The organism is Shewanella sp. SR44-4 (genome assembly GCF_014163715.1).
Classification (GTDB): Bacteria; Pseudomonadota; Gammaproteobacteria; order Enterobacterales; family Shewanellaceae; genus Shewanella.
The window spans coordinates 57,672-102,606 of record NZ_JACJDU010000015.1 but is presented as its reverse complement, the minus strand read 5'-3'; the positions used below and the strand labels follow the sequence as shown (position 1 = coordinate 102,606).

The 44,935-nt window shown below is 41.6% G+C and carries 35 protein-coding genes (1 of these 35 running past the window's edge); 10 read left to right on the top strand and 25 right to left on the bottom strand.

What is annotated here, in order from left to right:
• The first annotated feature begins 214 nt into the window (after positions 1–214).
• The 5 genes from H5125_RS09565 (at position 215) to H5125_RS09545 (ending at position 7,813) form a co-directional block, all read left to right on the top strand.
• On the top strand, positions 215–1,483 hold the full coding sequence (locus tag H5125_RS09565) for a hypothetical protein (protein ID WP_182744120.1): 1,269 nt from the start codon (positions 215–217) through the stop codon (positions 1,481–1,483).
• 243 nt (positions 1,484–1,726) lie between these two features.
• Positions 1,727–2,842: a hypothetical protein gene (locus H5125_RS09560; protein WP_182744119.1), complete on the top strand. Its 1,116-nt coding sequence runs from the start codon at positions 1,727–1,729 to the stop codon at positions 2,840–2,842.
• 78 nt (positions 2,843–2,920) lie between these two features.
• Positions 2,921–3,916, top strand: a complete 996-nt coding sequence (locus H5125_RS09555; protein WP_182744118.1) for a hypothetical protein — start codon at positions 2,921–2,923, stop codon at positions 3,914–3,916.
• Between the two features lie 55 nt (positions 3,917–3,971).
• The gene (locus tag H5125_RS09550; RefSeq protein ID WP_182744117.1) at positions 3,972–5,903 is read left to right on the top strand and encodes a hypothetical protein; all 1,932 of its coding nucleotides are present in this window, start codon (positions 3,972–3,974) and stop codon (positions 5,901–5,903) included.
• 80 nt (positions 5,904–5,983) lie between these two features.
• Positions 5,984–7,813 (top strand): S8 family serine peptidase, encoded by a 1,830-nt coding sequence (locus tag H5125_RS09545; RefSeq protein WP_182744116.1) that lies wholly within the window; start codon positions 5,984–5,986, stop codon positions 7,811–7,813.
• Positions 7,814–8,229: 416 nt separating this feature from the next.
• Here the strand turns inward: H5125_RS09545 and H5125_RS09540 are convergent, their stop codons facing one another.
• Both H5125_RS09540 and pmbA read right to left on the bottom strand, forming a co-directional pair.
• Positions 8,230–9,597, bottom strand: coding sequence for a DUF4397 domain-containing protein (locus H5125_RS09540; RefSeq protein WP_162024049.1), 1,368 nt, complete (start codon positions 9,595–9,597; stop codon positions 8,230–8,232).
• 200 nt (positions 9,598–9,797) lie between these two features.
• Positions 9,798–11,177 (bottom strand): metalloprotease PmbA, encoded by a 1,380-nt coding sequence (gene pmbA / locus H5125_RS09535; RefSeq protein ID WP_101087671.1) that lies wholly within the window; start codon positions 11,175–11,177, stop codon positions 9,798–9,800.
• Positions 11,178–11,336: 159 nt separating this feature from the next.
• On the opposite strand from pmbA, the gene yjgA reads away from it, so the two are divergent.
• The 4 genes from yjgA (at position 11,337) to H5125_RS09515 (ending at position 16,318) form a co-directional block, all read left to right on the top strand.
• Positions 11,337–11,870, top strand: coding sequence for a ribosome biogenesis factor YjgA (gene yjgA, locus H5125_RS09530; protein ID WP_101087732.1), 534 nt, complete (start codon positions 11,337–11,339; stop codon positions 11,868–11,870).
• A gap of 46 nt (positions 11,871–11,916) precedes the next feature.
• Positions 11,917–14,397: an Ig-like domain-containing protein gene (locus H5125_RS09525; protein ID WP_182744115.1), complete on the top strand. Its 2,481-nt coding sequence runs from the start codon at positions 11,917–11,919 to the stop codon at positions 14,395–14,397.
• A 291-nt stretch (positions 14,398–14,688) separates the two neighbouring features.
• The gene (locus H5125_RS09520; RefSeq protein WP_101087673.1) at positions 14,689–15,090 is read left to right on the top strand and encodes a hypothetical protein; all 402 of its coding nucleotides are present in this window, start codon (positions 14,689–14,691) and stop codon (positions 15,088–15,090) included.
• 337 nt (positions 15,091–15,427) lie between these two features.
• Entirely contained in the window at positions 15,428–16,318 is an 891-nt protein-coding gene (locus tag H5125_RS09515) for a LysR substrate-binding domain-containing protein (RefSeq protein ID WP_220487302.1), read from the top strand.
• A 35-nt stretch (positions 16,319–16,353) separates the two neighbouring features.
• Here H5125_RS09515 and H5125_RS09510 read toward each other — a convergent pair whose 3' ends face one another.
• A complete protein-coding gene (locus H5125_RS09510; protein WP_220487301.1) occupies positions 16,354–16,938 on the bottom strand; it encodes an aspartyl/asparaginyl beta-hydroxylase domain-containing protein in 585 nt (194 codons plus the stop codon).
• Positions 16,939–17,418: 480 nt separating this feature from the next.
• Here H5125_RS09510 and H5125_RS09505 point away from each other — a divergent pair, with 480 nt between their 5' ends.
• Entirely contained in the window at positions 17,419–17,931 is a 513-nt protein-coding gene (locus H5125_RS09505; RefSeq protein ID WP_101087675.1) for a hypothetical protein, read from the top strand.
• A 179-nt stretch (positions 17,932–18,110) separates the two neighbouring features.
• Here H5125_RS09505 and H5125_RS09500 read toward each other — a convergent pair whose 3' ends face one another.
• The 22 genes from H5125_RS09500 to H5125_RS09395 all read right to left on the bottom strand — a co-directional run.
• Complete coding sequence (locus H5125_RS09500) at positions 18,111–19,256, bottom strand: ABC transporter permease (RefSeq protein ID WP_182744114.1); 1,146 nt, start codon at positions 19,254–19,256, stop codon at positions 18,111–18,113.
• Positions 19,253–20,425, bottom strand: a complete 1,173-nt coding sequence (locus H5125_RS09495) for an ABC transporter permease (RefSeq protein ID WP_182744113.1) — start codon at positions 20,423–20,425, stop codon at positions 19,253–19,255. Before H5125_RS09495 ends, H5125_RS09500 begins: the two co-directional genes overlap by 4 nt.
• Before the next feature lie 12 nt (positions 20,426–20,437).
• On the bottom strand, positions 20,438–21,427 hold the full coding sequence (locus tag H5125_RS09490; RefSeq protein WP_101087678.1) for an HlyD family secretion protein: 990 nt from the start codon (positions 21,425–21,427) through the stop codon (positions 20,438–20,440).
• On the bottom strand, positions 21,417–22,850 hold the full coding sequence (locus H5125_RS09485) for a TolC family protein (protein WP_101087679.1): 1,434 nt from the start codon (positions 22,848–22,850) through the stop codon (positions 21,417–21,419). Before H5125_RS09485 ends, H5125_RS09490 begins: the two co-directional genes overlap by 11 nt.
• A gap of 180 nt (positions 22,851–23,030) precedes the next feature.
• Positions 23,031–24,479 (bottom strand): metalloprotease TldD, encoded by a 1,449-nt coding sequence (gene tldD, locus H5125_RS09480; protein ID WP_101087680.1) that lies wholly within the window; start codon positions 24,477–24,479, stop codon positions 23,031–23,033.
• Between the two features lie 110 nt (positions 24,480–24,589).
• Entirely contained in the window at positions 24,590–25,420 is an 831-nt protein-coding gene (locus H5125_RS09475) for a carbon-nitrogen hydrolase family protein (RefSeq protein ID WP_101087681.1), read from the bottom strand.
• Positions 25,344–29,657 carry a YhdP family protein gene (locus tag H5125_RS09470; protein WP_182744112.1) on the bottom strand — a complete coding sequence of 1,438 codons (4,314 nt, stop codon included), beginning with the start codon at positions 29,655–29,657 and terminating at the stop codon, positions 25,344–25,346. Before H5125_RS09470 ends, H5125_RS09475 begins: the two co-directional genes overlap by 77 nt.
• Positions 29,657–31,147 carry a ribonuclease G gene (gene rng, locus H5125_RS09465; protein WP_059747760.1) on the bottom strand — a complete coding sequence of 497 codons (1,491 nt, stop codon included), beginning with the start codon at positions 31,145–31,147 and terminating at the stop codon, positions 29,657–29,659. The genes H5125_RS09470 and rng overlap by 1 nt, the downstream gene beginning before the upstream one ends.
• A gap of 81 nt (positions 31,148–31,228) precedes the next feature.
• Positions 31,229–31,816, bottom strand: coding sequence for a nucleoside triphosphate pyrophosphatase (locus tag H5125_RS09460; protein ID WP_101087683.1), 588 nt, complete (start codon positions 31,814–31,816; stop codon positions 31,229–31,231).
• Positions 31,817–31,873: 57 nt separating this feature from the next.
• On the bottom strand, positions 31,874–32,365 hold the full coding sequence (gene mreD / locus H5125_RS09455) for a rod shape-determining protein MreD (protein WP_011639151.1): 492 nt from the start codon (positions 32,363–32,365) through the stop codon (positions 31,874–31,876).
• Complete coding sequence (mreC, locus tag H5125_RS09450; protein WP_101087684.1) at positions 32,362–33,318, bottom strand: rod shape-determining protein MreC; 957 nt, start codon at positions 33,316–33,318, stop codon at positions 32,362–32,364. The genes mreD and mreC overlap by 4 nt, the downstream gene beginning before the upstream one ends.
• Before the next feature lie 63 nt (positions 33,319–33,381).
• On the bottom strand, positions 33,382–34,431 hold the full coding sequence (locus tag H5125_RS09445) for a rod shape-determining protein (protein ID WP_011639153.1): 1,050 nt from the start codon (positions 34,429–34,431) through the stop codon (positions 33,382–33,384).
• Positions 34,432–34,623: 192 nt separating this feature from the next.
• Positions 34,624–38,949, bottom strand: coding sequence for a DUF6701 domain-containing protein (locus tag H5125_RS09440; RefSeq protein ID WP_182744111.1), 4,326 nt, complete (start codon positions 38,947–38,949; stop codon positions 34,624–34,626).
• Positions 38,939–39,394 carry an MSHA biogenesis protein MshP gene (locus H5125_RS09435; RefSeq protein ID WP_101087685.1) on the bottom strand — a complete coding sequence of 152 codons (456 nt, stop codon included), beginning with the start codon at positions 39,392–39,394 and terminating at the stop codon, positions 38,939–38,941. Before H5125_RS09435 ends, H5125_RS09440 begins: the two co-directional genes overlap by 11 nt.
• Positions 39,384–40,211: a prepilin-type N-terminal cleavage/methylation domain-containing protein gene (locus H5125_RS09430; protein ID WP_182744110.1), complete on the bottom strand. Its 828-nt coding sequence runs from the start codon at positions 40,209–40,211 to the stop codon at positions 39,384–39,386. Before H5125_RS09430 ends, H5125_RS09435 begins: the two co-directional genes overlap by 11 nt.
• Entirely contained in the window at positions 40,211–40,747 is a 537-nt protein-coding gene (locus tag H5125_RS09425; RefSeq protein WP_182744109.1) for a type II secretion system protein, read from the bottom strand. Before H5125_RS09425 ends, H5125_RS09430 begins: the two co-directional genes overlap by 1 nt.
• A complete protein-coding gene (locus H5125_RS09420; protein WP_409085814.1) occupies positions 40,737–41,219 on the bottom strand; it encodes a type II secretion system protein in 483 nt (160 codons plus the stop codon). The genes H5125_RS09425 and H5125_RS09420 overlap by 11 nt, the downstream gene beginning before the upstream one ends.
• Before the next feature lie 305 nt (positions 41,220–41,524).
• The gene (locus H5125_RS09415) at positions 41,525–42,034 is read right to left on the bottom strand and encodes a type II secretion system protein (protein ID WP_182744107.1); all 510 of its coding nucleotides are present in this window, start codon (positions 42,032–42,034) and stop codon (positions 41,525–41,527) included.
• A gap of 65 nt (positions 42,035–42,099) precedes the next feature.
• On the bottom strand, positions 42,100–42,705 hold the full coding sequence (locus H5125_RS09410; RefSeq protein WP_162024061.1) for a prepilin-type N-terminal cleavage/methylation domain-containing protein: 606 nt from the start codon (positions 42,703–42,705) through the stop codon (positions 42,100–42,102).
• Positions 42,706–42,814: 109 nt separating this feature from the next.
• On the bottom strand, positions 42,815–43,393 hold the full coding sequence (locus H5125_RS09405) for a hypothetical protein (RefSeq protein WP_101087691.1): 579 nt from the start codon (positions 43,391–43,393) through the stop codon (positions 42,815–42,817).
• Positions 43,394–43,461: 68 nt separating this feature from the next.
• Entirely contained in the window at positions 43,462–44,676 is a 1,215-nt protein-coding gene (locus tag H5125_RS09400; RefSeq protein WP_182744106.1) for a type II secretion system F family protein, read from the bottom strand.
• Positions 44,677–44,678: 2 nt separating this feature from the next.
• On the bottom strand, positions 44,679–44,935 hold the 3' end of the coding sequence (locus tag H5125_RS09395) for a GspE/PulE family protein (RefSeq protein WP_182744105.1). The gene runs 1,504 nt beyond the window's last position; 257 of the gene's 1,761 nt are visible here — the last part of the coding sequence; its start codon lies off the right edge, out of view — the gene reads right to left on this strand; it ends in the stop codon at positions 44,679–44,681.

Below are 44,935 nucleotides of genomic sequence, written 5' to 3'. Positions count from 1 at the left end.
AAGTCTCTTTGAAGTGGTCAATATGCATGGTGAGCTCCCGGAAAAAAGGAGTATAAGATCATAGCTAAATGTTAACGTCAAATAGTGTATTTAATTGACTGAAAAATGTTCACGATCTCGCCCTGTTCAACCAACCTTGTTAAGTTTAAACCATAAGTTGGAATCTAAAGCACTTAAGACAATAATTAACAATAATGATTATGCTGATTACATTGTGATTCATGCTCAAGACAAGCAATACAAAATAAAAGGCAATGATTATGATGCTAGTCGTCAATCTAAGCCCATATACACCTTTTTTGTGACTTGTTTTGTTGCTCTCTTTAGCTTTATAACACTTAACTATTCGATAGACACAGTGATTAACTTAACCATTGCCGCTATGGTTATTACCTTTATTATTGAATGGACAATAAAAAATAATAAATATAAAAAGCATCTTTTAGATTATGAGGCATTAAGTAAGACTTTCGACGCGCTGTCGCAGATCTCAATTTCCGAATTAGGTTATGAAAATTTACAACGTGTAAAACAAGACGATGATGTTATTTGTGTCAGTTGCCAACAACGAATATCAATAGACAGTGATTACTGTTTTTGTTGTGGTATAGCACAAAAAAATGCCATTACACCGCCCAATGACGATGTGTCATTATTGACAACACCACAAGACAAAGCCATAACCGCAACGTCGATTGCCGAGATTGAAAAATCGATAAAAGCAACCTACTCGTCGGTATATCAAACGCCTTTTATCTTCAATAACCTGGTGTCTAATAGCTTTACTGGCACAATGAATTTTGAATCTATTTTAGGTAAAGTCGTCAGCAAAAATGCGAGTGCTAGCACGTCGGACGTCACCACAACCAGCACAACAACTGCCTATAATAGCAGTGGCTATAAAGCTGATTCGAGTGAGTTAAGGCATCGTTTAAGACAATCTGATCTGCAAGGTCAAATAGTACTATCAACCGCAGATGGATTTTTAACGTTATCATTGCCTGAAAAGCAGATGATAGCGACTGATGTGGGTGATTGGTTTTTATATCAAGATTGCATGATAGACACTGATTGCGGCAAACAAAACCGGTTTCAAATATTGTTTTATAATGTAACTAAAAAACTGCATTATGATGTACCAGGTATCCAAATAGGCGAATTTAACGCGAAGGAAGGGGGCATGATAGGATTAATGTACACCTTGGCATTTTTCTCGTGTTTGGGCTTTTATGCCGCGGGCACTTACCCTTTGTTAGAGTTTATTAATGGCAAATTGGGTGCGCCGCTCAATGACTTTTTTCTGTTTATATCGCCCTCTGTTATGTTAATTTTTGTAACTGTTATAGCAGAAATTAAATCACGTTCACTAGCCCTAAAATCCTGTAGTGCGATCGATAATGCTGGTGAAAAAAATAAACAAATCAGGATTGATTTATTTGAAGATGAAGCCGAACTTAGCAAAAAATTGCTAAAGCTGAGTTAATATAACAGGTTGTATTTATGTATCGCTCAATGTTAACACTGGTGCGGTCTTATAATACGTAAACTAAAGCCACTGGTTTCTAGTGGCTTTTTTATAGCCAACTTTTAGTGAATAGGGCAAATAATGACCATTAACTAAATTGTTAATAAACTTTTACGGGTTTTATGACTAACTGCGTAGATGTTGCTTTTTTGGTATTTGATTAAACTACTTGATAACCAATATTATCGAAGGAATGTGATTATGAAAGAGCAAGCAGATAAAGTCATTAAACAGCAAGAAATCAACTTAAAAGATGGCACATTTGAAGAAACTGAAACACCGGTAAACTCTAGCGTAGATGCAAAATCAGCTATGGATAACGTATTATTATCTATTCTTAATTTTGCGAGTAAACCATGGCATAAAGCGCTATCAACATTAACGTTTAATAATAAGTTTTCAGTGATTACATTGTTGCTTTTTTTTGTAGCAGGTTTTTTGCCGGCAATAAAACTATTTTCTGAATCGCAATCATTATACGAATTAATCGAAGCCTCTAACTTTCAAATTATGATTCTTTTAGTTGCGGCATTGTATGCAATGGGCGTTAAACGATCTATTAGTAAAGTCGCATCCATTATATTAGTACTGATTATTTTTTATAACATTAATGAAGCACACGAAATGGCTGCAAGCTTTGTTGGCAGCAATCGATCTTTTCTTAATGAAAATACCCTAAACATGATTTTAGAATCGATGCGCTACGGTTTAGTGATTTGGCTGATTAGCTTGGTGAGTATTATGATTTTATCGGTATTGCCTTTTTATACAACCAATACCCAGCTATGGCCAACGTTAGTTGAAATATTTAACACTCAATCAACGAGCACAGTAAACGTGAAAGAATTTACAGGCAGAGTAAATGACAATATTCAATCTGCAGTGAAAAAAGGCCATCAATCAATAGAACAAATGAACACGCCATCAAACCAGGCAAAACTGGCAAAACTACAAACCTTAAGCATGCAAAAAAAATCATTAATTGGCATTGCGGCTATAGGGATTGTCGTGTTTATCCCGATGATGTTTTCCGGCAACACAGCGCCATCAACCAGTGATATAGAAAAGGTATTCGCGCAAGAAGTGGCTAGAGATAGCGGTTTTTTTAATGGCCAAGTTTCAGATGTTGATGTGAAGCACTGCGAAGAAATATCTGGTAGAAAATTACCCACATTCAATTGTACGGTTGAAGGAACTATCAGTCTTGATATGGGGGCTTTGGGCTCATTGTTTGGTGGTTCATCTAAGGCAAGCGAATCGTTTAGTGACGAGTTTATTTTAGTTCATGGGACTGACGGCTGGTTTGCAGGAGAATAATTAATATTTACACATAACCCACACCGGGTGATCCCGGTGTAACGTGTTTTTGTTAATTAAGTGTATAGGTATTAAATTATGACCGCAGACAAACTAAAAAAACATTCAAAGAAAAGCTTTATGTCATTAAATACTGTCATTTCTATATTGATATACAAAATCATGTTAGATTTTTCAATCATTTTTGTATTTAAATTCTACACTTTAAATTACCCTTCATTTGAAGGTGCTTTAAGTGCGACAATAAATGCATTTTATTATGGCTACGGCAACGATTTATTTGATTTATTGTCAAATTATGTCGCTGCTTTGTATAGTATTGGCTTTTGGAATGGATCTTCATACCTCACTTTTCTACATGTGATATCACCAGAGCAAAATTTTGACAAAGTTTATGCTTTGCTACCTTTGGCGATACACTTTTCAATGTTGTGGTTAATTAAAATCTGTGTGACTAAGTTTATACCTAATAAGAAAATAGTACCTGGTAGCGATGTAGATGACGAGAACCAACTGGATAGCGCTATAACACGTTCATGTATTAAAATAGCGATGTGTTATGCACTACCAATTGCAATATACGGACTTATTTTTGGTTTACTTCTTAATGTATATGTTAGAACATTTGGTGCTAGTGAAAATAACACCATAGATTATGCTTTTATTATGCCGTTAATCTTTTATGCATTAGCCATTTTTGTCATTGGACGTAATCTGATTAATTTCTCAACATTAAACACTAATAGCTCAGCAAGTAAATCTGAGTTATTTAAAGCCATGTTTAATGTTGCTTCTAGCGGTATTGCACGCGCAGCAGAAAATAGCTTTAAGGTTGCTAATAATAAGCTCAATAATAATCCAATAATAAAAGTGGGTCGTGGTGGTGAAGAGTATCGCGAAAGTATTCTATATTATGAGCATACTATGAATTATACCTACGCAAGAAAAGGTGACTCTGGTGGATCTGACTTTTTTATCTCTGTGGTGCTATTTATTCATTACTTAATGGCTTTAATGATTTACGGAGTGCTCAAAATGTTTGGTGCTCATAAAAGGTTATCTATAGGGAAATAAAAGTCTCGATATAACACATAACGGCTACAAATCGCCCATATTTTTAAAGGAATAAATGATGTTAACCATGCAAAAAATTTTGATAATGATCGTCTTTTCATTTTTTATATCCGCTTGTGGCGGCGGTGGGGATGAGAAAGTAACTAATAATACTGACAATAACACTGGCAATAACCCCGGCACTGTCACAAATACTGCACCCAATCTTGCAGTCTCTACAGCTGCAATCACTATGAACGAGACAGAGTCGGCAACATTCACTGTGGTTGCGTCTGATAAAGAAGACGCTAACTTCACATTAAGTGTGGTATCTGATAATCCTTCTTTAACCGTTTTGCATAATGGCGATGTTGTTACATTACTTGCTGGTGAAGTATCCACACAAACCGTTGTTAAGGTGACATCGAAAGTCACCGATAGTGGTGGTTTAACAAAAGCGTTAACGACTGTTGTAACAATACTCAATGTAGAACCTCCCGTTGTGATTAATAATGCTCCTGTGATGACATTGTCAATAACTGAGCTAGTCATTCAAGAGAAAACTAAATTAGCATTTAATGTCACTGTAACTGATATTGAAGATGGTGATTTAAGTGACAACATCACTGTCTCCTCTTCAAACCCATCATTGCTGACACTGACAAAACAAGGTTCATCTATTTCAGTTGATGCAAAAGAAGTGACCGAAGATACCAATATTAATATTTCGGTTTCGGTTACCGACAGTGAGGGTTTAAGCGTAACAAAAACTGTTTTGGTGACAGTCACAAATTATATTGATGCAAACAATTTACAGCCAACAATTGCATTAGCCAATATGGACGAAAACAACTCCATTTATATTTTTGAACGTACTGAAAATATTATTCCTGTGGTTATTACCGATGCTGACAGTGCAAATGTAATATGGTCGATTAACAGTATTGAAGGAAAAGAGTCTGATGATGCTGTTATTGATTATATAGAAAGTATTACACAAAGCGGTGATAATATTATTTTTAATGCAAAACAACTCCCTGAAAATACCCAAATAGATTTCAGACTAGTGTTAAGCGTAACAGATGGGAATAGTATTATAGACCAAGAATTTACGCTAAAAATGGTCAACTTATCTAATTCAACCCCTTTATTTACAGTTCAAGCTCGTGTAGCGGGTTTTGTACCTATACCTATGGGTGAAACAAAAACATTTTCTTATACCATTATAGATGACCACCCTGAGGATGTTGTTGTCGATGGGATTGAAATATTTTCTGGCGATGAGACAAAACTTACCGTGACTTTTAATCATGAAAATCAAACCATCACGGTAACTGATTTGGGTATGGAACTTGGTGAAGATTTTTTTCTATTGCTTAGCTATACAGACAAATTCAACAAAGGTCAGACGGGTATAATGTTGAGAAGCAGCGTTGTTTCTGGAGACTTGCAAGTTGAGACTTTACAATATGTACAAGAAATGTATAGCAAAATGGAAGCGTTAAATGAATATAAATACTTAGCCACTTTTTACGCTGAAGTATTAGAAAACTTAAATTTTATTTCCGAATATCAGAAGAATGAATTTATTCAAAAAAGCAAAATAGATGACTCAACTAGTTTTTCAACATTAAGAGTGCTGGTGTCAACGCTGGAATCCCAAGTTGTTTTTGGCACCGGCGATGGACAGGACCCTGTATGGATTAATGATTATAAAGGGGCTATCGACCACCAATTTGGGCTGTCGCAATCAGACTATGGCAAACAAAATTATAATTTAATTAATGATATGTCAGATATTTCACAAGGCTTGCTACCTCATATCGGTTATGTTTCTACCACCTTTGAATATGACACTATAAATAAAAAGTACAGTAAGTTTGCTGGTAATACTGATTATGGAACTTATGAAAATGGAGTATTTATATTTAATCAAGAATTTGATTTTATTAGTGCTATTTTGGCAAAAGCATTGGCTGCTGAAAGACAGGCTTTTTCTTATAAGTAAATAATCATGGATGATTAAGAGCCTTATTCTTAATTAACTTTTTTATTAAATGATAATTTTAGTAACACAGGATGTTCAAAATGAAAAAAACAATCATATTATCAGCCATATCAGCTTTAGTTATGTTATCCCCATCGGTCATGGCATCAATTGAAGTAGACACTAAGGTTAGAGTGGTCAATAAAGAAGCTGATTTATCTAAAACAGTTAATTTAATTGTACAATTTAAAGATAAAAATATTCATAAAGCATTATTGGCAAACCCCAAAATACTGGAAAAGCTAGAACGCAAAGCAAAAGCAGACAATGTAAGCTTAATCAGCCTTAAAGAAACATACAATGTTCAAAGTAATGTGGCCTACGAATATGGTATGTCTAGCTTAAAAAGTTTAAGTGAAAAAAACAGTATTCAATTTGAACATGTTCGCTCTATGTCTATGGGGGCGGATGTTGTAAAAGTGACTTCTGATAGCCCTATTGCATTGCAAAATCTAATCGTTGAATTAATAAATTCTGGTGATTTTGACAGTGTCATGGTGGACGATGTTGTAAAAAAAATGAACTTCAATGACACGTTATATAATGGGCAGCATCAATTTAAAAAACCGAGCCCATCTACGGGTGATGGACAAAATTTTGAAGCAATGAGAAGTAAAGTCGTCAATAACCTCGGTCGTAAGATTAGAATTGGTGTTGTTGACTCTGGTTATGCTCCTCATGAAGATATTAATCCTTTAGTTGAAGGCTACGATTTTACTCAAGAAGAAAATGGCACATATTTAGAGGCCAAAACAAGAGATGCTGACCCTACCGATTTATCTATTTTAGCCGATGGTCTGCCTTGCCATGACGGCCACGGCTTGTCTGTTGCGGGTTTAATTGGTGCAACCAGTAATAATGGTTTAGGTGTTGCTGGCGCTGTTGATTCTGAAGAAGCCGATTTGGTATATGCCAGAGTACTAAATTGTTTTGGCGATGGCTCTGATTCTGATGTTTTAGATGCAGTTGCATGGATGATGCAAGAAGAGATACCTGAAGTGCCTACCATTGCAGCGCCTGTAGATATGATGAATTTATCATTAGGTGGTTATAGAATTGCTGGCTGTTCTACTTATGAGCAAGCTGTATATACAAAAGCAAGAGAGAAAGGAATAGTTGTTGTTGTTGCTGCTGGTAATTCTAATGATGATGCAAAATCATTTGCACCGGCGTCATGTAACGATGTGATTACCGTGGGTGCCATTTCACGTAAGGGCGACAAAGCATCATTTTCAAATTATGGTGACAATATTGATGTGATGGCGGCGGGTTCGAGCCTATGGATGATTGCAAGTAATGAATATAAGACTCAAGAGTTATATTTTAGTGGTTCTGGTACTTCAATGTCAGCGCCTTTGATTACAGCTGCTGCAGCAAATTTATTATTAACACACCCAACTCTGACACCGGATCAAATTGAAGGGATTTTATCTGCTAATGGTCAAGGTTCTAAACCTGGTTCACTCTGCGCTCAATTAGGCTGTGGTAAAGGCAGTGTTAATGCTTCTAATGTAATGGATGCCATTCCAAATTTGTTAACTTCTATAAAATATGAAAAAAAGCATCGTTATGAGGGTTATAACTCACCAGAGCAAAAGGTCTGGTTAGATAAGATGAACCATTATGCGAGTGTTTGTAATATGGTGAAATACACTTGGGGTAATCTTGGGACTGAACTGAGCGGTGTTGAATATAAGCTCTATGTAGGTTCCAATGATGAACTGGTTTATACCGAAACAATATCGACACCACAGAAAGTATTATCCCACGACAAAGATACTTTAGTGGGTGTTCAAACTTGTAAAAATGCTACTTGCGGTAGTGTGGTGCAAATGAGAGGTAATGTTACTAGCCCTTCGGCTTGTTTGTAGGCGTTATAACAGATTCTGTGTAATTTTAAATTTATATAATCTGCATGCCATTATCCAGATTAAAAAATAATTCAGTGCCGATTTTCACTTTGTAATCGGCATTGTTTATTTTTGAGATTGCTATAAACACGAGCTAAATGATTTTATTCGCTGAGTTCAATAAAAGGCAACTTGCGCTTCTGGAGCGTCATTCTGATTTCACGGTTTTATGACTTCGTAACGTCAGTAATAAGGTTACACCTTATCTTTCAAGGTCGTTATATCACTTGAACAATCTTGATGATTATCAAATAATTACCAAGTGATTTGCATTAATATTTTGGTCAATTAAGTGCTTAAGGAAAAAGCCGATATCTACGATATCGGCTTTTTTATGCCTCACAATAAGTGAACGATTTCACCGTGAGTGTACTTTTTTATTGTAATGACGTCAGTCTATGGCCTAAAGCGCTTGTACTGTCTGGAGTCAGCACAAAAGTATAATTACTGTCGCCATCAAAGCTGATTGAATCAGACTGATAAACTAAGGTTTGCGTGCCATTATCGGCTTCGTAAACAATGTTAATTTCATAATCATCTTCAGGCAATGTCAGGCTGAGTTTTTCGACAAAATCTAAATCCGTTAAGGTATATTCGGCGGTTTCAATGGTTTCTGAAGCGCGGACAAAATACACGGTTAAGTCATCATAATCGTAAGCTAAATTCACCACATCGACTTTATATTCAAAAGCTCGAGGTCGTAAGTCTTGCTCGATCACCATACCTTTAACAGAACTGTCTTCTTGCTGATAAATCAGTAAAGACTTCACTTCATCTTGGTTAAACGTTACCAACAAGTTATCGAACAACTTGGCTTTACTGGTCGCATCTTTAGTGGTGATACCATAATCATTAAACGATGTTGATTGGTAATCCGTTACTGTGAAGGGTGAGATACCATACAAGTATTGTGTTTCTTGCTTACTGGCAATATCAACATCAATGCTTTGCGTTTCTAAACCATTAAACACCCGGTAATCGGCAGTTGCCTCTAACGCGGCGTAAGTGACAGGCGTTGTAGTTGAGTCAATGCTGTCGATAGTGACGTTAATATCACCTGCACCAAAACTATTACGAATAATCAGTTTATAGGCGGTTTCGGAGGTTAAACTCATGCTACCTGTGGTGTAGAGCACATTTTTAGTGCCGGTTTCGGTCAGATAGACAATATAATCATCAGTATCGAATATCTGTTCGCTGGTGTAACTGCTATACGGCACATTACCCAGCATCACCGCTTGGTCAATGGTTTGGGTATCAAGTGAAATATAGGTATCAAAAGTACCTTCATCAGTCGCTACGTTAGCCACTAGCACTTCCATTTTGCTGTAGTCATTATCATCGTCGGCATTTAACTCGTCCATTTCATCGCGTGAATAGTTAATATCCAATAGTTCTGGATCGTGATAATCACCATAAAGTACAAACAAATGGTTCGAGTCGCTCGCTAAATCAACAGTATCGCTGTAAACGGTTACCGTTTCACTATCTTCGTCTTGACCATAAATTTCCAGTTCTGTGCTCCCTGTACTATAAGCATAGCGCGGCATTGCATCAGCAAAATCAACCGCCGTATATGAATAGTCATCCAGTACTAACGAAGTCGATGTGCTATTAGGTGATGCATTATAAAACTGCACATAAGCGACATCATCACTGCTTTCTTCACTGTCTGAGCCACACCCCAGTAACAAGGCTCCCATTGCAGACACCATCATCAATCGACTTATTTTTTTGTTAAACATATTTACTCCATTAACCATCTAGTTACATTTGCAAGAGTTATGACAACCCTTGCCTGTAAACGACTGTCAAGAAAGGTAAAGTAAAGATATAAAGCGTAAAGAGCCAAGTTAAAGTTAAAAAAAAGCCTCTTAATCAATTAGATAAGAGGCTTTAATTCTTTTTGCATTTAAACCATAAATGCATTTTTCAGCAAAAGGAGTTAATTACCCGCGATTTTCATCTCGCTCAGTAAAATACCGCCGGTGCGGATTGATGAACGTAAATCGCGATCTTTACCTACGCCTTGTATTCCCATAAACATGTCTTTTAAATTACCCGCGATAGTAATTTCTTCTACTGGATACAACACTTCGCCATTTTCAACATAAAAACCTGCCGCGCCACGAGAATAATCACCAGTAACGCCATTAACACCCTGGCCCATCACTTCCGTAACAATTAAGCCGGTATTCATGGCTTTAACCAAGTCATCAAAGGTTTGATTTGAATGGCTTAGGGTCCAGTTATAAATACCACCAGCATGGCCTGTATTGGTCATCGATAATTTACGCGCCGAATAACTGGTTAGTAAGTAAGTTTCTAGTTGGCCACGATCAATAATACGACGGTCTTGGGTTGCCACGCCTTCACTGTCGTAGTTAGCACTGGCCAGTGCGCCAATTAAATGCGGTTGTTCTTCAATACTAAACCAGTCTGGGAATATTTGAGTATTCAGAGCTTCCATTAAGAAGCTCGACTTACGGTAAATACTACTGCCACTAATCGCGCCAATTAAATGTCCCATTAAGCCTGTGGCAAGTTCAGGAGCAAATAACACTGGCATTTTCGCCGTGGCTATTTTACGGGCATCCAAACGGCTTAAGGTTTTGTTTGCCGCTTGCAAACCAACCGCTTCAGGTGACAGTAAATCATGATATTTACGGGCAACCGTATAGTCGTAGTCGCGCTGCATATTGCCATCAGACTCTTGGCCTATTACAACACAACTTAAACTGTAGCGAGAGCTGCAATAGCCGTTAAGAAACCCATGGCTGTTACCATAAACCCTAGCCGCAGTATGCGCATTGGCACTCGCGCCGTCTGAGTTACGGATACGGCTATCAACCGACAAACTGGCTTCTTCTGCGCGAATGGCCAACTGGGCGAGCTCTTCAGCATCGATATCTTGTGGATGATATAACTCCAAATCGCGAATATCTTGCGCCATCAAAGCGGGATCAGCCAAGCCACTAAAAGGATCTTCTGAGGTATATTTTGCAATGCCATCGGCCGCTTTTACCGCTTGGCGAATTGCTTCAGGGCTTAAGTCTGAGGTCGATGAACTGCCTTTGCGACCATCACGGTAAATGGTAATGCCCAACGCACCGTCTTTATTAAACTCAACGGTTTCAACTTCTTTTTCACGGGTTGAAACCGACAAACCTTGCTGCTTGCTGATAGCCACTTCAGCGGCCGAAGTGCCTAACTCTTTCGCATATTCTAATGCGACAGATACCGCGTCTTTTAACGCCGATAATTCAGAATCAATTCTAGGTGTTGGTTCAGTTGCGCTAGGCGCTGAAGAAGGATGAGAAGCCACAAATTTACTCTTTGATTAGTCTAATTGACGCTAGCATATCAAATTCAATTGGCGATTGATAACCGCGCATTTATATCGCAGTTGATCATCAATAAATTCTGCATATTCTAGGCCAAATAAATGCTATCATTAATGCATATTGACTTGAGGTTTATGACTATGAAAATTGTTGGCGATTCTGAGCTATTTCAGCAGCCCTATGATAATGATGACAACTATGTCAGCAGAACAGGCGTTAAAAAAGAAAGTGAGGATGCTCAAGCACTTGGCATGCGTTTAGTGGCCCTGAGCAAAACTCAATTAGACAAAATGGGTTTAGATGAATTTCTATATGATGCGATTCTAAAAACAAAACTGATTAAACAAAAAACTGAAGCCTATCGCCGCCATTTACAATACATTGGTAAATTAATGCGTGGCTTTGAGCATGAACCTATTGAAGCAGCACTGGATAAAGTGTTGAACAAAAACAATAATGAAGCCGCTCAAATACAGATTTTTGAAAAAATGCGTGAACGTTTATTAGCGAATGGCGACGATGAAGTCCAAGTATTACTGGATTTACACCCACAACTTGATCGTCAAAAAATGCGTCAACTGATCCGCCAAGCGAATAAAGAACTGGCTAAAAACCCAGAATCAAAATCGTCTAAAGAGCTATATAAGTATTTAAGATCTGAAATAAAAGACTAGGGTCCATCTCAAAAATAGTCTGTTTAATAGAATAAGGATGTTGCTAATGCGGCTAAAAATGATGACTCGCACACTATTGTTATTACTAACTTCAGTGCTGTTATTTACCGGTTGTAACGGTGCCGCGGACGGCACCGATACTGACACACTGAGTGGTAATTATAGTATTACCGTCAGCTATCAAAATGTCGTCAATGGCCAATGTGATGCGAATACGGACTCACTGATTTTTGATCTTGATGGTAGCTTTTGTGCCATTGCACATCTCAAAATTGGTAGTACTAACGTTAGTGGAGCGCTCATTACTTTTAGCACCACCAATGCAACAATATCGCCTACCACGGTGTTAACCTTATCTTCTGGTCTTGCGACAACTCTGGTCACATCAAGTAGTATCGACGCTGGCACGCTTAGCGCAACTTACTCTCCAAGTGATGCAGATGCTGTTAGTGCGACTCGCAATTATCAATTTAAAGAATATGACACCAGTATCCCTGTCGAAGCGATTAAATTAACCGCTTCGATAAGTGATGCTACCGGTCCTATTACCCGCTTTAATATTGATAAAACAGTTCAGCTCAATGCCTTGCTTACTGACAGTAATAATCAAGCTATTGCTAACCAAATTGTGACATTCAATGCCGGTAGCGCTACGTTAGCGCCAGCAACTGCACTGACAAAATCCTCAGGTATTGCTACGCTAAACTACACGCCGTCCGAGGCAGAGTTAGGCGCTAGCCTGTTAACCGTCACCACAGAGTATCAAGGTAGCACTCTCACCAGCAGCAGTGCTTTTGAAGTGTTAGCGTCTGACGATATTGCCACGAATGGTAATGTTAAGATGGGCTCGTATAATGCTAATGGTGAGTTTGTTGAAAGTGAATTAGCGACAACGCTAGTCGCAACAACTGATGGTAGTTATAGCATTAGTGCCGGTGGCACATTTGGGATTAGCGCTACGTTAGTTACCGAAAGCGCCGATGGCACATTTACACGCCTACAAAGCCCAACCAGCATCAGCTTTAGTTCCGACTGTTCGACCAATGACAACGCCACACTTGATTCACCTGTCACTAGCTTATCAGGTTCTGCCAGCTCAACCTTTTCAGATGTCAGCTGCAGTGGCAACAGCGAACGTAATGACATCATCATCGCGACAGCAACGGTTAATGGCGCTAGTTTAAACGCAAGTTTGCCTTTTACCTTAGCCCGTCAAACATTATCTAATGTGAGCTTTGTGTCAGCTGATCCAAGCCAAATCCGTATCAAAGGTTCAGGCGGCACCGGTTCAACAGAATCGTCGTTAGTGACCTTTTTAGTCACCAGTGCTAATGGCCAGCCGGCAGCACAACAAACGGTTAATTTCAGCTTAGACACCAGTGTTGGCGGTCTGCGATTTGCTAATGGTGAAGTGACCGACAGCAGTATTACCAATTCCCAGGGATTAGTCAGTGTGCGAGTGCAAGCGGGTACAATTCCAACCCCGGTAAGAGTGGTGGCATCAACCACAGACGCCGACACTAACCAAACCATTACCAGCCAATCAGAACAGCTGACCGTCAATACCGGCTTGCCACAACAGCTTGGTTTTAGTATTTCAAGATCAAATGGCAACCCTGAAGCGGGCGACTACAACGGCGAACAAGTTACCATTACAGCTTATGCCTCTGACAGTTTTGCAAACCCTGCACCAGACGACACTACCATCAACTTTACCGCTGAAGGTGGTCAAATTGAACCATCGTGTTCCATGGAAAACGGAAAATGTTCCGTCATTTGGACATCGGCATCACCACGGGTAAGTGACCATCGTGTAACGATTATGGCTTATGCGCTAGGACACGAAACCTTCTTCGATACCAATGGCAACAATGTATTTGACGATGCTGATGGTGGCGTGGTTAACGGCTGCTTAAGCGGCACAACGTCAGTAGCATGCAGTGGCAACGGCATGGATGTAGAAACTTACCATGGCGGTGGTTTTGTTGACTTGCCAGACGCCTTTAGAGATGACAACGAATCTCGCACCCATGATTCAGCTGAACCGTACTTTAATATTCAAGCGAGCAACACATACCAATTAGCTGACGGTCAATTTAACGGCCCACAATGCCAAGGTGCATTATGTGATAGCACGGCTATGAGCACTTATATCCGTAAAGCATTAGTATTAACAATGTCAGGCTCTGAAGCTAATTTTGTCGTTAGCCAAGATGGCAGCTTGATTAATGATTACGACACTGATGTTCAACCTATTGCACTAGATGAAACGACAAAGTTTGATGTGGTAATCACTGATAGCGCCAATCAAATATTACCTTCTGGTACAACCTTAACCGTTACTAGCACCGAAGGTGAATTGCAGTTCTCTGGCTATATCGTACCTAACAAGAGTTCAGCAGGAGGAACATCAACCCCATTTACCTTGAAAAATAATGGTACACCAGGCACAAGCCAAGTCACACTGACAGCAACTACGCCTAAAGGTGTGGTCACTAAATTGATATTTGATGTGACCTTGTCATAAGCTCAATATTCTCACTCCTATAATATTTATCGATCCTTCAAGCCTGCTACTTCAGCAGGCTTTTTTATACTTGGCATTCACAAATATGTTGATACAATAAGACGTGCAATACGGTATTTAATTGATATATTGTTGAAATAAAAACTATTTTTGCTAGCTGACGTTATGTTCACGCCTTAAATAGTGCTCAACATTATGCGTTTCGATACCATCAATAGCATCTGTAAACAGGGCTAGTTTACTATTACGAGGGACCGATTTACGACTCTCGACGCATACTAAGGAATAATAATGCGCAAAATTTCTCTACTTCTTACTATAACTGCAGGTGTACTACTCACCGCTTGTGCCGCTAAACCACCAATCGTGGCTCAAAACAAAACGGTTGTCGTCAATGACCAAACCTTCGTGCTTGGCGGATCGTATGATAAAGCAAATAATAAACTGCTATTGACCGCTAATGGTGACCCGATCATGCAGGGTCGATTCCCGCCAATGACGCCTACCCAAAATCTTAATGCAAACTTTAAAGATATGAAATTTAAAGGTGATTGTTATTTTGGTTCGGTACTCGGAGATCAAGGTGGAAGCTTTGGTATTGTTGCTAGCATTGTTCAATCAGCAAAATCGAGCACTGCAGATAAATGCGACATTTTTATCGATGGCACCAAGCAAGAAACACTGTACTTCTAATTAGACATATTAATTAAGCGCTAGCCCTGCTTACCTACCTATCTATTAATCCATTTCGTTATCTCAGTTGAGATAACGTAACATCAGTTAGCACCAAATTGGTGCGAACAAGGTTTATTCAGCACCAGAGCAACTCAATCAATTTTTATAAAATTAGTTAACACTATGTTTAAATTATATTTTAACTACTGGTCTAATCCTTGCTTTCTCTTCAAGAATAGCCCCTAGTCTCACTAAACTATTACTCAGTAGTCGACCCGCATGCATTACAGATGTCATCATAATTGATTATCATCAAGGGGAAGTGAGTTGATAAACTGTCCTTGTTGAGAATTGAATGATCCCTTTACACACCTCCATGCGCGGCCTACGTTGTTTTTGCGTCGCTGCTGAATGCTTAAGTTTTAAAGAAACCGCTAAAAGACTGTATCTAACCCCTTCGGCGGTAAGTCATCAGATTAAACAGTTAGAAGAATCTCTAAACCAGAGCTTGTTTATTCGTCAAACCCGCGCGGTGATATTGACCGAAGTGGGCGCACGCTTTTACCAGGCCATCGAGCCGGTAATGCAGCAATTAGTCAACACAGTCAGTGAATTTAACCAATCAGACAGAATGCTCGAAGTCAGTATTTCAATGCCAGAATTCTTTGCCAGTGAACTGTTTATGCCTAAACTCATTGGTTGGTCATCTAAATATCCCACCATCAATCTTAAGCTCGAAACCATTAAGTCGCGCAGCGATACAATTAAGCACACTGATGTATCCATTATGCTCTCTGGTAAACAACAAACGAATGCCGATGTGTATGATTTATTTCCAATCACTTATATCCCTGCGTGTAATGCACAACTGCATGCTGAATTGTCTTCACAAGGTTTTAAAGCATTAACTAAGGTGCCATTAATATTGCATAAAGCTCGACCTTACGCTTGGCATCAATGGGCCGAAAATGTTGGCTTTGATGCATTTCAGCCTAAGCAGATAATTCAACTAGACAGTATGTTCAGTGTCGCCCGCGCTGCAGAACAAGGATTAGGCATTGCACTCATTCCATTACCCATCAGCCAAGCATGGTTCGATAATGGCACCCTTCTACCATTATTTCCTCATCCACTTTATAGCCATGATCGCTATTATTTGATCCGCCACACCAATGAACAACAGCGACCAGAAGTGCAATTGCTGATCGATTGGATCCTCAAAAGTTTCCATGATGAAAGTCATTAATAATTAGAGTGATAATGACTTTATTACACTGTTTATTATCGTTTCAATAGCTGTTCAGCGTATTGCCGAACGTCATCTGGCACCATATCTTCTGTGAAGGAACAAATATCCGACCGAAGAAAATCCAACATTAATGTGCCACGATATTGAGCAGAATCGTTCCAAGCTTCATGTTCAGCAGTATCATCAAATATTAAACATTTACCTTCTTCCCAATAACGGGTTTCGCTAGCAACACGAAGCCTGCAGTCAGGTGGCACCACTAATCCAAGATGTAAACGATATACATTATTGGCCCAACCGACATGTGGTGTTATATGCGTATGAGGGGCTAGTAGCGAAAAACCAGCGAGAGAAATGCCGCCGATGTTTTCAACGAGTTTCGCTGTTTGAGGACATTTAACGCATGCACCTTCAACACGATTCCCAAGCGCATACAAGCCGAAGACACTCCAGCCTTGACCATGCATTTGTTGTTGAACCCATGGGTCAAACGAGTCATTTGGTAGTGCAAGAAATTCATCTCGAATTATTTCCCAATTAGCTTCAAGCTCTTTCACAAAAGAAAATTTAGAGGCTTCAATAAACATAATCATTAATCCTAAATATACTATTAGCATTATCAGCCACATTTTGGGCTAAAAATCAGTGATCATTGCCAATAGTTTCTGGCCGTCTTTAATTAAGTATCAATTATAATCCTACATGCCCTATCTTATTGATGTAAAGACATTAAAAATCTTAAGCAGTGCAGACGCAGACAGTATAAATAGACTTTGAATCATATCAATATGGCTTACACACTATCAGTATTAAATCCCTTGATACCGTTGAAGACTGTTTATAAAAGAATGTGTAAGTCGTTAAGGTTTCAGGTTCAATGAAAATTGTGGAGGTTAAAGAAAATCGTTGGATGACCATGTCATGAAACACATCGACGTTAATTGCCGCGGCCATTAATTAAACAAAACTATCACACCTCCCCATAAGTGAATTTTTTTAACCCATTAATGCGTTTTTTATCGTTTGTCGACGCTAGTCGTTTTGACTAAAGTTCACCTGTAGCGCGGCGCTACACAAACGTTTAAAGGAGCTACATCATGAAAAAGAGCATCGTTAATGGCCTAATTTGTGCCACATTAGTACTGACAGCATCGACAAGCGTAATGGCTGATGAGCAAGGTCAACAGATCAAAAGTAATGCCTACAAAATGGTATTAGTGGAAGATGTGCCTGGTGTTAACGCATTGCAGTCTGGTGATGTTGAAGCAGGCTTAACCGCTACTTTGTCTGCAAGTAAGTTCGCCGTGGATGACTATTCTCGCAACGTGAACTTATGCGCTGGATATGTGCAATTAGCTGATATGGAAAAAGCCCAAAAAGCCTGTAGTGCAGCCGTGAAAAGTGCTCGTACCCAAGTGGCGATTCCATCAATGACGGTTCGGGCTTATGCCTATAATAATCGTGGTGTAATGAAATTACTGAATAATGACAATTTAGGCGCATTAGCTGATTTTAAATATGCTGCAAAAGTCGATCACAGCGAGATATACCAACATAATGTTAAACGTTTAGAGGCAGCTTTAAACAATGCCCAAAACGGAATGATGTAATTGGACTCTGACCAAGAAACCGTCACGGTTGCCCTTTATCAGTCAACAATAAACCCCATAAAACAAATGAAATAGACAGGTCTATCGAGAAGATAACTGTCTATTTTTTTTACTCAGTGACAAACCTAGCTATAACCTTATTTCGATATGATAGAACCTGGCTAACTTCTATGGGTGATTTATGATGCAACATCAACATTTTTCTGTTTCCGCCCAATGGCGACTATGGCCATCGTGACGAATACTGCAAACAAGCCCCACAATTGTAACCATTTAGGCATTACCGCCGACCAACCAGCTCCTAATTGATTTAACTCGAGCATCCCCATAATCGCTGGAACAGCTGGAATAACTTGAGATGCTAATACCAATGGTTCTGGAATTAATGCAATCGGCCACACAAACCCTGACACAAATAAAATCGGCATCGACACCAGTAAATACAATTGGGTAGGTAATTCTCGACGATTAAATAAACTGCTAAGATAAATACCTAACGATCCCGTGGCTAATAGAAAGGGCAACATAAATAGCCCAACTTCAATCACCGTAGCCACCACGCTTACTTTGTACCAATAAAAACAAAAACCTAAATAGAAACTACTAAATAGCGCGTAAATCATCATAAACACACTTAACCGTGCAAGCACCAAGGTTACTGGACGTACTTGCTGCCAATAACCGGGTTTGCGCCATTGGCCTGCGCCCAAAATACCGGTGCCAATTAATAAGGTTTGATGCAGAATTAATAAAAATAATCCCGGCACCACATACGGTGTGTAACCTAAACTGGGGTTAAACGCTGGAACTGAATTAATATTAATAGAATTAACAGCTTGCTGGGCAAGTTGGGGGTTTTGGCCCCGAGCCAATAAACCAATTAACTGCACTTGTTTACTGGCATCTATACCGGCTGACACTAAGCCTTCTACTACGGCTGAATAAATCAGAAAGTAACTCGCATCGCCGCCGTAACTTAATGTTGCACCCTTGCCTAACAACAAATCGCGTCTAAAGTTAGCCGGAATAACCAGTAAGCCGTGAGCTTTACCTTGATCGATCCACATTTGTGCTTGCTCAATACTGCTTACCTTAGCGAGTATTTTTATCTTAGCACTGGCATCTGCGTGGCGAGTCACCAACCTACTGAGTGACGAATTATCGTGATCTACCACCACGACCTTTTGCTCTGTCGGCACCTGATTCAAATACGGTAACGGATACAGAACCGAGTAAAATAACACTCCACCAAATAGCGTCATCACAATCGCTTTGTCAGCCAATATAGCTTTGCATTCTGCTACGATTAATTGCCAGAAGTTCATCGGTTGACCTCCAGAGTAACCGGGTGACTAACATGACCCTGTGGCGGTATTTTCTGCGCGTGGCGGCCCAGCACATAAAGCAAAGGCAATAACAGTAAAAAGCCCCAATAAGAACTGATTTGAGTCAATACTTGCGGCAAGCCAACACCATAACTGACGACGCTGATATGAGAGTCTATATAGTGACTCGATGGCATCACCAACCGCCACCATTTAGCCAATAAGGGCATATCGTTTACGGGAAAGGTTATTCCCATAAATGCAAATGCTGGAGCAAATAATGCGGTACAGAAACTGACCGTGCGAGCACTGTCACGCATAATCATAAAAATAACCAACACTAACAACCACAATGCCATGAGCATGAATGCCTGTGCCAATAGCAATAACCATAGCGAACCCGACACGGGCAAAGCTAAATAGTGGTATAACCACACTAAAATAAAGCCACTATGAACGAGCATGATCGGACTATAAAATAACACTTTAACCCACACTTTTGGCCAAATGTTTCGGGCTAAATAATAGCGTTCACCTTGAGGAATAAGCTCCGCATTAACACTATTAACAAATACCAACATCGACAGTAATTGCCATAATGCAATTAATATAGGCGGGACTAAAAAACCAACATAGTTATTATTTCGGTTAAATAACGCCGTCGTTTGGTTACTAATAGGCGTTAAACTCACATCAACGGTGGCTTTATTTGCGCCTTTAAGTAATAGGCTCTCCTCGCCAATATGCGTTAACCCCTCAGCAAGGCTGAGTTGTAACTGGCTGGATAATAACTTACCTACTAACAAAAATTGGCTGTTATAGCGAATATCAATAGTGGGTTGTTTTGATGTGAGTAAATCTTTTCTGAGCTGGTAAGGTAAAATAACTAGCCCGTATACTTGCGCTTGACGCATAGCTTCAATCGCCGCAGCTTCATTGGCAAATGAACGTGGTGCAATCACGGCATTGGCCGATAATTGCCTTGTTAGCATGCGGCTAATTTGGCTGTTATCTAAGTCAACCACGGCAACGGGGAGCTGCCTTGGCAACCCCGCACTAAATAACCACCAAAGTGCGATCACGCTAATTAGCGGAATATAGCTCACCAAGGCAAGTTGCCATGGTGAATTCCACAACGCTTTACATTCTCGCCTGAATAAATGCCTCATCAGCAAGCCTTATTAATGTTCGGCAAGCTTGTCGGCACGAAACAATACCGACATACCAACTCGTAAATCGACAATCTTTTGCTTAGGTGTCAGTTCAACTTCAAAGGTACGCATATCAAAGTCATGGCCGCTCTCTGTCGAGCGCCAAGTGGCAAAATTACCCATAACACTAACGTGCGAAACGGTAAATTCGACTTGCTGCTGTAGTGCTGGAATATCTAACATGACGGTTTGATCTTGTTTAAATAGCTTCAATAAATCTTCTCGAACTTGTAATACGGCCCACGCATCACTCATATCAATAATGCTTACCACCGGAAAACCACTCGGCGCAAGCTCACCTGCTTGTAATAATACTTCACTCACCTCCGCTTTTTTAGGTGAGCGCATTTGGCTGTCGGCTAAAATGGCATTGACCTCGTTAACCGCACCTTCTGCCATACGAGTTTTTCCTGCGGCTGCGGCTTTAGTTTCAACCCGCGCGCCTTCATTTGCCATTTGATACATAGCGTAAGCTGCTTGCTCGGTATATTTAGCCGCTTGCCATTGGGTATAAGCTTCATCGCGCTTTTGCCGTGCGACAACACCTTCATCAAATAAGTTTTCAATTCGTTGGTAAGTTTTTAGGCTAAGTTCGGTTGCAGCCTTGGCTTTTAACCACTGTTCTTTAGCTGCGGTAACTTGTTGCTGCCTTGCGCCATTTTTAGCTTGTTGCTGCATAGCCGTTGCCGCTTCAAGGCCGCCTTGAGCCTGCAGTAACTTAGCATCTAATTCTGGGCTGCTGATGGCAAACAAAATATCATTCACATTGACTTGGTCGCCTTTGCGAACCAAAACTTGCTCAACTCGGCCAGGAACTTTAGACGAGATATTATATTCGCGAGCTTCTATTTGCCCTTGCAACACTGTCGGTTGAGGCGTAAAAGCTAGCATTACACCGTACCCTAACAATAATATAACTAGCACGAATGCGACCACTGCAATAATCTTGTTAGCCCGCATAAGCAGCCCCTTGAAGTTGAGTTCGGTTAATAAATTCATCTACTTGACCACTAATGGCCATCACTTTGGCATAGGCTTGCATATAACGATATTTTGCACCTAATTGCTGAGTTTTCACTGCAGTTAAGCTCAACTCGGCATCAATTCGGTCAATTGAAGTGGATAAGCCTTGGTTAAAGGACAACTCTCGCAATCGTAAATTCTCGGTCGCCAATGCTAATGACACATCCAGCGCATCCGCTTCTTCTTTAGCTTGCAGCATTTGCCGATAACTCTGATCAATCAACAAACTTAAATCTTGTTTGGTTTGTGCTTTGGTGTAACGCGCTTGCAGTAAAGCACTTTTCGCCGCGAGCACTTTTCCACTGCGACCATCACGGCTAATAAGCGGTATGCTCATACCAACACCCACCATCCAGTCCGGCTCTACTTGAGAAAATAAGCTGTCATCTTCATACAAGGTGTAGTTGCCGTATAAATACACAGTGGGGTAGTAACTGCCCTTTTCTAAGTCGACTAAACCATTAGCTTGAGCTTCTTTAGCTTCGAGTAGTTTTAACGCCGGATGCTGAGTTAATGTCAGCTGGCTAAGGCGGGGCAATGAAGGTTGTTGTTCGAGTAAAAACAGTGCCGAAATAGGATCGACCGACGGTATATGTAACATTCTCGCTAGCGCAATTTCGGTCATTTCGTATTGACGCTTGGTTTTGCCCCAGTTGACTTTGGCATTTTCTAATGCGACCTGGGCATTTAAGCGTTCAACTTTGGCTATTTGGCCTTGTTGTTCTAATTTTTGGGCATGACTCACATGCAAAGTCAACGAGTCCACCAGCTGCTTTTGGGTATCTACTAAGGTTTTTGTCACCGATACTGCGTAGTAGCGATCAACTAACTGAAGAAATAACTCACGCTGAGCTAGGGCAAACTCTTGTTCTCTCTCTGAAACTTGGGCAGCATGTATTCCTTGGGCTGCAGTAATTTTACCACCGGTATAAATGGGCCACATGGCTTGTAAACTGGCACGAAACACATCTTGTTCGGTAAAAGGAGTGACAAAGAGAGAGCCTGGGATTTCAGCTAATGCACTACTAAGAGCTGCTGGTAATGTACTTGTGTCGAGAGTCGCTAATGGATTTAAGTCACGTAAATCAAGTTCGATAGGTTTTTCGAGGCGAGTATAGCTGCCAGCAATATTAAGCGATGGGTAATTTAACGCATCACCAGCATCCTCTTCCGCTTTGGCGCGGTTGACTAGCTGAGCTTTAGCTTGAAGCTGATCACTCACTTGCGCCAATTGCTGCCAAGCATGACTAAAGGTAACGGGTTCAGCAAAAACACTAAGATGGACAAATAAAACACTGAAACACAGAGTAAAGTTCACTCGTCTGCGACAATATGTACTGATATGACGTTGTGCAACCATAAACACCTCTAGAGTTAATACTCTAATTCCTTGATGAATTATAACGTAATTCCGTTATTATCACAGCCACTAGATCATAACGTGCATATTCACTCACATAAGATAGTGATCACAGTGTAGATCACCATAACTCACTGAGCATAAACACTCAGTGAGTGACCAACACAGTAAAAGTTAGTGTTAAGCGGTACCACCAACCGTTAGGCGATCAATTTTTAGAGTAGGCTGACCCACACCAACGGGCACGCTTTGTCCGTCTTTACCGCACACGCCAACACCTTTATCTAAGGCTAAGTCATTACCTACCATTGAAATGAGTCCCATAGCTTCAGGGCCATTACCAATTAAGGTCGCGCCTTTAATCGCCTGAGTCACTTCACCGTCTTCAATCAAATAGGCTTCAGAAGCCGAGAACACAAACTTACCTGAAGTAATGTCGACCTGTCCGCCACCAAAGTTAGGCGCGTAAATGCCTTTTTTAACCGACTTAATAATGTCGGCTGGATTTGACTCACCTGCATTCATATAGGTATTGGTCATGCGCGGCATAGGTAAATGCGCATAAGATTCACGGCGACCGTTACCTGTAGGCTCTTGCCCCATTAAGCGGGCATTTAACTTGTCTTGCATGTAACCTTTTAAAATACCGTTCTCAATTAAGGTGGTTTTTTGGCTTGGCACGCCTTCATCATCGATGCTCAATGACCCGCGACGATTTTCTAAGGTGCCGTCATCCACGATGGTCACTAAGGTAGACGCCACCTGCTGGCCCATTTTACCGCTAAATGCACTGCTGCCTTTACGGTTAAAGTCGCCTTCTAAGCCATGGCCAACTGCCTCATGCAATAAAACACCAGGCCAACCATTACCTAACACCACGGTCATTTCACCGGCAGGTGCATCAATAGCGTGTACATTAACTTGAGCTTGGCGCACCGCTTCGCGGGCAAACTCAAAACTCTGCGGTAAGCCAGCTTCATCGGTGGCTAAAAAGGCGCTGTAATCGTGACGACCACCGCCACCAGCACTGCCACGTTCGCGCTTACCTTTGTCTTCTAAGATAACACTACAGTTAAAACGCACTAATGGACGAATATCTGCTGCTAATGTGCCGTCACTGGCGGCTATCAATATTTCTTCATGTACGCCCGATAAACTTACGACGACTTGAATAATACGGCTGTCGAGACTACGAATATAAGCATCGGCTTGCTTTAACAAATCGATTTTCTTCACTTCGTCCATAGCCGCTATTGGGTCAGCACTGTCATACAATTTATGGGCTGTTTGGCGCTTAAAAGCTTGTACTTTATGTTGCTCACCAGCACTGGCAATTCCGCGGGCAGCTTTTGCTGCTGCATCTAAAGCTGCTGGGGTGATTTCGTCAGCATAAGCAAAACCGGTTTTTTCGCCGGTAATAGCGCGCACACCTACTCCACGTTCAATGTGAAAGCTGCCTTCTTTTACAATGCCATCTTCTAATACCCAAGACTCATGACGACAAGCTTGGAAATACAGGTCTGAAAAATCGATATTGTGTTGATGAATGGTATTTAAGTAACCTTGCAGTCCATCTAAGGTTAATCCATCTTGCAATAAACTCTGCTCTACTTGGGTTAAAAATGGCATTAAAACTCTCTTTTTTAATTGGTAACGCGTACTGCGAATTTGGTTTCTGTCAGGCTCGTTCAGTGTTATTTAAACCAGTATTATTTAAACCAGTATTATTTCAACCAGTGTTATTTCAACTGCGGTTCTATAAATCGATTATGGCCTATCACTGGCATTTGTTGACGAATACGCCGTAGTTCCGTTAAATCGACTTTAGCTTGTACCCAGCCGCATTCAGTGGCTTGCTCTGCAATCACTCGGCCCCATGGGTCGACGATCATACTGTGACCCCATGTTTCTCGACTGCCCTGGTTATGTTGTCCCCATTGGCCCGCCCCCAACAAATAACATTGAGTTTCAATGGCTCGGGCTTGTAATAACACCTGCCAATGCGCTTCACCAGTGACTTTGGTAAAAGCAGAAGGTAACGCAATATAGTCTGCTCCCGCTAAACGCAACGCTCGAAACATATCGCCAAAACGGATATCGTAACAAACGGCTAAGCCGACTTTGCCAAAAGGGGTGTCTATAACACAAATGCTATCACCGGGATGAAAGGTATCACTTTCACGATAAGTCTTGGTGCCATCTGCCACCTCAACATCGAATAAATGCAGTTTATCGTAATGACCTAGGGTGACGCCATGATCATCAAAAAAATAACAGCGGCTAAAGACTCTACCATCATCAGCACGCATGGGAATGGTGCCGGCAATAAAATACACTTGGTATTGTTTTGCCATTGCAGCTAATGCATCTTTAAGCTCACTTTGATGCTCGTTGCCAGCATGTTCAAGTTGCTGGCTTTCATGGCCACCAAACAATAAACAACACTCGGGCAACACCACTAATTGCGCTTCATCGGCCTCGCGGGGTAAGTCTTTAAGCTGCGAGTCGACAAACGCGAGATTGGCTTTGACATCGCGACTGCTTTGACATTGTAATAAGCTGATTTGCATTTCTCACTCCTGGTAGCATAACGACGTTAGTTGCTGGCTCGGCTAAAGTTTTGCGCATTCGATCAACTTCAGTGTCAGTCGCTGATTGTTGATTTACATCAGATGAATTATCGATACCAGGCATAAGTTGCGTGGATGGCGAGCTGGGTAGATATTTATCATCCACTTCAAGGCTGTTATCGCCACGCTGAACATCTGCCTCAACGTTATTTTCTGCTTTACTGTCTATGTTAGCTTTAGTTTCTACGTTAGCTGTAGTATCTAAGTTAGCTTTGGCTTTAGTTCCAATAGTCGTCTCTACACTGGTCTCGTCCGCTTGCGGTAAAATTGCTTTAGGTATTTCGATTTCTTTACTCTTACGCTCAAGCTCTTCTAGCTGCGGGTTGTCCATGGTACCGGTGACTCGGAAACGAATTTCAGAGATAACTTCAATAACCGGTTCTAACACTTTCGTTAGGGCAAACGCGCCTAAACCTAGGGTCCATGCACTCGTACTCAATAACACCACGGTTGGCACACTTGACGCAAGTTGCGGCACAAAACGAATGTCATAATTTAAGCTTTGGGTGGTTAAGTCGGTGTAGCCTCTTACTCGCATATTACCAGCAATAGCATCCATTTCAGAATCGGTGGTTTTAACCACCCCATTATCAATCGTCAAGTTACCGTTAAATGTATTGAAATATAAACCTTCGCCAAACACGTCCGAAAAATCTAACGATAATTTGCGCAACAACGAATCTAAACTAAATAACGAAAACACTCGGGCACCTTTATCACTAATTTCCGATAAATGACCTTTGCCCAAATCAAACTTAAGTTGGCCATTTAAGGTGTCGAGGGCGAAGTGATAAGGTGCGCCTTGCCAAGATAACTGACCGGAGAGGTCCAGCGGTGCATCTTGTAGCCCAGGGTTTATTTTTAACATCGTCGATAGGTCATCAAACTTGTCAGCCTGTAAATTAACCTCAAATAGGGTTTTATCGGTTCCATTTTCGACAGACCATAAGCCATTGGCCTGTAATGCTACCGTCGGCTTTGTGATGGAAATAGTTTGAAATTGGTAGCCTTGCTTATGTGGTAAACCTTGTAACACTAAGTGGCCTAGAGATAAATCATTAACGCTAAAGTCATCAACATCTACAGCTAAAGTGGGCAGATGCTCTAGCATCGACGTTGGCGCTAACTCAACGGTTTCAGGGCCACTCACTACCGGGAATAAATGCAGCTTTTTCGCGACCACTTTGATGCCTTGGTCACGCCAGTTAGGATAAAAATCGATACGTCCCGCAAACTGTTGTGAATCAGCATCAACGCGCCACACATGTTCAGTGGGTTGAGCATCAAAATGCAGTTTATCAAATGATTGTCCCAATACATTTAATTGAGCGATGTTGGCATGAATACCGACTAATTTAGGGAATGCGGGGGCTGTAGCTTCAATCGGTGAGGTGGCATTATGTTGTGCTGTAGCGCCAGGTAGCTCTGCAGCCGTTAAGATACGGTCGCGTACCGATGAGGTGATCACTTCAGGTTCTGCTGTGGCACTAAAGCGATTGATAAGCGGGAGCCACTGCGCTAAATCCACTTTTGGCAAGTCTAAATGTAGATGTCCTTGTTGCTTATTTAAGTTATCACCTAGTCTAAAGTGGCGACCAATCATGACATCATAATAGGCAAGCTGACTGCCACTATCAGCATTAAATCCACCCCAAAACTCCAGATCATTACCCAACTTAATACTCAATGATGATTGTTTGTTATCGCCAATAAGATCCGCACTTAGCTTTCTGGGCTCGTCTGCAGATTTTTGATAAGGCATCGGTAAATCCAATGACGTACCGATAAGATCGGAATTAGCAGAGACTTGTAAGCTGTAACCACTGGGGTCAAAAATCATGGTTAGCCCGCCGTTCCAGTCTAGCTGCCCATGGTACGTTTCCGTCATTGGGTTATGTAAACTGGCAGGCATAGCATCAAGATCCCATTTGCCACGCATATCGACATTCAATGCTAAATTGCTGTTGTGTTTACCGGTCTTTACGCTAAACGTTAACGGCTGTTGAAATAATCTGGCCTTAATATTTTTACCTTCAATCAATTGATTTACAAAGCTCACTTGACCTGACACAGCCTGTAAATCTAAACCAGGCGAGTTAATAAACACTGGGTTATTATCAAGTGTGACTTGGCCTTTAATCAATTGTTCACCCCCTTTATATAAGGGAATGGAAAGATCTAATGTGGTATTAATATTTCGCTGAATTTGCACCACATCTAACGTTGCCCCAACAGAACCCCGCAATGAAGAGGCATTAATCACTTTGGTGGCGGCTTGTGCATCGGTGGTGATATCTGCTTCTACTCTTAATAAAGATTCTTTACCAAGATGTGGAATAGAAACTCGCGCACCGTCCACCACCACGTTATCGAGTTTGCCCTGATCAATATGCAAATCCATCATGTCATTTTCAAATAATGCGGAAAGCGTGAGCGAGCTAACGGCAGGCCAATTTGGTTGGAATTTAAAGACGCCGCTATCAAGAGTAAAGCCAGCTTGAAATACGCCACTGCTATCTTGATAAGGATAATCGCCTAATGCACCATGCCAAACGACTTGTGCATCGTTTATATTCCCAGCCACTAAACCGTCATTCAGGTAGTTGATTAAATTGGGGCTCATCGCCATTAATGGAAAATACCGCCCAAGATGAGAGACATCATTAATAGTCACATGAGCAGCTAAACCCATATGTGTCTGCTGGGAAAACTCAAGATTCAAACCTGCTTGCAGGGCAATATCATCATTAATAAATTCAATATTAGGTACTGTTAAGCGTTGTTGTTCGACATTATAACGCCCCATAATTGGGCTGCCGCGCAGCACAATTGGTTGACCAAAGTCACCGCTAAAATCGAGCGTATACTCCTGCTCTGGTAAGGCAAACTCGAGTTGATTATTGGCCCAGGTTAATTGAGCATCAATAGGGCTAATACCAGGTACTGACAGATAAGGTTGCCACTGTAATTGCTGTAACTCGACCTTGGCAATAAGGGGTTTGTCGTCCGGTTTATACAGCCTAATCGGCCCAATTAGCCCTTGAGGGTTGAGTTGTTGCCAAATATTCACTTGCTGCTTACCCAAATCGGGCACTAGCGGCAACATTGGGGTTAAGTTCGCTGGAATAATCTGGTTAGCGTAACCAAAAAAGTCACCCTCGCGAGTGCCAATTGCCAATGTCAATGATGGCCAAGTTTGATCATTGGTCGATAAATCTAAATCGTGGCTGTCTATTTTCCAACCATCGGGTTGTAGAGTCCATAGCAATGAACCTGAGTTAATTGCAAATTTTTGCTGGGTGTCTGCATCGTGCCATTGCAACCAGCTGGGTTTAAAAACCAATATGCCATCACGAATTTGACGATGAGCAAATGTCATCCACGCATCGAGGTTTATCACGCCTTGAAATTCAATATTATCAGTGTTTGTTTGAGCGGTATGCTGCCTTGACGCCCATTCACCTAGGTCTAATGAGTCTGCGGTAACATAAAGCTGGCCTGCTACAGTATCGGGTTGATAACCATCCCCTGTAAGGTCAATGCGTAATGTTAATTGCTCTTGCTCCGACTTAAGCTGATCGACGTGGATAATACCTTGCGCTTGGTGACGATTAGCCGTGTTTTGCCATAGCAGATTATCGATAAAAATCGGCTGATAAGCATGTTGTTTACTCACCAGTTGTAAAGACGCGTCGGTAATTGAAAAATGTCCCAGCTGTTCTAGTAACAGACCATATAACCAATCAAGATTAGCTTTATCGCCCACTGTAGCCTGGTCATCACTAGCCGTTAACTCATCAAGATTTAACGCGACTTTAACGCCATCAAATACTACCGTTTCAACCTGTGGGCTCAAGGTGAAAAGCGATTGCCAAAAATCGAGTTTGATATGCACATTTTCGCTGATAACGGTAATCGGTAAGTTATCTTGTGGCGGTAAGACTAAATTATTAACGGTAAGTGCTGGCCCAAAAGCTTGCCATTCTGCACTCAGTTTATCCATCTGCACATGCAGTTGGTATTCACTTTCAAGATAATGGATTAACTCAGTACGTACTTCAGGAATATGGGGCAATAAACCACGAATAAGGCTCACAACCAGTGCAAAAAGCACCAGCGCGATAGCCAAAATTTGCCAACATAATCTGTTGATAGTTACTGCCTGAGTTGTCGACACTACATCATCACCACATCATATTTACTTTGAATGTATAACGGTTCATTTTGCAAACGAATACGCTTACCAATGTAGACTTCTAATTCTGCCAGCAAATGCGATTCATCACCACTAAAGCTCATATACACCGCCGGCGAGCAATACAGTAAAAACTCATCGGCTTTGTATGCTCGGTCTAAACGGATAATCTCTCGAAAAATTTCATAAGACACGGTTTCAATCGTTTTCATGGTGCCGGTGCCTTTACAGGAAGGGCATTCACCACACACCACATGCTCTAAACTTTCGCGAGTACGTTTACGGGTCATTTCCACTAAACCTAAGCCCGAAAAACCACTGACACTGGTTTTAACGCGATCTAACGCCAATGCTGCATTTAAGCTTTCTAGCACCCGCGCTTGGTGTTCCTTACTTAACATATCGATAAAGTCGATAATGATAATCCCACCCAAATTGCGTAACCGTAGTTGCCTTGCAATTGCTTGAGTGGCTTCGAGATTAGTATTGAAAATGGTTTCTTCTAAGTTGCGATGGCCAACAAATGCGCCAGTATTGATGTCGACGGTAGTCATGGCTTCAGTTTGGTCAATAATTAAATAACCACCAGACTTAAGTTCAACTTTACGGCCCAAAGCCCGTTGAACTTCATTTTCAACATCATACAATTCAAAGATAGGTGCGGGACCGGCATAATGTTCAATTTTATCCGCAATTTCAGGCATAAACTCTTGCACAAACTGTTGCAGCTCTGCATAAGTTCGACGCGAATCGACTTGAATATGGTCAAGCTCAGTACCGACAAAATCACGAATGATCCGCACTGGTAAGGCTAAGTCTTGATACAGTAAAGTGACGCCTTTACGCTTACGACGCTCGCTGACTTTAGCCCACACCCGGCGTAAAAAGGCCGCATCTTGAGCAAGTTCATCTTCACCCACATTTTCAGCCGCGGTACGAATAATAAAGCCGCCGTCATCATCAACATAAGGAAGAGTAATATTTTTAAGGCGTTGACGTTCATCTTCAAGCTCAATACGTTGCGATACGCCAACATGACTAGAACCAGGCATAAAGACTAAATAACGTGAGGGTAAGGTAATGTCAGTCGTAAGGCGGGCGCCTTTGGTACCGAGTGGGTCTTTGACCACTTGCACCATAATGTCTTGCCCTTGACGCACGAGCTCAGCAATATCACGCACCACAAAGTTGCCTTTTTCGACATCGGCAACACATTCGGTATGAGGAACAATATCTGAGGCATGTAAGAAAGCAGCTTTATCTAAGCCAATATCAACAAACGCGGCTTGCATACCTGGGAGGACACGGCTGATTTTACCTTTGTAAATATTGCCGACCAAACCTCGCTTCATGCGACGTTCAATATGCACCTCTTGTAAAACACCATGCTCGACTAATGCAACACGCGCTTCTGTTGGCGTGACATTGATAAGTAATTCTGTGCCTTTTTTACGTTGTGCTTTTATGTTCATAAGCCACCAGTATTCGGGTCATGCTCCAATCGTAATATTGACAGCAGTTGTACCACCGTAGATGACCGATTAAAGCAAAGGTTAAGTTTGCTGCATCATGCAGGCTAATAATTCACGTGTTTCGACTAACGGCAAACCAACCACTGCAGAGTAACTGCCAGTAATCGATTTAACAAAACAACCACCCAGAGCTTGTATACCGTAAGCACCGGCTTTGTCCATCGGTTCACCTGAGGCAACATAAGCATCTATGTCTGCTGCAGACAATTCACAAAAGCTCACTTGGGTACGGCATAGTCGGTTAAAGGTGTGTTCACCGTCTGTTAATGCTACCGCGGTCATCACTTCGTGAGTTTGACCGGATAATAATGCCAGCATACGTTTGGCATCATTTAAATCTGTTGGTTTACCTAATATCAGGCCATTTAACACCACTATCGTATCTGAACCCAGAACTTGAGGCTTAACCACATGACCGCTAAGCACTAGGCCCGCTTGGGCTTTTTCAAGTGCGAGACGACAGACATATTGCTCTGCCGTTTCAGTCAACAAAGGTGTTTCATCAATGTTGGGTGCGACAAGCTGAAACGAAAAATCGAGATGACTAAATCCCGCTTGCGCCAATAATTCTTTTCTTCTTGGTGATGTTGAAGCCAGTACCCATGCCATCGGTTATTTACCCTAATTAGTGTACATTAAAATCATACTCACTTTAGTGCGTAAGGATTAACGTACTTTATAATGGCGGCGCATATTGCGTAACACCCAAAACACCCACCACCAAATAAATAAACTCGAAATAGCGGGTAAAAACATGTCCACATTAAATGGGGCTGCGCCTACAACAACAAACTGCACCCAAAATATCACAGCATGATAAATACAAATAAAACAAGCAACCAGTAACGACTGTTGCCAGCGAGGATAGTTACGTAACTGTTGGCACAACAACACCACAATATAAATCACTAATGATAATGCTAATGAACGGATCCCTAGATGAGCTCCCAACAACACATCAAGCATCACCCCTAACAACCACGCAGTGAGAATACTGTAACGATGCGGTAGCGCCATGGCCCAATACATCATCACCATCAATAGCCAATCCGGTCGCCAGGCTTCTACCATTTTTGGCAACGGCATGATCTGAAACATCATCCCGATGAATAAGGTCAGCCATACCACTAAGCGACCATTTGCAATATGTGCGCTCATTGGTTTACCTCGCTTGTTACTGGTGTAGTGGTTGTTTCTACGGGTTGAGGTTGGGGTGCTGAAGAATTTGCAGTGGCAGCGGCTTTATCTGCCGCTTCTTTTATTAACTCTTGTACGTCATTAGGCAGCGTAAACGGTTTGGTTTCATCAGGCCAAATCAGTAACACGTATCGAATACGATCTAGCGCTGCCAAAGGCTGAGCATAAATTACGGCATAACTCTGGCCATCATCACGCGACACACTAATAACGCGCGCGACAGGATACCCTTCAGGAAAACGATTACCCAGCCCTGAAGTGACTAATAAATCACCCACTATAATGTCAGTGCTTTTCGCCACATGACGTAGTTCAATTTGATCAATATCACCCATGCCATTCGCAATGGCCCGCACATCGTTACGGGTAACACGTACCGGAATACCATGAGTGGTATCTGACACCATCAATACTCGACTGGTAAACTCACTAACCTCCACCACCTGTCCCACAACGCCCTGGGCGTCAACCACAGGTTGACCAACATAAATGCCGGTTTGCGAACCATGATTTAACACCACAAATTGACGAAATGGATCACTGGCCACTTCCATCACTTCAGCCACCATTTTACGAGAGTCCATGTGCACAGGCGAACCGAGCAATGCGCGTAAACGCTCATTTTCTTGGCGAACATGCTCAAAACGCTGTAAACGTTCTGACATAACCAGTTGTTGGCGTAACAGTTCTTTGTTTTGCAGTTCAAGCATATTGCGGGTGGCAAAAGCCTCGGCTGACCAGTCGAGCATCACCCCTGGTACATTGGCTAAATACTGTAGAGGACTTAATACTGAGGATAAAGATTGGCGTATTGGATCAAGGCGATTATTGGTCATAAGTAATGCCACCGACAAAATAATTGCCAGTGTCAATCTAAATTGACTCGAGACGCCACGAACGAAAATTGGTTTCATAAATTGTTCGCAACTTTGTTAACCCATAAAATGCCATTAACAAAGCCGCTCAGCAGTTGATAATTAGTTCTCTTCAGAGAACAAATCACCACCGTGCATATCAATCATTTCAAGAGCTTTACCACCACCACGAGCAACACAGGTCAGTGGATCGTCTGCGACCATAACTGGAATACCGGTTTCTTGCATTAATAAACGGTCTAGGTCACGAAGTAATGCACCACCGCCAGTTAATACCATGCCGCGCTCAGAAATATCTGACGCTAGCTCCGGTGGTGATTGCTCAAGGGCAACCATTACCGCGCTCACAATGCCAGATAATGGCTCTTGTAATGCTTCTAAGATTTCATTGCTGTTTAAGGTGAAACTTCTTGGTACACCTTCAGCAAGGTTACGACCGCGCACTTCAATTTCAAGTACTTCGTCACCAGGGTATGCGGTACCAATAGTATGTTTAATACGCTCAGCTGTTGCTTCACCAATTAAACTACCGTAGTTACGGCGAACATAATTGATAATGGCATCGTCAAACTTATCTCCACCGATACGCACTGATGAAGAATACACCACGCCATTCAATGAAATAATCGCCACTTCGGTCGTACCACCACCAATATCGACAACCATAGAACCGGTCGCTTCAGATACTGGTAAACCCGCACCAATCGCAGCAGCCATTGGCTCTTCGATTAGATAAACTTCACGAGCACCAGCGCCCATCGCTGATTCGCGAATAGCACGGCGTTCAACTTGAGTCGCGCCTACCGGAACACACACGAGTACGCGAGGACTAGGACGGAAGAAGCTGTTGTTGTGCACTTGTTTGATAAAGTGCTGAAGCATTTTTTCGGTAACATAAAAATCGGCAATTACGCCGTCTTTCATTGGACGAATAGCTTGAATATTACCAGGCGTTCTGCCTAGCATTTGTTTTGCCTCTCTACCGACTGCAGCAACTGACTTTGGTCCATTGCTATTGCGTTCGCCGCGAATGGCAACCACTGAGGGTTCGTTCAACACGATGCCTTCATCGCGAACATAAATAAGAGTATTTGCCGTACCTAAATCGATGGATAGGTCGTTAGAAAAAATGCCGCGCAGCTTTTTGAACATGTATCAGGCCTGTATTCTGTGAAATCAGAAGAAGAAAAATCAGCTAACTTTATCAATGACACCCCCATTCTACAAGACCGAACAGGTTAACAATTGCTAATCTGACGTTTTTTTTTGTAAAAGTATCTAAATAAATGCTAATCGGTCAAATTTAATCCTAAAAAGCGTAAAAGAGATGCTTTTTTATTCGGATCATTGACTCACCTCACGCCAATAAATGATCTTATCATGGCCTCGGTAGCGACCAAAGTACGCACTTGCTCTTGGGTTATAGAGCTGAGTCGGACTTACTTGGTCCCAATTCCAATACCACTTAAGCCAATCCTCGACTTGTAGCGGTGCAGTCACTTGACCTCGATATGCTACAGAACCAGTGTTTTGCCATAATAAGGGGAGTTGGCCATTGTTCATCGTAACGTTGACGGCACTGTTGCCATCACTACGGGTAACGGTTTGACCAGAGGTTAATAATGGGTCGTATATTTCGCTACCATCAAGTAGATCGACTACTCGAGTACAGCTATCACTGACGTTAGTTATCCAGCCGCTACCATTCCAATATTGAGCATACGTTGGCATGCGTAAAATTTCATTTTCAGGGCCATAAGTATTATCCATCACCACTCTGCCATGACGAAAATCTTGAGTCGACAATTGTTTCGCATTGCAGGTGTTACTGTCAGCGCAAATAGCACTGCTGTCTGCACGCATATCAGGTGAGGCAATAAACGACACCGCTCCATCATTATCAAATGCTTGTACGCCAAGAGCTAACTGACTAAATGGTCCATCCACAGCCGGTGCCACGGTACGACGAAAATTTGCTTGATAAGATAATCCGACGTTTGCTTCACCCAAAGCCCAAGAACCAGCATTTATTGGTAAAGCACTTAATCTACCACTCAAATCTACACCATTATTGATGTTTTCACCCACAAGGCTTGCACTACCTTTAGCAAAGGCTCCTTGATAATTTTGGGTTACGTAAGTACCGGTATTCAAGGCACTTAATGTTAATGTCAAACCAAACGGTTGATCCATGTAGGTAAAGCTACCGCAAGATGGCAATACACTTGAACTGCTGACTAAAAATCGGTCTGGTATAAAACGACCTATATTAGTAGATGCGGCTAATGGAATGTCATAAAAACTCGACCCTAAATAGCTACTCGGTGGATTAGCGGTAAAGCTAAAGACGCCCACTTCGGTTACCGACTGAGAGACGGTATTACTATTAGTCGTTTGCGCAGCATGATTGTATAGCGATGATCCCACAGCCCCTAACACACCTCCGGCTGGAGCAACCAACTGATGACCTAATACAATATTAGTATGGGAATAATTAGGGGTATTTACATTATCGCAGTAATTTGTGTCCCCATCCGCTTGCCATGCTTTACCTTGAATAATTAAATCAAATGACTCGCCAGCTTTTTTATATCGATTACAAGTACTACTAATATTTGCAGAGCACTCTGCAACACTATCTTTGGGGGTAACGCATAAGCCTACAGGGAAACTAACAAACTGATCTGAACCTAACATGATCAACCCCTGCTCATCGCCTGTGCCAGTATACTTTGCATCTAGCTGCATTTTTCCTGCATCAGGATAGTTAACAATAATATCTGCTTTTCCTTCTGCATCGAATGCCAACGCAAGCGTGGTTGCTGCACTACTCTGTTTACCCACCACGGTATTATTTACAGTCGATGACTGGCCATTAATTGGTGTATTTGGGGTGATATAAGAGCTCCAAAAGTCGACATTTTTAGTCATTTTAGAAAACAGAGGTACACACTGTTGAGTGATATCTGAGGTTTTCACTGCACTAATAGTAATTTTCTCGGTTGGTTTATTAGCCAACTTATCCGGCACAGCAAAAATAAACCCGCTGCTTGCAAAACTTAAAGTACAGCTTGCTGTATTTAACTCGCCCGAACCACTGCGGCACAGGGTATTACTGCCTGCTATGGTTAAAGGAACGGAAGATGTCACCCCAATAGTGGTTGGCGTAGTCACATTGTTGCGTAAAGCGACCGTTGTACTGCCATTTTCAAATTTCACTACATTGGTTTTATTACCGTCAACATACCAAGCGCCATTTGAATTAGGAGCAAGCGATAGATTAGCCTCTACAGGCTCAGTAAATAAATTACATACCGCATTTTTACAGGCTCTGACCGTCATAGTTTCGGCCTTACAGGTAAATGGCGAGCTCGTATAGTCAAACTCAAAATGATGAATTTGTTGACCGACCGGATTGGATTTAAGGGCACAAACCTTAAAGTTATCCATCTCATGATTATTATTGGAACCACCCGTGGATCCTGTAATTGATAGGTAAAAATCTTTAGGGACAGGAGCTTGCCCTGAGAAACTTAATGCATCAAAAGGAGCTATTAGCGTTTCGTAATTATCCGTGATGCCATTATTCGTGGTATCTCGCAGCACTGACACCATTGCCTTCCCCGACACTCTTGAGTCAATAATGATTTTATATTTATGATTAGGCTGAGCACTGGATGTACTTCGAACGTCAATTTTAGGACTAATATCAGCACTAGTACCGATTAAATACCGATAACTTGTTGCTGCAGAACCACGAATTGCCACGGCTTGCCGCCTAAACCCGGGACCGCCATTTTTACCTTCGTTGGGGCTAGAAAAGTTACCGTATTCATCCAATGCTATACCCAACCAACCACCAGCAAAACCTGGAGTGCCATTATTACGCTGGGCATATCCCAAAGCTCCACCAAAGCTGCCAGGTTGAGGGGTAATGCTTGCATCAGACAAAATAACGGCAATGCCATCAGCACCCGTCCCACTTTTGTCCGACCAAGCATAATAATCAAACTCCAGCTCAACTAAATTATTCGCAGCAGGGAATAATCGCTGATAAGTACTGGATGTCGCTTGATTACCGCTAGCAGAGGTAAAACGCAGACGCCCTTCCACTATTGTAGGCGGCAATGAAGAACCTAAGACCTTGAGCGCCCAATCATCACCAATATCAGAACGCGTAAATTCGTCACGAAAACAAATTAAGGTGTCTACTTTTTTCTCAAAAGCCACAAAACTGTAATGCTCCCAACGATGTTTGCGGTCGCTATCGCTAAAAGTATCTTCATCAACAACCATACTCACTTTATCGTTAGTCAACTGACAACGTCGAAGCCAGCCGCCATCGCCACCTAAACGGCTATTTTTACCCGCGACTAATATAGGGGCTCCCTTAAAACCAATTAAAGGCGTGGTATAACGACATTGCTCACTTACATCTTTAGTACCACTATCAGTAAACGTTTGTGCTTGACCAAAGTGATAATTAGTGTCGACACCATTTAAGGTCATAGTGCCGTTGCCTGATTCCAATATTAAATAGCCAATGGTTTCATTTTGTATTGGATTGTTGTTCAAATTACCAGGTTGGCATTGCCCACTGCTATAAACCTCAGAGGTATCTAACGCGAGTTGTAGCTCTGAACCGCTGGATGTTGATGTGCTAGTAAACCAACAATTATTATTTTGAGTTTGAATTTGGTTTAATACAACTTTGTTGTCTAGGGGTAAAGTAACTGACGTATAAGGGGAGTTCGAACCAATTAAAGCCTTATCGTAGTCAACTGAACCTGCGATTAACTTTGTATTGTTAGGTAAATCATAGGCACCAGCTGTTACCGCTATCCAATGCACTTCAGGCATTTCAGTCGATTTCACATAAGGGTTATCGGGTGATTCAGGTTCTTGTTGTGACCAAGTAAAACCTTGCTCAGAAACACTATCAATAAATACCGATGCCGGGCCATCACTGTCACTTTCTTCGGTGGTTGGCATTAAAAAAATTAAGGGGATGACGTCGGCGGGAAATGCCGCGTCAAATTTTACATATGTTGAGTCGTTACCAGACACAGTAGATTTACCATATTGGATATGAAATGTCGCAGCAGTCATATCGCACATACCATTAAAATTTGTATTACTAATGGGTTTAAAATCGACGCTACTGTTACCAGAAAGAGTCAAGGCGCCACCAGCCCCAAGTGCGCCAGAAATGCTACTATTGCCCGACATAGAAACAGAACCCGCCACATACACGATTGCATTAATATTAGTGTTGCCAGAAATGCTTAACGAACCTGCCACATAAATAATCAGGTTTTCTGGGGCCTCGTCTAAATTGATATTGGCGTTGTTCAAATTTAAGTTATTAAAATATAAACGCGCTGTGGTGCCCGTGGTTGAAATAACTGCTTTATTGCCAAAGTTACCATTATCGTAATCATAGTCTCCAGGCAGGAATTGATTACCACCATCTCTGTCACAGGTCGTTGAGCTGCAGTTTAAATCTGATAATGGAGAGGCTAAAATACCTGACGGTAACACTAACCCAAAAGGAGAATGGTTACCTGAAGCGGGGTCGGTAAATATGCTGTCGCATTGTGGCGCTGCAAAAACCTGCCAAGGTAATAACAGCCAACAAGCCAATAAAATAAAACCAAGATTATTGCGCACGGGCTTCTACCTCCACTTGGCGACTGACTCGCAAACATGTTGAACTGTTTGAGTTTCCTACACAGTTAGCTGTTTCGCATACCGCTAAACTATTAATTCGATATTGAACAACACTGCCAACGCTAGCGGTATTACAACTAATGGTGACACTACAATTATGGAATCCAACGGCGTTATTTGGCGGTGTCCATGTAGAGCTAACACTAGTACAAGTTGCCACAGTGCCACCAACCGGAAATAACTCAGCCAGCGCAGCATCGGCGCCACTATTAGCGCTAAATAAAGCTCGAGTGCCCCACACTTCCATGTTCACGGACTCATCAGCATCGCCAACAATACGAATTAAACTCGCGGCAAGTAAAAACATCACCGTTAGCACAAACACCCCGATGATTAGTGCGCTACCTTGTTGTGAATGTTGGGTTAATTTCAGCTTAGGGAACATTCATCACCTGTACTTGATGTTGATATTGAAATGTTTCACCATTGACGCTAAATAGTGGCTGCAAATGCACTATAGCATTAGTCACCAGTGTCGATGGAGTCAAGATCACCGCGGGATTAACCGTAAAGGTATTAGTGATATTTTGTGCCATCAATACGCCATCGCCCATTGCAGCTGGTGCAGGCTGATTGACCTTATAACCATAGTTTTGGTACAGGCGCAGATCAACATTGCTAGCTGTATTAACAAAACAGTAGCTTAATGGGCTATCGGCAACAAACAAGCGTTTTAACGGTGAGGCCTCAGTAAAACGCACACTTTGAGTTAATGTAATGGTGAGTTGATCGCTTATTTCAGCCACACTCTGCACAATAAATCGTTTGGCGGTTGTCCCTTGAGGGTTATAAATTTCTGCGGTGGTAAGTGGATATATCAGCACTGACTGATTGTTAACTATTGGACGAATACTTTTAATTGCTGTTAAATTGTTTTGCGCCGTTTGCGGCACAAACGGTGCATTAATATAAGACGTACTGGCTGCAATAGGCAACAACTCCAAACATTGAAAACTACCATCGATTGCGGTTAACGTTCGCATACTGTTGGGCACCGCACGTCGAATATCCCGTGTCATCCGCTCGATACCAAAACGGCTTTGACTGAGTACTTGATCCACAGCACTCGATTCGACAAAAATTCGGGTGCCAAAAATCACAAAACTACTAATCCCAACAATAATAATCCCTAAGATTAAAATGACCGTAACCATTTCAATTAAGGTAAAACCTGCTGCTTTTAATCCTCGTCGTAAAGGCATTAGTAGTTACTCCTTACCGCTTGGTAAGTGATCACTTCATTGGCAGGCGTTGTCACCGCTACTGTAATTAATTTTTGCGCTTTCGTTGCTGAGTCGAGATATGCCACAGTGACTTGCAACTGATAGCGAGGATAGGCTTGGACATAAGTTTGGCTTGAGTCGAGCATGTTATCGTCTTCATCCAAACCATTATAATCATCAACGTCGTTGAACGTGTCTCGGCTTTCACCGTCTAGGCCTAATGCTGATGCTGCAGTACAAGCGATACCAGTAGGTGCATTACACGCTGGTACTCCGCCATTGGGATTAGTATTTTGGTCATATCGCTTACCCCAAATTTCATTCATTACCGAATGAGCTAATTCTGCCGAACGCACTCTTTGTAATGTTGATGCTGCTCTATCCGCCTGGGGAAAAAGCATACTGGTGAGCATCACTATCGCAATGCCGATCACCATCATGCCAATAACAAGTTCGATTAAAGTAAAGCCACGAGTAGATTGTGATAAACGATGAAATTGAGTTTTACAGAGCATAAATATACCCCTCTGACTCGACCGCAATGGCTAAGGTTTCATCTGCCACCACATTAAAGCAATGGCCAGAACAAGCCGGAGATAACATGCGACCTAAGCTGTCGAAGGTAATCGAAAACACTTGGCTAGCATTACTGGTTAAGGCGACATGAGCATTGCCGCTGAAGGTTTGTTGTTGCTCTATACGTACTTGGTTTGTACATATGCTGGCGGCTCTTCCGCTAAAATGGCGTAACGTATAACCGCTTGATGTCACATCAATTTGATAACACTGATCAGTATTCTGGATGGCTTTCAATTGGACCTGGCGTAACTCACTAATAAATTCACTGCGTAAACTGTAGGCACTAAAAGATGAATCAGACATCAAACGCGGCAACACCGCCACGGCTATAATACCAATCACAATCATGGTAGTAACCAATTCAACCAAGGTAAACCCAGCTTGAATATGATGTTGTCGATTCACTATAATGATGTCCTTAACTTAATGGGCTGAATATTTACTTTCTATCTCTTTTTACAAATGAAAAATGACTAACACATGCTTCAGGTAACAAATCCAAATAATCATTACGCTTAATCAGTATGGCTAAAATAACATAAAATATTTGTCTATTTATTAAGTTAGTCAAAAAATCACTGATTCACATTGTAACAATAATCGCCTTCAGTATTAGCAAATCAATTGTATTGATAATCCTATGTCACCTTAGATAGAAAATAGTTAAAAAAAAACCTGCAATCGCAGGTTTTATTATGACTAATGAGCAATGATTAACATTTGTCTGCATCAGGTATTGTACCGTAATCCGGAACATCACCTGCTGTTGAAACTGGAGTGTATTCAAAAAAACATTCGTATGGAGCACCATTTTGCCAAAATTTCACAGTGCTATCATCAGAGAATAAAACCCAATCTTTATTACTTGTTGAGGCTACATTACCTGTTGTAATATCTGCTGAAGCCAATTCAACACTAATCTCAATAGCTGTTGGAAAGTTATCTTCAGCACTGTCCATATAACCAAATAATGTTGATACTGTTTCACCTGTAGCAATAGTTACAGGTGTTGCGGCAGTGCTTTTTTCTAATCCAGATAACGCCGCTTTAGAGTAAACAAGAGTATTAGCACCTTGAATAGACGCTTTCAAACCATTTAGCGCAGAAACACGCGCATCACCTTGTAAGTTAATAAACTTCGGCGCTGCCGTAACCGCTAAAATACCTAGAATAATGATCACTACCACTAATTCGATTAATGTAAAACCTTGTTGTTTTTGCATATTAAATAACCTCTATAGAAAATAAATGGGTAAACCAACATCACTGCGAACAGTGGTAAATCAAATTAGTTGTTAGTAAACGATACGACCTGACCCGTACCTGCATTATATGTTACACCGTTAGCACCCGCAGTGTCTAAATCAGGCGCAGGATCTGCTACACCCGACGTTTGATTTAGCGCTAAAGTAGCCACTTGGTGATAAACACACAAATCAAGACCAGTAACCGTTTGGCCATCAATACTGGTAGATGAACCGCCGACACCATTTTGCATTCTTACGGTATAACGATGATTACGAGCATCCTGATTGAACAGTACATTTCTAGGAGCATTTTGTAAAACTGAATCAAATACTTCCTGACATGTTTCGTTGGTCATTGAGGTAACATCAGTATTGGTTGTGCCGGTTGGAAAACCAAAACGTGTATCGAGTGATACGCTAGTACCATCTAAAATAACATTGTTGTTACGACGACCATCAACTTCCCATTGTGCGCGAACAAAACTCACTGCTGTGGCTAAACCACCAGCAACACCATCAACACTGGCGTCTTCAGCATCATCGGTCACATTTAAAAAACGCGGGATCGCTGTAGCGGCTAATAAACCGAGGATGACAATAACAATAACCAACTCGATCAATGAAAAACCTTGTTGTTTCAATTTCATAATAACTCACTCTTATCTATAGCGCCTACAACAGGAAATAATACTGATTAAGCTATAACTTCACTAATATTAGCAGCTTATTTAAAATTTAACACTAATGGCACAAACTTTATCCATCGCTCATTAAAAAAATAACTCTACCGGTTTGTAGCTGATAACTTAAACTGGCTGTATTGCCTGAATAGTAGCGGCAAATGTTCTCATCAGGCTGATAATCTACCGTAATATTTAACTCTTGAACATTAGTTGCCAATAAATGCCCCCACAGTTGTTCACAACCTTGGACATCATTAGTGTCAATGGTTGGCCAACCTTGATTAGACATAGCAATCCAATTATCGGTGCCAACCAAATCAGCATCAGTATTAATAGCATCCATCTTACTCGGAGCATCTTTTGATACTGTATTGTCATCGCTAATCTTACTTGATGTCACATTCGATGCCATATGATGCCAGGACAACTGCATTTTATGAGGTCGGCCAGAAGCTAACCACTGACTACGCACCATAGCTAAGACATTCAAAAAACGATTATGTTCAAACTCTAAACCACGCCCACCTATGTTTGAGGTAGTATTGACATAACGTCCGCCAAAAATAGCCAGCAGCGTTAACACCACCACAATCGCAATAACTCGCCCATAGACTTTAAGCAGATCGCCATCCGCTTTTTGCTGGCTCAACATCTCGATACCCAATGATCTGTTTGCATTCTTTGTTGCATTCTTTGTTGCATTCTTTGTTGCATTCTTTGCTAACCGCCTTTTACCACATTCAGCATATCCCACATAGGTAGATAAATACCCAGTGCCAATATCAATACAATGCCAGCAACAAATGCGATTAAAATAGGTTCGAGTTTTGCGGTGAGGTTTTTTAAATCATAATCCACCTCACCTTCATAAAAATCAGCGGCATCATTGAGCAGCTGATCTATTTGACCGGTTTCTTCACCCACGGCAACCATTTGCAATACTAATGGGGTAAACAATTGGCTGCTATTTGATACCCTTAGCATTGACTCACCAGATTCAATACCACGGCGCATACCCACAATTTTGTCATGCATATAAGCGTTATCGACCGCATCTGCGACCAAGCTTAATGCCTGTGTCATCGGAACGCCTGCACTGAGCATCATCGAAAAACAGCGACAATAACGTGACAAGGTTGAGCGCTCAATAATAGATCCAATAACAGGTATGTGCAGCTTCCATAAGTCCCATTGCCTCTCGCCCTTTTCAGAGTGATGCCAGTATCTAATCCCGACTATGATGCCGATTAATAGCACAATCATGTGAGGCCAAAAATTAACAAACAGATTAGACGTGCCAATTAAAATTTTTGTCGCCCATGGCAATTCAGCACCAAAACGAGAGAACATATCGGCAAATTTAGGGATCACCATAATGTTCAAAATAACCATCGCAATAGTAATCGCAATCAAGACAAACATCGGATAACGCATTGCGGCTTTAATCCGTCGACGGGTTTCTTGTTCTCGCTCGATATAACCAGACAACTGGATAAAAGCATCTTCCAGCTTACCGGTATTCTCACCAACATGGATCATCGAGACAAACAACGAATCAAATATATCTGGATGTTGATTCATTGCCGAAGATAACGGCCTTCCCGACGTCAGCTGCTCTGAAATATCATCTAAGGCTTTTTTCATTCGATCGGAATGGGTTGTTTCTGACAAGCCCGCTATGGCCCTTAAAATAGGAATACCTGAACGCGTTAACGAATACATTTGCCGACTAAAAATTTGTAACTCTTCCAGCGACACCTTGCTTTGAAATAAGCTCATCGAAAAAGATTGCTTAGTTTTCACTTCGCGCAATTCTAGCGGAATGATCCCGCGAGAAAGCAACGCATCGGCCGCCGCGCTTTCATTAGCAGACTCAAGCTGTGCACTGACCGCCTGCCCTTGTGAATTACGTCCTCGATATTGATATAGTGGCATTGTTATAACCCAATATCTTGTTGGCTAACAATATCTTCCGACAACGGCACTTTCGACTCACTAACGTCTTCAACCAGTTTTGACACCTCTTCCAGTGTTGTGGTGCCAAGGAATAAATACTCCATCGCAGAATGCGCAAGGGGAATAAAGTTAGGACTGCGCAGCGCTGCACGGGCAAAATCTTGCGGATTACCCGTTCGCATGGCATCAATCATATTTTCGTCGAGCTCGAGTATTTCAAAAATACCGATACGACCAC

What these genes read in the sequence shown, in the direction of transcription:
- H5125_RS09560 (WP_182744119.1), top strand. Translation starts at nt 1,727, where the DNA reads ATGAAAGAGCAAGCAGATAAAGTCATTAAACAGCAAGAAATCAACTTA.
- H5125_RS09555 (WP_182744118.1), top strand. Translation starts at nt 2,921, where the DNA reads ATGACCGCAGACAAACTAAAAAAACATTCAAAGAAAAGCTTTATGTCA.
- H5125_RS09550 (WP_182744117.1), top strand. Translation starts at nt 3,972, where the DNA reads ATGATGTTAACCATGCAAAAAATTTTGATAATGATCGTCTTTTCATTT.
- H5125_RS09545 (WP_182744116.1), top strand. Translation starts at nt 5,984, where the DNA reads ATGAAAAAAACAATCATATTATCAGCCATATCAGCTTTAGTTATGTTA.
- H5125_RS09540 (WP_162024049.1), bottom strand. Translation starts at nt 9,597, where the DNA reads ATGTTTAACAAAAAAATAAGTCGATTGATGATGGTGTCTGCAATGGGA.
- yjgA (WP_101087732.1), top strand. Translation starts at nt 11,337, where the DNA reads ATGAAAATTGTTGGCGATTCTGAGCTATTTCAGCAGCCCTATGATAAT.
- H5125_RS09525 (WP_182744115.1), top strand. Translation starts at nt 11,917, where the DNA reads ATGCGGCTAAAAATGATGACTCGCACACTATTGTTATTACTAACTTCA.
- H5125_RS09520 (WP_101087673.1), top strand. Translation starts at nt 14,689, where the DNA reads ATGCGCAAAATTTCTCTACTTCTTACTATAACTGCAGGTGTACTACTC.
- H5125_RS09515 (WP_220487302.1), top strand. Translation starts at nt 15,428, where the DNA reads ATGATCCCTTTACACACCTCCATGCGCGGCCTACGTTGTTTTTGCGTC.
- H5125_RS09510 (WP_220487301.1), bottom strand. Translation starts at nt 16,938, where the DNA reads ATGCTAATAGTATATTTAGGATTAATGATTATGTTTATTGAAGCCTCT.
- H5125_RS09505 (WP_101087675.1), top strand. Translation starts at nt 17,419, where the DNA reads ATGAAAAAGAGCATCGTTAATGGCCTAATTTGTGCCACATTAGTACTG.
- H5125_RS09500 (WP_182744114.1), bottom strand. Translation starts at nt 19,256, where the DNA reads ATGAACTTCTGGCAATTAATCGTAGCAGAATGCAAAGCTATATTGGCT.
- H5125_RS09495 (WP_182744113.1), bottom strand. Translation starts at nt 20,425, where the DNA reads ATGAGGCATTTATTCAGGCGAGAATGTAAAGCGTTGTGGAATTCACCA.
- H5125_RS09490 (WP_101087678.1), bottom strand. Translation starts at nt 21,427, where the DNA reads ATGCGGGCTAACAAGATTATTGCAGTGGTCGCATTCGTGCTAGTTATA.
- H5125_RS09485 (WP_101087679.1), bottom strand. Translation starts at nt 22,850, where the DNA reads ATGGTTGCACAACGTCATATCAGTACATATTGTCGCAGACGAGTGAAC.
- tldD (WP_101087680.1), bottom strand. Translation starts at nt 24,479, where the DNA reads ATGCCATTTTTAACCCAAGTAGAGCAGAGTTTATTGCAAGATGGATTA.
- H5125_RS09475 (WP_101087681.1), bottom strand. Translation starts at nt 25,420, where the DNA reads ATGCAAATCAGCTTATTACAATGTCAAAGCAGTCGCGATGTCAAAGCC.
- rng (WP_059747760.1), bottom strand. Translation starts at nt 31,147, where the DNA reads ATGAACATAAAAGCACAACGTAAAAAAGGCACAGAATTACTTATCAAT.
- H5125_RS09460 (WP_101087683.1), bottom strand. Translation starts at nt 31,816, where the DNA reads ATGGCATGGGTACTGGCTTCAACATCACCAAGAAGAAAAGAATTATTG.
- mreD (WP_011639151.1), bottom strand. Translation starts at nt 32,365, where the DNA reads ATGAGCGCACATATTGCAAATGGTCGCTTAGTGGTATGGCTGACCTTA.
- mreC (WP_101087684.1), bottom strand. Translation starts at nt 33,318, where the DNA reads ATGAAACCAATTTTCGTTCGTGGCGTCTCGAGTCAATTTAGATTGACA.
- H5125_RS09445 (WP_011639153.1), bottom strand. Translation starts at nt 34,431, where the DNA reads ATGTTCAAAAAGCTGCGCGGCATTTTTTCTAACGACCTATCCATCGAT.
- H5125_RS09435 (WP_101087685.1), bottom strand. Translation starts at nt 39,394, where the DNA reads ATGTTCCCTAAGCTGAAATTAACCCAACATTCACAACAAGGTAGCGCA.
- H5125_RS09430 (WP_182744110.1), bottom strand. Translation starts at nt 40,211, where the DNA reads ATGCCTTTACGACGAGGATTAAAAGCAGCAGGTTTTACCTTAATTGAA.
- H5125_RS09425 (WP_182744109.1), bottom strand. Translation starts at nt 40,747, where the DNA reads ATGCTCTGTAAAACTCAATTTCATCGTTTATCACAATCTACTCGTGGC.
- H5125_RS09415 (WP_182744107.1), bottom strand. Translation starts at nt 42,034, where the DNA reads ATGCAAAAACAACAAGGTTTTACATTAATCGAATTAGTGGTAGTGATC.
- H5125_RS09410 (WP_162024061.1), bottom strand. Translation starts at nt 42,705, where the DNA reads ATGAAATTGAAACAACAAGGTTTTTCATTGATCGAGTTGGTTATTGTT.
- H5125_RS09405 (WP_101087691.1), bottom strand. Translation starts at nt 43,393, where the DNA reads ATGTTGAGCCAGCAAAAAGCGGATGGCGATCTGCTTAAAGTCTATGGG.
- H5125_RS09400 (WP_182744106.1), bottom strand. Translation starts at nt 44,676, where the DNA reads ATGCCACTATATCAATATCGAGGACGTAATTCACAAGGGCAGGCGGTC.